Genomic DNA, 57,442 nt, shown 5'->3' on the forward strand with positions numbered 1-57,442 from the left:
GTATTTGCCGTTCGCCATCGTACATCCACTTCCGAACGGAGCTACTTAAGCGTCGTCTTTCGACACGGAGAAACGCCCTCAGATCGCTCGAACGGTACCTCTCGTCCGTTCTGAGGGTGTTTTGCGGACCGAGTACGGACTGGAAACGACGGGCGCTGGCTTCCGTTGAACCGGTAAGCCGGCGAGAGCGCCCGTCGTTTCGTCTGGAACCACACCGAGAACGCCTTCGCAAACGCGTCCGCAAGTCCGGTGTTCGCGGCGGCGGACCTACCCCGCGCTCCGGTCAACGGATCGGGCGTTCGCGGATCAGGCGCTCGTGTCCGCTCGAGCCTCCTCGACCCAGTCCGGCTCCGGCACCGTCGCGCCGAGGTCGCGGTAGTCGATGCCGACATCGACGGCCGCCTCCTGACTGCCGTGCGGGCCCGCCCACGACTGTTCGAGTCGGGGGACGACGCCGGACTCGTACACCTGGACCGTCGCCGACGCGGTCTCGACCGTCTCGGGGATGTTCCGCTCCCCCTCGAAGGAGTCGGCGGTGAACCGCGCGGCCGGCTCGTCGCGCACCTCGCTCTCCCCGTCGCTCGTCGGATTCCACAGGTCCAGTCCCTCGTACTCCGCCTCTCCGCCCGCGGTCTCCCCTTCGACGCGAATCCCCGTCACGACCTCCGCGGCCATCGCGTCTTCGAGGTCCCCGTCGGACCGGTCGGTCGACTGACGGGCGTACTGCGTCTCGTCGCCGACTCGCCGGCGGACCAACGCCTCGCCGTCGGTGACGTACAGTTCCGCCACGTCGGTCGCTTCGGTCTCGGTCAGCTCCTGTCGCACGTACTGGCGCCCGTTCTCGACGTCGTACGCGGACTCGTACTCCTGAGAGGGGAGCCACGCCTCCGGCTCCGCGTCGCCGTCGTGGGTCGTCTCCGCCGTCGAGAACAGCGTGGCGCCCTCCGCGTCGACGATCGCCTCGACGTGGGTCTCCGCGAGGGTCGCCACGTCGAGGCCGTCCTCGTCGCGCCAGTCCGCGTCGGGGAACGGGCGGTCCGCTCCGCCGCCGCCGAGACAGCCCGCGATTCCGACGGCGACTCCGGTCCCGGCTCCGAGGAGAAAGCGTCTACGGTCCATACTGCGACCAACGGGCGCGCCGGCAAAAGAGCGCGGGGTTCCGCCCTTAGGTCAGTTGGATGTCGTCGATGTCGTAGTGCCGCTCCGCCAGCGTCCGCGCCGTCTCGATGTTGACGCCGTCCGCGCCGATGGCGACGCCGCGGTCCGGCTCCGGGACCTCGACGTACGCGACCCGGTCGTTCTGTTCGGAGATCGTCACGGCGTTGACCGCCGCGGGCGCGAGCGCGCTTGCGACGAACGCCTCCGGCGTGTCCGCGTCCTCGACGAGGTCGACGGACTTGCCGAGCCGCCGCTCCGCCTCCTCGACGGTCTCGCCGGCCTGTCCGATCGCGGCGGCCATCTCGCCGGCCGGCACGAGGAACACGAGCCGGTCGCCCTCCACGAGGCAGTCCTTCGGCGCGACCCCGGTCAGCTCGTCGAAGCGACCGATGTAGCGCCGCGCCTCGTCGGAGAGCTCGACGCGCATCAGTCGTCGCCCACGACGCGCGACCCCATCCGGAGGTCGACGTCGCCGGTACCGAGCGAGATCGGTTTGCCGGCGATGACGTTCTCGATGACGCCGTCGAGCTCGTCGTACTCGCCGTGGACCGCGGCGTCGAGGAGGTGGTTGACCGTCACCTCGAACGCGGCGCGTGCGAGCACCGAGTCCTTCGAGCCCGAGATGCCGTGGCGACCGATCGATTCGATCTCGCCGTTGTTCGTCATGATGTCGGCGACGAGCATCAGGTGACGGACGTTCACGTCGTCGAGCCCCTGCTCTTCGAGGGTGTTCTTCGTCTCGTCGATGATCGTCTCGCGGGCCGCCTCGACCCCGAGGTTGCGGTAGATCTCGTGGATGTTGTTACACGTGGTGCGAGAGGCGTCGACGCCCTCGATGTCGAGGGTGTCGCCGAACGCGGACCCCTCGGTGTAGAGGACGAACTCCTCCTCGCCGTCGATCTCTTCTTTCCGGATGACGACGCGTTCGATCTCCTCGATCCCCTTGAACACGATCTCCCGGAGCCGCTCGACGAGCTGGAGCAGCTCGCGGTAGCTCGGCTCGTTCGGCCCGAACTCCACGACGGTCCCCGACTGCCGAGTGTTGACGCCGAGCGAGTCCTCGATCGTCTCGGAGATGATGGCCGCGACCTCGGACGGGTCCGAGTGGGTCGGCCACCGTTCGAGGAGGGTGTCGTCGTTCAGGTCGATCCGAACCAGCATGTCCGCGACGTTCGTCGACACGTCGCCGAGCGCGAGGATGCGCGTCGCTTCGATGGACCAGACGACCTCGTGGGCTTTCTGGCGGTCCGTGGCGTACTCGCCTTCGAGGTGGACCGTCATCATCGGCGTGTCCGGCGTCTTCCGGGCGTCCACCAGCTCGATGAGCCGGGGGAGGCCCTGCGTGACGTCGATCTCCGCGACGCCGGCGTAGTGGAACGTGTTCATCGTCATCTGCGTCCCGGGCTCGCCGATCGACTGCGCGGAGACGGTGCCGACGGGGTCGAGCGGGTCGACCCGCGTCTCGATGTACCGATTCTCGACGCCGGTGGCGATGTCGGTCGCCTGCTCGATGGTGACTTCACCGGTCTCCTCGGCCTTCCGGTCGATCGCCTCGTACACTTCGTTTTTGAGACGGCTGGGAAGCTCGGTGGCCTCCACGACCGCCTCGATGTCGTCGGTGACGTGGTCGTACTCAGTCATCCGACTCCACCCCCGAGGCCTTGTTCAGGCCCGGTCCGGAATGCTCCGAGAGGTTCGTCGGCGGCGCGCGCTCGCCGAGGAACCGGTCTTTCTCGTCGTCGGACTCGAACTCGGAGTCGACGACCCGGTCGACGATGTCGTCGACGTCGATGCCGTCGCCCTCGCCGGAGGAGACCTTCACCGGCGAGGTGCCGTCCTCGCCGAACTCGAACTGGACGATCCGGCCCGAGGTGTCCCGGACCGTGCCGTCGTACTGCGCCTCCAGCTCGGAGAGCGCGTTGATGAGCCGACGCTGGAGGTAGCCGGACTTGGAGGTCCGGACCGCCGTGTCGACCAGCCCCTCGCGGCCGCCCATCGCGTGGAAGAAGAACTCCTCGGGCGTGAGCCCGCCGCGGTAGGAGTTCTCCACGAAGCCGTGCGCCTCCGCGGACAGGTCGTTCTCCTTGTAGTGGGAGAGCGTCCGGTCCTCGTAACCGCGGTTGATCCGCTCGCCGCGGACCGCCTGCTGGCCGACGGAGCCGGCCATCTGCGTGAGGTTCAGCATCGACCCACGGGCGCCCGAGCGGGCCATCACGACCGCCGGGTTGTCGTCGCCGAAGTGCTGATCGGCGATCTCACCGGCCGAGTCGCGCGCCTTCCCGAGCGTCTGCATGATCTTCATCTCCAGCGTCTCGTCGACGCCGCGGCCCGGCAGCGACTCCAGCTCGCCGGCCTCGTACGTCGCGATCAGCTCCTGGACGCGGTCGTAGGCGCTCTCGATGGCGTCGTCGACCTGCTCTTCGGCCTCCGGCGGAATCGACTCGTCGTCGATCCCGATCGAGAAGCCGAAGTGCATGATCGCGCGCATCGCCAGCGACGCGATCTCGTTGATAAACACGCGCGAGCGCGTCTCGCCGTACTCCTTGGTGAGGGTGTCGACGACCTCGCCGCCGAACGCCCCGACGGCGTCCTCGTCGATCGTCCCCTCGACCAGCTGGCCGTTCTCGATGAGCACGCTGTCGCCCGTCGAGGAGGTGAAGTCCAGCGAGAGGTCGTCGGGGAGCAGCTCCGAGAACAGCGTCCGGCCGGTCCAGAACTCGCGCCCCTCGTCGTCGACGCCGTCCGCCTCGGGCAGCTCGTCGACGCGAGTCGCGCGCAGCAGGTCCAGCGCCTGCGTCTCGGTGAATTCGGGGTTCGAGTGCGTGAGCAGGTACGTCCCGGAGATGTGGTCCTGAATGGCGCCGATGATGTTCCCGCCGAACCGCGGCGAGAGGATCTGCTCTTGGACACGCATGAGGACGCGCGCCTCGGCGCGGGCCTCCTCGTTCTGCAGCGCGTGCATGTTCATCTCGTCGCCGTCGAAGTCGGCGTTGTACGGGGGACAGACGACGGTGTTGAGCCGGAACGTCTTGTACGGCATCACCACGACCTCGTGGGCCATGATGGACATCCGGTGCAGCGAGGGCTGCCGGTTGAAGATCACGATGTCGCCGTCGACGAGGTGGCGGTTGACCTCCCAGTCGGCCTCGACTTTCTCGGCGAGCTCCTCGCAGTTCTTCTCGGTCACCTTCAGCCGGCGGCCGTCGGGGCGTCGGACGTAGTTCGCACCGGGATGAGCCTCGGGCCCGTTCCGGACGTACTGACGCGCCTCCTCGACGTTGCGCTCGGTGACGTTGAGTGTCTGGGTCATCTCCTTGGCGACCCGGTCCGGGACGCCGACCTCGTTCAGCGAGAGGGTCGGGTCGGGCGAGATGACGGTCCGGGCGGAGAAGTTGACGCGCTTCCCCGACAGCGAGCCGCGGAAGCGGCCCTCCTTCCCCTTCAGCCGCTGGCTGAGGGTCTTGAGGGGGCGGCCGGAGCGGTGCCGCGCCGGCGGTGTCCCGCTGATCTCGTTGTCGACGAACGTGGTGACGTGGTACTGGAGGAGCTCCCAGAGGTCCTCGATGATCAGCTGCGGGGCGCCCGCCTCGCGGTTCTCCATGAACCGCTGGTTGATCCGGATGATGTCGACCAGCTTGTGCGTGAGGTCGTCCTCGGAGCGCTGGCCGTTGTCGAGCGTGATGGAGGGTCGGGTGGTGACCGGCGGGACCGGCAGCACCGTCAGGATCATCCACTCCGGGCGGGAGTGCTCGGAGTCGATGCCGAGGACCTCAAGATCCTCGTCCGGGATGTCCTCGAACCAGTCGCGGATGTCCGAGGGCATCAGCTTGTTCATGTCCTCTTCGGTGAGGTCGACGTCGAGCGCCTTCTCGATGGCGCGGCGGTCCTCCTTGCGCGGGCGGAACTCGCCGGCCATGATCTCGTTGATCCGGTCTAAGGCGATGTCCGTCTTTTCGGCGAGTTCCTGCGGCGAGGTGCCGGGGTCGTCCTCCTCCTCGTCGGGCTGCATCGCGGCCGCGATGCGCTCGGAGTAGTCGCCCGAGAGCACGTCCTGAACCTCGTAGTACGTGGTCGGCTTCTCGTGTTTGATGTCCGCCTGCGGCTCGCCGCAGAACGGGCAGGTCGACGCCTTCCGGGCCTGCCGGACGGCGGCCTTCAACACGTCGTGCTCGTCGTCGCCGAGCTCCTTCGCTCGCTCGTAGCGGTCGCGGAACTCGTCGCGCTGGGCCTCGTCCAAGGCGAGCTTGCCGCACTCGCGGCACGTCGAGCGGAGCAGCCGCCGGATGAGCTTCGTGAAGCCCACGTGGATGACGGGGGCCGCGAGTTCGATGTGGCCGAAGTGGCCGTTACAGGAGCCGGAGTGAGAGCCGCAGGTCCGACACTCCAGGCCGGGGTCGATGACGCCGAGCCGCGGGTCCATCAGCCCCATGTCGATCGGGTAGCCGTCGTCGTCGTACGTGTCGGCCGTGATCACCTTCGTCGCCGACATGTCCCGGTACGTCTCCGGGTCCATGAGGCCGAAGTCGATGCCGCCGAGCACTTTCGGTGTTTGCATTGACATTTAAATTGCGTCCTCCAGTTCGAGTTTCGGTCGGATGCCGAGGGCGATCATCTCGTCGAGGAGGAGCTTGAACGCGTAGCTCACCTCGAGCTCGTGGATGTCGTCCTCGTCGCCCGTGACCGGGTCGTACACTCGGCGCTGCTCGCGGTCCTCGACGGCGACGAGCCCCGTTTCCGCGGAGACGTGCACCGTCTCGGCGTCCGAGGACTCCAAGAGCCGTTCGTTGAGCACCATCGACGCGCCGTGGCCGATGATCGTGTCGCGCTCCATCTCCCCGACGCGCAGGCCGCCCTCGCGGGCGCGGCCCTCGGTCGGCTGGCGCGTGAGCACCTGCACCGGCCCGCGCGAGCGGGCGTGGAGCTTGTTCGACACCATGTGGTACAGCTTGTGGTAGAAGATCGTCCCGACGAAGATCTCCGCCTCGATCTTCTCGCCGGTGACGCCGGAGTACATGACCTCCTTGCCGGAGGATTTGAACCCGTGCTCTTCCAGCCCGCCGCGGAGCTCCTCCTCGTCTTCGCCCTGGAACGGCGTGCCGTCGACCCGCGAGCCGCGCAGCGAGCCGACCTTCCCGCCGAGCATCTCCAGCACGTGGCCGACCGTCATCCGGGACGGCAGCGCGTGCGGGTTCATCACGAGGTCGGGGACGACCCCCTCCTCGGTGAAGGGCATGTCCTCCTGGGGCGCGAGGTGGCCCACGACGCCCTTCTGGCCGTGTCGGGACGCGAACTTGTCGCCCAGCTCGGGGACGCGCTGGTCGCGCACCTTCACCTTCGAGAGCTTGGAGCCGTCCTCGCCCTCCATCAGCGTCACCGTGTCGACGACGCCGGACTCGCCCGAGCGCATCGTCACGCTCGTCTCGCGGCGCTTCTGCGGGGAGAGCCCGCCCATGTCGTCGGGCTCCTCCAAGAAGCGCGGCGGGCTGGTCTTGCCGAGCAGGACCGAGGACTCGTCCACCTTCGTCTCGGGGTTGACGAGGCCGTCCTCGTCGAGGTGGGTGTACGCGTCCTCGCCGCGGGCGCCGCGCACGTCCTGGTCGGGGATCTCGAAGCGGTCCTCCTGTCCGCCGGGGTAGCGCCGCTCCTCGCCCTCGTAGGTCCGGAAGAAGTGCGAGCGGGTGAGCGCGCGGTCGACGGAGCCCTGGTTCATCACCAGCGCGTCCTCGATGTTGAAGCCCTCGTAGGACATCACGGCGACGACGAAGTTCTGCGCCGCCGGCCGCTTGTCGAAGCTGATCTGGTCGGACGTCTGCGTCTTCACCATCGCCAGCTGCGGGTAGTGCAGCAGGTGCTGCCGCGTGTCCGGTCGGATGCGGTAGTTGGCGGAGGGGAGCCCGAGCGACTGCTTCATCATCCCCGCGCCCATCGTGATCCGGGGGCTCGCGTTGTGCTCGGGGTACGGGATCATCCCCGCGCCGATACCGAACACGAGCTGCGGGTCGATCTCGAGGTGCGTGTGGTCCTCGGTCACGTCCTCCTCGTCGACGGCGACGAGGATGTCCTCCTCCTCCTCGGCGTCGATGAACTCGACGTAGCCGCGCTCGACCAGGTCCTCGAACTCGACCTCGCCGCGTTCGACGGCCTCGACCTCCTCGTCGCCCAGCAGGGGCTCGCCGTTCTCGACGACGATCAGCGGGCGGCGGGCGCGTCCCGCGTCCGCGTTGACGATCACTTCCTGGGTCCGGTCTTTGACCGAGACGTTCACCATCTCCGAGACGTCGCCGCGTCGGCGGGCCTCGCGGATCTGTTCGGCGAGGGCCTCGGGGTCCGGATGGGTCCCGACGAGGCTCCCGTTGACGTACACCTTCGCTTCGCGTTCTGCCTGAGCCATATTAGTCGTCCGCCGTCTGTCGTTCGACGCCCTCGATGCCGGGAATCCCCTCGACACCCATCGACGCCAGTTCTCGTTTCAGCCCCTGTTCGTCGTCTACGGTCTGTGAGAGCTCCATCGCCTGCGCGAAGTTCTTCACGAGCCCGCAGTTCGGCCCCTCCGGCGTCTCGGAGGGACAGATGCGACCCCACTGGGTCGCGTGAAGGTCTCGCGCCTTGAAGTGCGGCTGCGAGCGCGACAGCGGCGAGCGCAGGCGTCGCAGGTGCGAGAGCACGCCCATGTAGTCCGTCCGGTCGACGAGCTGGGAGACGCCGGAGCGGCCGCCCACCCAGTTCCCCGTTGCGATCGGGTGTTCGAGCCGCTCGGTCAGCACGTCGGAGCGAACCACCGTGTTGACAGTGAGTTCGCGGTTCCGCATGTTCGCGCGTTCGAGCTGGTACTTCACGTCGCGTGCCAGCTTGTTCAGCGCGGTCCGGAACAGGTCGCGCATCAGGTCGCCGGAGACCTTCAGGCGCTTGTTCGCGTAGTGGTCCTTGTCGTCGGCCTCGCGGCGGTCCAGGGCGAGCTCGAAGCACGCCTCGGCCATCCGGCAGAGATAGTACGCCTTGTTGATCCGCACGTCCTCCTCTTCGACGCCCTCCTCGTGGAGGTGCGGGAGGAGGTAGCGGTCGATGACGTAGTTCGCCCGCTTGAGCTGGTAGTTCTTCCCCTGACCGGAGGCGACGCGCTCGCCGAGGGTCTCGATGGCCTCCTCGGTCGTCTGCACGTCGGCCTCCTCCAAGTTCTCCAGCATGAATTTCACGATCTCGGGATCGTCCGAGACGCGGTGGACGATCTCCTCGTCGGATTCGAGCCCGAGCGCGCGGACGAGGGTCACGAAGTCGATCGAGCCCGAGACGGACGGGAACGACACTTCGAGCAGCCCCTCGCGGTTGCGCTCGCACAGCACTAAGGCGCGGTAGCCGCGGCGCTGGGAGAACGTTTTCGCGACCTGGATCTCGTCGCCGTACTTCGAGTCGTACTCCGCGAGGATCTTGTTCGGTGCGAGGTCCTCCGAGGTCATCAGCACGCGCTCGGAGCCGTTGACGATGAAGTAGCCGCCGGGATCGACCGGGTCCTCGCCGATGTCGATGAGCTCCTCGTCGGAGAAGCCGGCCATGTTACACTTGTCCGAGCCGACCATGATCGGCATCCGGCCGACCTTGGTCTCGGTCGTGTCGACGACCTGTTCGGGCTCGTCCTCGCCGCCGCGCACGATGGACATCTCCATGAACACGGGCGCCGAGTAGGTGATGTTCCGAAGCCGGGCCTCTTGGGGGTACAGCAGCTCTTCGGAGCCGTCGGCCTCGCGAACGCGCGGAGTGACCATCCGCACGTCGCCGAGTTCGACGTAGACGGGCTCCTGGCCCTCCTTGTCGCCGATGTCGGTCTCGATCGTCTCCTTCTCGTCGACGACTTCCTGCATGCCGCGGTCCAGGAAGTTGTTGAACGATCGGAAGTGGTGTTCGGCGAGCCGTTCGTCCGAGAAGTACTCGCGTGACACCACGCGTCGGTCTTGCCTGTTCATGAGACGACTAATCGGTACACGACCGCTTCCTCGGTCGTGCGGGAGTTTCGAACGATCTTCACCACGTCGCCGACCTCTGCCTCGTCGGGGAGCGCGGGATCAGTGCGTTTGATCTTCGGTAGGTTCGTCCGTTTCACGTCGTACTCCGCCAGAACCTCGTCGACCTCTTCGGGCTCGAGGAGAACGTGGTCCGGGACGAGTTCGTGTTGGCTTACGTCTACCATGGGTGGTGGTTATTGAAAGAAGCTATCACGAGATACTACAGATCGCTATATGCGCCAACGTCATAAGGCTTGCCAAGCGGCTCCGCCGCGCACGGCTCACGGCGACGGGGGCGTGCGATACTCTTACTCATGCGGGTATCACACAAAAGGGTACCGCCGCCCGTCGGATAGAGCGGTCCCGTGAGCAGAGACCGGCGCACTGCACCCAAGTCGTCGGGGGACGGCCGTCTCGCCCGCTCTCGCGGCTCCCCAAAAGTCGCGCGACGACGACGCCGTCTTTCCCTGTCACCTATCCCCACTGTCGCTGGGGATGACAAGCCTTATTTGCCAGACAGGGGTACGGATGATTGCGACAAGCCCGGATGGTGTAGTGGCCCATCATACGACCCTGTCACGGTCGTGACGCGGGTTCAAATCCCGCTCCGGGCGTCCCCACGCTTCGGGGTCTGTCGCTGTTTGCCCGGATGGTGTAGTGGCCCATCATACGACCCTGTCACGGTCGTGACGCGGGTTCAAATCCCGCTCCGGGCGTTCTCTGTCGACTCCGACCGGCGAGCGTAGCGAGCCGTACCGGGGTCGACGAACTCTCGGTAAGGATGTGAACCCGATCAGTCGCGTGCAGCGACCGACGGGAGCGAGCACGTCTGATTCCGGTTCAAATCCCGCTCCGAGCGCTTTCGACGAACAATACGGCGAGCGAGGCGCGGAGCGCACTCCCTCACCTGGGACGAGCATCCCTCACACACTCGACGCCGTAAATGCCTATCGTCGGCCTTTCGGATTCACAGGTCGAGCAGCTCCCGCAGTTCGGCCACCAGGGACTCCGTCTTCTCGTCGGGGTCCTCGTCGCTGTCGACGGGAGTGCGCCCGTCGAACGTCTCGTGGACCATCGAGACGCCTTCGGCCAGCGTGTCGAGCCCGTATCCGCCTTCGAGGACGTAGGCGGTCGCGGCCCCGATATCGTCGGTCACCGACCGGAGCTGGTCGGTCATCAGCGCGTATCCCTCGGAGGAGACGCGCATCCGCGAGATCGGGTCGTGCCGGTGGGCGTCGAACCCGGCCGAGACGATCAGGAGGTCGGGGTCGAACCGTTCGAGCGCCGGCGCGATCGCCTCGTCGATGGCGTAGAGGTAATCAGCGTCGCCCGCGCCGGCCGCGAGCGGGAGGTTCACGGTCGTCTCCTCGCCCTCGTCGCGGCCGGTCTCGTCGAGCGCGCCGGTGTCCGGATACAGCCCCTCCTCGTGGATCGACGCGTAGAGGACGTCGTCGCGGTCGTAGAACACGTCTTGGGTTCCGTTCCCGTGGTGTACGTCCCAGTCGAATATCGCGACGCGGTCGGCGGCCCCGTCGTCGAGGACCGTTTGGGCCGCGACGGAGGCGTTATTGAAGAAGCAAAAGCCCATGGCGTCGTCGGGGACCGCGTGGTGTCCCGGCGGCCGTCCGAGCGCGAAGGGGGTGTCTCGTCCGTCGGCGCCGTCGAGCGCGGACCGGGCCGCCCACTGGGAGAGGCCGGCCGAGGCGAGCGCGGCGTTCCACGTTCCCTCGCTCGCGACGGTGTCGGGGTCCCAGCTCCCCCCGCCGTCGGCGACGAAGGACTCTAACTCGTCGACGTACTCCGCGTCGTGGACCGCGACGACCTCCTCGCGCGTCGCCGGGTCCGCCTCCGCGTACTCGACGCCGTGTCGCTTCGCCAGCCCGCGGCGGATCGCGCGCAGTCGGTCCGGGTTTTCCGGATGCCGTTCGCCGGTGTCGTGTTCGAGACACCGCTCGTTGTAGCCGAAGCGCATCTACTCAAATAACGCGAAGTACGTCTCGATATCCTCGGCCTGTACGGTCCGTCTGTCAGCGTGACGCGCGAGCGTCGCGGCGGCGCTCGCGACGTTCTCGGCGTAGTCCTCCAGGATGTCGGCCAGCGCGATGCGGGCGTCGACGCCGACTCGATATCGGTCGTCGATCCGGAGCCGGGCGATGCGGTCGATCGGCGCGACGGGGAGGGTGAGCTCCTCGCGACTGATCACCTGTTCGACGCCGAAATCGGACGCCATCAGCGTCTTTCGCCCGTCTTCGGTTGCCCGTTCGGCCGCGCCGATCGCCAGCTCCGCGCCGTGCGCTTGGATCCGGCGAGCCAACTCCTCGGCGGCGTCCGCGCTCACGCGGAGGTCCCCGGCGTTCCGCCGGATGATCCCGTCGACCGGCGCGAACGGCAACTCGACACTCATACACACAGTCGCGTCCGTGTACCGTATAACGCTTTCCGTTACCGCCGTCTCCGCGCCTCAGCGCTGGCGTCGTGGCTACTCGATGCGTCGCTGTATCGCTCGGCGTCTCGCCGCATCCCCCCGCAGTTCGCTCTCCCCGTGACGCCGTGATCGCGGCGACTAGAACACGTCGTCGGCGTCGATCGTCCCGTCGCGTTCCGTCCCGCGAACCGTGACCTCCTCGCCGAGCCGCAGGCTCGCGTCGGTCTCGACGCTTTTCGTCTGCTGCCCGTCGTCCAACACGACGGGGTCGCCGGTCTGGACGACCGTCCCGGTGAACTCGACGCCGTCGGTCGTCGAGGCCGCCGCGGCTGCGGCACCGCCGGTTCCGGAACCCCCGCTATCGCTCTCGTTGTCTCCGGCCTCACCGGCGACGGCCTCGGCGGCTGCCTTCTGTCCATCCTCGGCGAAGGCGCCGAGCCCGGTGTCGCTCGCGCCGCGGCCGTCGCTCCCGGTGCCGGTGTCTGACGTCCCCGCCGTCGCCCCACCGGTCGCGTCGCCCCCTTCGTCGAGGACGGTGACGGTCGAGCGCCAGTTCGCGGAGGCCTCGAGGTCGTCCTGCCAGCCGTCTTGGATCTCCACGTCGGTGAAGACGACGCGGTCGGCCAGTTCGATCTCGCGGTCGGCCTTGTCCCCCCACAGCGCGACGCGGATCTCGCCGGTGTCGTCCTTGATGCGGACGTTCCGGACCTGTCCCTCCGAACCGTCGTCGCGGTCGAACGTGCGCTTCGGGTCGGTCTCGATGACGCCACCGCCGATGTCGACTGTCTCTCCGATCTCTAAGTCGGCGACGTCGGTCGTCTCCGGGACGTACTCCACGTCCTCGTCGACGCGCTCGACGGTGCCGCGGTCGCCGACGTGGAGCTCCAAGTCGCCGTCGCGCTCGCGGACGTAGCCGTCGCCGACCTCGACGACCTCGCCGGCCTCGAACTCGTCGGCGAGGTCGGCCTTGCCGTCCCACAGCGTGACGCGCACGCGACCCGTCTCGTCGCCGACGGTGAGGTTGGCCACGCGCCCCTCGCTGCCGTCGTCGCGGTCGAACGTGCGGATGGAGTCGGTGTCGAGCACCTGTCCGACGAGGTCCACGTCCGACGCGCCGAGCGAGAGGTCCTCGACGCGGTAGGTGTCGAGCACCTGCACGTCGACCTCGGCGTCCTCGTCGGGTTCGACCTTGTCAGCGCTCACCTCGAGGCCGCTGTACCCCTCCTTCGGGCGGCCCATGACGCGGAGCACCTGGCCGATCTCAAGCTCCTCCTCGGCCGCGGCGGCCATGTCGTCCCACAGCGCGACGCGCACGGAGCCGGAGGCGTCCGCGACGTCGACGTTGCAGACGCGCCCCTCCTCGGCCTCCTCGTCGTCGCGCTCGAAGGTGCGGACGTCGCCGATGGACGTCACCTTCCCGAGGAACTTCACGTCGTTCATACCGGGCTCGATGTCGGCGATCGTGTCGGCCTCTTCGTCGCGCAGCTCGTGCGCGATGAGCATCGCAGCGGTCTCCTCGTCGGCCAGCCCGCCCATCTGCTCGACCTTGTCCTCGACCGCCGCCTCGAACTCCTCGAACTCCACGTCGGTGTCGAGATCGTCGTAGACGTCCTCTATCACTCCCATACGCGTACCTCATCGGTTATCGAGTCCGCGGATAAGCGTTGTCCTTGTGGGGGTCTCACGGTCGAATCGGCGCGTTCGGTCCGCGGGATCCGCGGCGTCGCCGTCCCGGGTCGGAGCGTCGTCATACCCGTCCATCGGTCCCATCGATACAAAAGGTGTGCAATCCCCCGCGCGATCGCGCCGGTCGGACCGAGACGTGTGGGACCGTTCGTCACGGGTCTCGCGGACCGTAACCGTCTTAAGTACCAGCGCGGTACGTTCATTTGAGTCCTGGTAGGGTAGTGGACTATCCTCTTGGCTTGCGGAGCCAGGGACCGGAGTTCAAATCTCCGTCAGGACGTTTTCGGATGCACTGAACGGCGAGCATCGCGAGCCGTGCGTACATCCGAAAACGCCGCGGAGATTTGAGCAGAAAAGTCGCAGCGGCCGAGCGAAGCGAGGCCGACCGTCTTTCCGAGTTCAACTCTCCGTCAGGACGTTCACTTTGCTGCTGTCTCACTTCGTTTGATAGCCGCTGCGTTCGGTCCTGACGTGCCTCACGCTCGCTTCGCTCGCGTGAGACTCCGTCAGGACGCTTTCGAACACACCAAACGGCGAGCATCGCGAGCCGTGCGTGGGTCCCGCGCTGCACGCTCCGACCGTTCGCGATTTATAAACGAAACTTCGGTGGCGCGTGCCCCCGAGTGGCCGCCAACAACGGCCATTTATAAACGGGTAGAGACGCCGAGGGACGATCTCTCGCTGCAGACCATTTATAAACAGCTGAGCGCCGGTCCGCCGCTCCTCCCCCTCGATCCGCGAACGGGCGGAACCGCCCGGCCGGCGTCTTAATCGTGCGGGTGGAACCGATCCATCGCCTTCCTGACCGCGTCCGAATCGCCGATGAAGGTGACGTGGTCGCCGTACTCCAGCACGCTATCGGCCGAGGGCACGTGGTTCTCCCCGTCGCGGCTGACGACGGCGACGAAGGTGCCGTCGGGGATCTGCGCGTTGAGGTCGCGGATGCTTTTCCCGGCGAGGTTCTCCGCGGTTACCGCGACCTCTTGGACGTCGTGGCTGTCGCCCAGCTCGTTCATCCAGTGGGTGATCGCCGGGCGCTCGATCTCGTCGTCGATGGCCACCGCCGTCGCCGTCGGCGAGTCGATCGCCTTCACGCCGATGCTGTTGAAGGCGTCCACGTTGCCCGGTTGGTTCACGCGCGAGTACACCATCTCGACGTCGAACTTCGTGATCGCGAGCTGGCACGCGAGGAGGTTGATGTCGTCGTCGCCGGTCACCGTGATCACCCGCTTGGCGTCACCGATACCGGCGCCGCGCAGCGTTTCCGCGTCGCTGCCGTCTCCCTCGTACACGGTGAACCCCTCCGAGCGGGCCCGCTCGCTCTCTTCGTCGTCGATCTCGACGATGACGACGTACTCGCCTCGCCGCTCCAGTCGTGTGGCGAGCGCCCGGCCGACCCGGCCGCCGCCGATGATTATCGTGCGCATTGGTGACACTCCGAGAACGTCGCCGATCTGTCGCGCGAGCCCGGCCTCGATCGCGACTGTCGCGAAGATGACGGCGAACACCGTCCCGACCAGCAGCTCGCCCGCCGCCACGTTCCCCGCGAGCTCCAGCTCGATCGCGAACAGCGTGGCCACGCTCGCCGGGATGATCCCGCGCGGGCCCACGCTCGCGAGGAACAGTCGCTCCGGCCACGTGAACCGCTCGACGCCGGCGGTAGCGATGATCGCCCCGAGCGGTCGGAGCACGAGCATGATCACGAGCACGAGGCCGACGGCCCCGAGGCCGAGCGCCGCGATCGCCTCGACGTCGATCAGCGCGGCCAGCGAGATGAACACGAACGAGAGGACGACGAGCGTCGTGTTCTCCGCGAACTCCTCGATCTCCTCTCTGTGGGCGATGTCGAGGTTCCCGAGGAGGATCCCGCTCGTCGCCGCCGCCGCGATGCCCGCTTCGGCGGCGACGACCTCTGCGGCCCCGAACGCCCCCACTGCCGCCGCCAACACGAGGAACTGCGACGCCTGCACGTCGCGCTCCGGAACGTACTCGCTGTCCAACAGCAAGTAGATGATCACCGCCGCGAGCACCCCGGCGGCCACGCCGACACCGAGCCGCTGGAAGAACGAGGCCACGGTCGCGGGAACGCCGAGATCGTCGAGCAACAGCGTCTCGAAGATCACCACGGCGACGATCGCCGCCGTCACGTCGTTGACGATGCCCTCGGTTTCCAGGGCGGTCGCGACGTGGTCTCTGACGCGAACCACATTGAGTATCGGCGTGATCACGGTCGGCCCCGTCGCCACTAGCAGCGCGCCGATGAGTAGCGATATCTCCCAGTTGGCGCCCTCGAGGAACCGGACCGCGATCGCCGTTCCGACGAACATCACGAGGGCGCTGACCGTCACCAGTCGGAGCGACACCGTGGACGCCCCTCGGATCCGCTCGATCCGCAGGGCGAACGCCCCCTCGAAGACGATGATCGCGACGCTGATCCCGACGATTATCTCGAGCCCGCTTCCGAACGTTTCGAGCGTTACGAGCCCCAGCACCTCCGGCCCCAACACGACCCCGATGAGGAGGTAGAAGATGACGCTCGGTACTTTCAGGCGGTGAGCGAGCAGTTGGACGACGAGTCCCGACACGAGGATCGCCGCGATGACCGGCAACAGGCTGGACACGTCTACCAGCGATACGTTCGCCGTCCTCCTTAGTGTACTGGTCGGCTGCGCGGGTGTCCGCTGCCGCTGTGGGTCCGCACTCAATAACCCTAAGACATATTTCAACTGGGACGAATCACGCGACTGATCCGCACACACAAGCAACTATTAATTCGGTTCCTCCTGTCAATGAGAATACGCCCGTGCGGAACCACCCACTGGGCGTCTCAACCATGACCGTTCGCGACACCATCCCGACGCTCGCCCCCCTCTGGAGCGTCGGGAAGCGGGGTTGCGGAACGGTCGTCGCTCGCTTCGACGCCGTCGCCGCGTGACCCCGACGCGGGGGCGGCCGGCTTCGCCCGTCGGAGCGAGCGCCGCCTTCTCTCCCCCCTTCCGACACGTGGACCCGGTAGCTCAAGCGGCAGAGCCCCGGGCTGAGGAATCGACTCCCTCCCGGGTCCGTATGGCAGTCCACCCCTGCCACCGCGCGACCGATGTCGCGCTCCGGCTGGCGGTCCCCCGCGACGCCGCGGGCGACCTCCACGCCGGGGTCCGCGCCAAGCTCGCCGGCCGTGACGGCGTCGACGTCGAGACCGTCGACGTCGTCTCTCTCCGGCCGCGCCTCAACGACCTCACGGTCGAGGTCGACGCGTCGCTCCGGCTCGCGCCGGACGCCGCGGTCGACGACCTCACCGAGATCGTCGGGGTCCACAAGGCGCGTCCCCGGTAGCGGACGCCGCCGGCCACACCACGGTCGACGCGGTCCCCGACTGACGCATCGACTCCGACCGCGGCGCGAGGCTTCGCGCCATCCACCCGACCCCAACCACACGACGATGAAACGAGACTCCCCCTCCAGACGCACGAGACACCCCGACCTCTACGCCGGTCCGGCCCCGTCCGACCGCGCGCCCTCGTGGCGCGCGACGGCGGTGTTCGCCGCGCTGCCGGTCCTGACGCTCGCGGTCGCCGCGTTCCCGACCGCGGTCGCGTTCGCTGCGGCCTCCATCGCCGGCGCGGTCGCCGGTGCGGCCCTCCACCGCCGCTACCCGGACGCGTTCGACCGCGCGTTCGAGCGCGCGCTCCCCGCGCCCGGCGACGAACCCACCGGCGCCGCCGACGGCTGAATCGCTTCGTTCCATCGGTCTCCCCGCTGACGTTTGGCCGCCCCTCCGCCTCCCCGCTGCCGTTCGGCCCTCCCCCCGTTTCGATCCCGGCGGTGGTCGCGGTCGGCCTCATCGCTTATACGTCGGAGTCCCCGACGAGTCGATATGACCGATCGCGAGTCCGGTTCCGACGCCGGAGCGCCCGGCGCCCGCGAGGCCGCCGCCGAGGGCCCCAACGACGGGCCCGCCGCCGACTCTTCCGGCGACGGAGACGACAGTCCGACCGTGCCAGCCGCGCTCCGCGCCGGTGCCGCCCTGTTCAACGAGGGACACGTTCTCGCGGCCCACGACCCGTGGGAGGCGGCCTGGCTTCCCCTCGCGGCGGGCGACGACGAGCGCCTGCTCCACGGCCTGATCGCGGCTGCGGCGGCGACCCACCACGCCGGTGGCCGCAACTGGTCCGGCGCGGTCGGCTGCGCGAGCAACGCCGAGGAGTACCTCGCCGGCGTTCCGCCGACGCTGCGCGGTGTCGATGTCGGGCCCGTTCGCGACTGGTGCCGCCGGCTCGCGTCCGACCCGGAGACGGTCGAGCGCTCGGCCCCGCCGACGCTCCGGATCGAGGGCGCGGCGCCGCGGTTCGGCGACCTCGACCTGTCGGCGACGCTGCTCGCGGCGCCCGCGCTCGCCGACGCGATCGCGCCCGGCGACGAGGAGACCTTCGAGACCGCGGCGTCGCTCGCGCGGGGGGAGCGCGGCACCGGCCGGACGCGGTTCGCGGAGCTGCTGTTCGCGTTCCTCCGCAGCCCCGACGCCCGCCCGCAGGTGGCGGCGCGGCTCGCGGACCACGTGGAACTGGCGGAGCGGAAGCGGCGTGACGTCGACGACCTTTTTTAAGAACGTCTCGGGCGGTCAGGCGCCGTCGGTCGGCGTGTCGGGGTCAGTCGGAAAGTTGGGATCGGCCGGCCCGTCGTCGAGACCGGCTTCGCCGTCGTCGGCCGGTCCGTCGCCTCCGCCTGCGCCGCTGCCCTCGGTCTTCGGCTCCCCCTCGAACGTGTAGTCGGCGGAGTTGTCGGCGGGGTCGTACCCGAGGGCTTCGCGGGCGCGCTCGATCGAGTAATAGCGTCTGTCGTTGTTCGAGATGCCGTACACGATCTCGTAGCCGTAGTCGGCCTGCAGACACCGGTCGAACAGGTGCGCGCAGTCGCGGTGCGAGAGCCACATCGCCTGCCCGCGCTCGTACTCCCGCGGCGGGTGGTCCTTCGTGAGGTTCCCGATGCGGACACAGACGACGCTCATGCCGAACTCGTCGTGGTAGAAGCGACCGAGCGCCTCGCCGGTCGCCTTCGAGACGCCGTAGAGATTTCCGGGGCGGGGGAGTTCAGTGCCGTCGAGCCGGTAGTCGTCGTCGGTACGGTACAGGTCCGGGGTGCGCTCTTCGGTCTCGTAGCCGCCGACGGCGTGGTTCGAGGAGGCGAACGCGAACCGCTCGACGCCGGCGTCGGCGGCCGCCCGCATGACGACCTGCGTCCCGTCGATGTTGTTCCGGATCACGGAGTCCCACGGCGCCGTCTTCCGCGGGTCGCCCGCGAGGTGGATCACCGAGCCGACGCCGGCCATCGCCTCTCGGACGGCGCTCGCGTCGGTGATGTCGGCGACGTACCGGTCGGCGTCGGTGACTCCGGTGGGCACCTTCGCCGCCGGGAGCGGCTCCCTGTCGAGGAGTCGCCACTCGTAGTCGTCGCCGATGCCGCGGAGGATGGCCTGCCCCACCCGTCCGCCGGCGCCCGTCAGCAGGACCGGCTCGTCCATTCGGTCGTACGTGGGCGCGAGACGGGCATATATGACACGGTTCGGCCGCGGCGCGGCGAATCGACGGCCGTCTTACAGTTTTTCGCGCGAGATGCTCACGCCGGTCGGCGTGACGACGATCTGGTCGTCGCCCTTCTGGACGATGTCGCCGTCCACCTCTTGTGCGACCTGCCGCAGTTCGTCGATGATGTGTTCGATCGTCCGGTCCGACGTGGAGTGGCGGGTGATGTCCGCGATGACGAAGTCGCCGTCGTAGACGGCGTCTTTGATCGGGATCACGTCCCCCTGGTCGCCGATCTCCGCGATGTGTACCTGCATCCCCGTGTCCGCGTGCGCCTCGGCGAAGTCGTCGAGGTCGAGCTCGACGTAGTCGTCGACGGAGCGGTTCCCGCCGCCGCCGAGGATCTTGCTCATAATACCCATACACAGTAAACGACGAGGTCGGACATTAGTTCTTACGTCAGACGCTCCCGCTCCGCGGGTCGTCAGCGGCTCTCGTCGAGCCGCGACTGCCACTCCTGGACCCGCGACAGCAGCTCCACCGGCGCCGTCTCCGCCACGTCGACGTCGGTCAGCTCCTCGATCACGGCTCGGGTCTCGGGGTCGAGCCGACCGGTCTCCGCGCTGTCCGCCGTCTCAGCTGCTCCTGCGGTCTCCGCGGCCCCCGTGGTCCCACCGGCGCCGTCTGACTCCGACCCCGGAGTCGCCCCGTTTCGACCTCCTCTGGAGCCGGGATCGTCGGCCGCGGCCGACTCCGCGCCGTCGCTTTCGGAGAACGATCCGGACGAGAGGTCGAAGACGACCTGCTTCGTGTCGCCCTCGGCGGTGTCGGTGGGGGTCCCGCCCCCGCCGCCTCCGCCTCGCTCTCCCCCCTTCGCTTCGATCGCCTTCTCCTCGCGGAGCCGGTCGAGCACCGCGTCGGCGCGGGAGACGACCGGCTCCGGGACGCCGGCGAGGTCGGCGACGTGGACCCCGTACGACCGGTTCGTCGGGCCCTCGCGGACGGTTCGGAGGAACGTCACCTCCCCGTCCCGCTCGTCGACGGCGACGTGGACGTTCTCCACGCGCGGGAGGTGGTCGGCGAGCGTCGTCAGCTCGTGGTAGTGCGTGGCGAAGAGGGTGCGCGCGCGCACCTCGTTGTGGAGGTACTCGGTCGCGGCCCACGCGATCGAGATTCCGTCGTAGGTAGCGGTGCCGCGGCCGACCTCGTCGAGGATGACGAGCGAGTCCGCGGTCGCCGAGTGGAGGATGTTCGACAGCTCCTGCATCTCGACCATGAACGTTGAGCGGCCCTGCGCGAGCTCGTCGAGGGCGCCGACGCGCGTGTAGATCCCGTCGACGAGCCCTACCGTGGCCGCCCGCGCGGGGACGAACGAGCCCGCCTGCGCGAGCAGCTGGATCAGCGCCGCCTGCCGCATGTACGTCGACTTCCCGCTCATGTTCGGGCCGGTGACGATGAGGAAGCCGCGCTCCGCGTCGAGCCGGAGGTCGTTCGGCACGAAGTCGGTCGTCCGCTCGACCACCGGGTGGCGCCCCGCCTCCACGTCGAGCCGGCGCTCGTCGGCAAGCTCGGGGCGCGTCCAGTCGTTTCCGGCCGCGTGGGTCGCCAGCGACGCGAGCGCGTCGGTCTCGGCGACCGCCCGTCCCACGTCCTGCAGCAGTTCGGCGTCGTCGGCGACCCGCTCGCGGAGCGCCTCGAACAGCTCGTACTCCAGCTCGCCGCGCGCCTCCTCCAACCGGAGGACCTCGCGTTCCCGCTCCTCCAGCTCGTCGGTGACGAACCGCTTCGAGTTCTTCAGCGTCTTGATCTCGCGGTAGTGTTCGGGCACCTGGTCTGCCACCGACTTGCCGACCTGGATGTAGTAGCCGTCCGTCTTGTTGCGGTCGACGGTGACGTGGCTCAGCCCGTACTGCCGCTTCTCGCGCTCCGCGAGCGTGTCGAGCCACTCGGCCGCCTCCTCGTGGCTCGCGATCAGCTCGTCGAGCTCCTCGTCGTACCCCTCTCGAAGCAGCCCGCCCTGCGTCTTCGTCTTGGGCGGGTCGTCCGCGAGCGCGTCAGCGAGCTCCGCGTGGAGGGCGGCGGCGCGGTCGCGGTCGATCCGGTCGAGGATCGCGGCGATCGGCGAGTCCGCGAGCGCGGTCCCGGACACGGCGTCGGCGAGCGCCGGCACCAGCGCGAGCGAGTCCCGCACCGAGAGCAGTTCCCGCGCGCCCGCGCTTCCGCTCGTCGCCCGCGCGGCGAGCCGTTCGAGGTCGTACGCGTCGCCGAGCGTCTCCCGGAGACGGTCGCGCGCGAGCGCCGCCGACGCGAGCGCAGCGATCGCGTCGAGCCGACGGTCGAGCTCCTCGCGGTCTCGGCGCGGTCGGGTGAGCCACTCGCGGAGGAGCCGCCCCCCGGCGGCGGTGACGGTGTGGTCGACCGTCTCGAACAGCGAGCCGTCGGCGTCGCCGCGCATCGTCTCCGTCAGCTCGAGGTTGCGCTGGGTCGTGGCGTCGACGGCGACGTGTTCGCCGTCGTCGTAGGCCGTGAGTCGGGTCATCGACGCCAACACGCCCGCGCCGGTCTCCTCGACGTAGCCGAGCACCGCGCCCGCCGCGCGCAGCGCCGGTTCGGAGTCGATCCCGACGCTGTCCGCGGTCTCCCGGCCGAACTGCTCGCGGACCGCGTGTTTGGCGCGCCCCGGCGCGAACGCCTCCGCGTCGAAGACCGACACCGACCCCGAGAGGTCCTCGCGGACCGCCCCGAGCAGTCGGTCGTCGTTGCGGACGTGAGGCCCCGGAAGGACCTCGGCGGGGTCGAAGCGGTACAGCTCCGCGCGGAGGTCGCCCGCGGTTTCTACCTCGGTGACGAGGAACCGACCGGTGGTCACGTCGGCGAGCGCGAGCCCGTAGGGGCCGCTGGCGTCGCCGCTGGCCGCCGACGAGCCGGCAGCCGGCCCGTCCCCCTCGCGGACGACCGTGGCGAGGTATCGCGCGTCGTCGTCGGCCGTTTCGAGAAGGGTTCCGGGCGTGACGACGCGGGTGATCTCGCGGGCGTGGCCGTCGTCGGTCTCGTACTGGTCGGCGACGGCGACCCGGTAGCCGCGCTCGACGAGCGCCTTCACGTACGGGGTCAGCTCGGAGAGCGGCACGCCCGCCATCGGGTACGACGATCCGTGCGAGGACTTCTGCGAGACGGTCAGGTCCAGCTCGTCGGCGACCAGCTCGGCGTCGTCCGCGAAGAACTCGTAGAAGTCGCCGCACTGCATGGCGAGGACGTCCGCGTCGGTCTCCGCCTTGAGATCGAGGAACTCCCCGACGATCCCCGTTGGCATATATCCGTACTCCCGCCGTCGGCGGGTAAAACCCTACGGGTGTCGGACCGGGCCAGACCGGGCTGCTACCCGATCCGGTTGCGACGCGTCACCGTTCGGTGTGCCAGCCCGGAGACACCGAAGAGCACCGCGAACAGGACCGCGTAGGCGTATCCGGAGACCGACGCGAACGGGACCGTTCCGATCCACGCCGCACCGGCGAGCAGCCCGCAGACGACCGCGAGACCGACGTAGTACTCCCCCCAGAGGATCTCGTTTTCGGAGACCACTTCGAGGTACACCTCCAGCTGGCGGCTCTGTTCGGTCAGCGAGACGATCCCGCGGTCCGGCTCGTAGTCGATGAACCCGCTCTCGGCCAGCTTCGGCAGGTGTGACTGGTGCAGCGCGGTGTACACCCGCTTGCGCTGTTTGTACGTCACCTCGTTGATCTCCAGGTCGTTCTCCCACGCCGCCAGCTGCTCGGCGATGTCCCTGACGCGCGCGCCGTCGCCGTGCTGTTTCAGGTAGGTGATCACGTTCCGCCGCCGTTGGTTGCTGAGCGCCGTGAACACCTCATCGCGCGAGGGACTGTCGACGTCGCTGCCCGTCACTTTTGTCTCCCCCGTCAGTTGTGGTGTCATGGTTCGCTCACGCGCTGAGCCACTCTACCTATCGACTCCGAGCCATATATCATTATCTATTAATGTTATTCCGGGACTGTCAGGGATCCGTATCTCTGATGTGCTACCGGACGCCGCGCCGATCGCGAGGCGGACCCGACCGACGGATCGTGTGCCGCTCCGCGCCCCGTCACACGGTTGAACCGCCCCTTTTCCGGCCTCCTTCGGGTCGCGGTCGGACTCGCGGACCCAGTGCCGGTCGGACTCGCAGACCCCGCCACGGTTGCGGTCGGCGCCCCGCAGCGACCGGTAGGCCGCGCATACATAGGCTCTCTCACCGCCAACTGCAGGTATGACGGCATCACACGACACCAGTCTCGGTCGCCTTCGGCGCCCGGAGTACACTGGCGAGAACCGCTGTCTCCCCTGCACGGTCGTCAACGTGGCGCTCGCCGCTGTCGGAGCGGTCGGCGTCGGCGCGCTGGTCGCGGTCGAACTCGGCGCGGCCCTCTTCGTCGTCGCGCTCGCGGCGATCTGGCTGCGCGGCTACCTCGTGCCCGGGACGCCCGAGCTCACGAAGCGCTACCTCCCCGAGCGCGCGCTGCGCCTGTTCGGGAAGGGCCGCGACCCCGGGCCTCCGGCGGCGATCGACGCGGAGTCGTACCTCCTGTCGGCCGGGGTGCTCGTCGAGACGCCGGACGGGAGCGACCTCGCGTTCGCGCCGTGGTTCGAGTCGGCGTGGCGGACGCACCTCGCCGCGCTCCGCGACGCGGCCGTCGAGGCCGCCGCTCCCGTCGCGGCGTCGCCCGACGGCACGCGCCCCGCCGCTCCCGCCGACGTCGACGCCCTCGCGGAGCTCACCGGGATCGACGAGGACGGGCTCTCGCTGCGCTGGCGCGGCGACGCCGGGTTCGCGCACGCCGGCGACGACCGCATCGGCCACTGGGAGTCCCGGTCCGCGTTCCTCGCGGACGTCGCCGCCGACAGCGCGCTGACGACGCACCTCGACGACTGGGCGTCGCTCCCGCTCGCCTCGCGGAGCGGCGTGCTCGGCGCGCTCAGACTGTTCGTCGAGCGCTGCCCGACCTGCGAGGGCGCGGTGCAGTTGGAAGAGCGGGTCGTCGAGTCCTGCTGTTCGAGCTACGAGGTCGTCGCCGGCCGGTGTACCGCGTGTAACGCGCGGCTGTTCGAGATCGACCTCCCGCCGTCGCTCGCGAACGCGCGGTAGTACGGACCCGTTTTTGACGCCGTTCGGTCGACGGCGCTCGCCGCGGCGAACGTGCATTTATAATCGATCTACGGCGTCGTTGTCGGCTGTTTATAAGCGGTTGACGGCGGATCGACGATGAACACCTCCAAAGCCCCAGCCGCGAGGCGCAAAGCGCCTCGCGGTTCGCGGCCCTTCGGGCCGCTCACCGGCGCACGCCACCGCCTCGGCGACGGCTTTTATAAGTAACATCGAAACGTCGCAAACTCGGATTTCGCCTCAGCCGCGTCGTCGCAGACGGGAGGCGCCGCTTCGTCCGGCTCGGAGCTGCCGGAGCACGGAGAAGCGGTTGACCCACAGCTGGTAGGCGCTCGCGACGGCGAACAGCGCGAGCGCGAGACTCGTCAGCAGGATCGGGTCGACCGCGGAGACGAGGGGGACGTTGAGCAGCGCCGCGAGCAGGACCGTCAGGGAGACGACGCCGAGCGCGCGGTACAGCTCCGACCAGGTGACGCCGGCGCTCGCGACCACCTCGGTGTACAGCGCCACGTCCCGCGCGTGACGGGACACCTCGATCGCCTGGCTCTCCCGGTCGTACTCGATCACGCCGAGCGCCTCCAGCTTCGGGAGGTGCGTCTGCACGAGCGACGTGTACACGCTCTCGCGACAGCGCTTCGGCGGCGGGCTCTCGCCGGTCTCGTGGCCCGCGACGAGCGCCGACAGCTCGTGGACGGTCACGACGCCGCCGACGCTCCGGAGCTGTTCGAGGGCGTGCCGCCGGCGCTCGTTCGCGAGAATGGCGTACACCTGTTCGGCCGGAAGGAGGTCTGTTCGGAGCTTCATGGATGTGGAGTCCGACGCTCCGCGCAGCACGGAGATCGGTCGCTGCCGGTACATCTTCTCTCGGGGGTATATGTATGCGCTCGCTGCGCTCACACGGGCTGCCGCCCGGGGCGTCTCGGACCGGACCCCGATCTCACAAAACCGATAGCCCCCGCCGCGGTTGACGACGCGGGTTCGGTCCGAACGCCACCGGCCGTTCCGCTGCCGCGGCACGGACTCCGTACCGGCGATCTCGCCCGAGGTATGGGCGCCCTGCCGCCGTTTTGACCCGAAGTAGGGCCGCCGGGCCGCCGGTCAAAGGCGGCGTTTGACCGCGCGAAGCGCTCGTTCCACCGGATCGAAGCGTTCGTTCGACGGTGACGTGGCTGCGCGTAACTAGGTGGGTATCCGTCGGAGGTGAGGGTAACCGATTCGGCTGACCGACGCGGACGGGGGGGCGAGTCGGAGAGAATCATGAACCCGGACACAAACGACACAATCGGACTCTCGCGGCGCAAGCTGCTCGCCGGCCTCGGGGCCGTCGGCGTGGCCTCCGCGGGCGCGGGACTCGGCACCACGGCGTACTTCAACGACACCGAGTCGTTCGAGGGCAACACGCTCACCGCGGGCGAGCTGGACCTCAAGCTCGACTACCGCGCAACGTACGCGGGCGGTACCGGGCGCATCGACGAGATCAACGGCTGGTACAGCGAGAGCGGCCCGGGGGAGCCCTTCGAGGTCGTCGAAGAGGAGGACGGCGTCTACCTCATCGGCGAGGTTCCGAGCATCGACGAGGCGGACTCTTGGGAGGACGAGGTCCAGACGCGCGACTTCTGTGCCCCTGACGTGGGCCTGATCAACGGCGACCAGATCCCGGTTTTCGTCCTCGACGACGTGAAACCCGGCGACTGCGGTGAAGTGACGATCAGTCTCCACATCTGTGACAACCCCTCGTGGGTGTGGATGAACGGAGAGCTGACCGAGAACGCACAGAACGGGTACTCGGAGCCCGAAATCGAGGCGCTTGAGGGCTTGGAACTCTCCACCGACGACCCCGAGGGCGACGGCCAGCTGGCCGATGCCATCGACGTGACGGTGTGGTACGACGAGAACTGCAACAACGTCTACGAGGCCGGGGGCGAGAGCGGCGGACCGTTATGCGTCCAGATCGTCCTCGACGCGTCCGGATCGATGAGTACCGGCAATCGGAACAGCCAGGCCATCAACGGCGCGAAGACGCTCGCGGAGAGCATCCTACAGGACGGCCCCGCCGGCAGCCGAGTCGGTGTGACGTTCTTCAGCGCGTCCGGCTACGACCAGAGCGCGCAGGTCATCCAGACGCTGACCGACGACCTACAGGACGTACTCGACGCGATCGACACGCTCCCCGCGAACGGGAGCGACACCGCCATCGGCGAGGGGATCGAGGAGGCACAGGGCGACCTCGAGAACTGCGACGACGACGAGTCGCCGACGATGGTCGTGCTAACTGATGGCGAGAACACTGTGCGTCCTCCGGACCCCGGAGACGCCGCGGACGATGCAAAAGACGCTGGAACCGAAATCTACGCGCTCGGCGTCGGTAACGCACAGGTCTCGACGCTCAACGACATCTCCAGCGATCCCGACGAGGAGTACGTCTTCTTCGCGAGCGACGACGGTGCGCTCGAACAGGCCTTCGGTCTGATCAGCGAGACGCTTCTCGGAGAGTCGATCATCTTCGAGGGCTCGCTCGCGGACGCGATGGCGGAGCTAGAAGCGGGAATTGCGCTCGACGGCAACCGTGCCACCGAGTCCCGGGAGCCGTTCGACGGCGGCCTCACCCAGTGTATCGGCTTCGAGTGGTGCCTGCCGGCCGAGGTCGGCAACGAGGTTCAGACCGACTCCGTGGTCTTCGACCTCGGCTTCTACGCCGAGCAGTTCCGGCACAACGACGACCCGCAGGTGACGTTCAACGGGACGGAGGCGAACAGCACCAGCACCGGAAACGTGTCCCAGTAGACACGCGACTCCGAGCGGGACACCCGCTCCCCCCGGGCGACACTCGCCCGGTTCCCGGTTCGGCGCCTTCGGGCGGCCGACGCGGCGGTTCGCGACCGCCGCCGGGAGTTCCCCCAATGGGGATGATACACAATGAACGACGACACAATCGGACTATCGCGGCGCAAGATGCTGGTCGGACTCGGCGCGGTCGGCGTGGCCTCCGCGGGCGCGGGCCTCGGAACGACGGCGTACTTCAACGACACCGAGTCGTTCGACGGTAACACGCTGACTGCAGGCTCGCTCGACCTGTTCGTCCACGTCGACTACTCCGAGGACCAGGGCAGCTACGCGAGCTACTCGACCCCTCCGGGAAGCTTCATCAACGGCAACGTCGTGGGGCAGATCGACGATAATGCAATCGTCACTACCGAGGATGAATCCCTCAGCATCCAGGTCTCCGACCTGAAGCCCGGCGACTCCGGCGAGGGCGAGTTCTGCTTCTCGATCGTCAACAACCCCGCGTACATGTGGATGTGCGGCGAGGTGACCGCGAACGACGAGAACGGGCAGAACGAGCCAGAGATGGACGTCGACTCGACCGTCGGCGAGGGTATGGGCGAACTCGCCGACGCGATGCAGGTGACCGTCTCGTACTGCACCGCCGCCGGCGAGACCGGCGAGGAGATCATCTCCGGCTCACTCGCGGACGTGATGAGCGCGCTCGACAACGGCGTACCGCTGTCGGGCGACGGAGACGCTGACGCGCCTCTCGCGGACCGCCCCGTGTTCGAGGGCGTGGATGCGCCCTTCGACGACGACAACGAGCCGGTCATCGCCGAGCAGTGCGTCTGCTTCGAGTGGGAGGTTCCCTTCGAGGTCGGCAACGAGATCCAGAGCGACTCCGTTGAGTTCGACTTCGAGTTCTACGCGGTGCAGTCGCGTCACAACGACGGGACGCACAACCCCTGCATCACCTCCCGCGAGGTCGAGGGCTTCGGCAAGTCGGACTACGACGACGCCGACGTGCTGTGGGCGTCCAAGGCGCGCAACGGCGGCTCCAACACCTTCGAGCTGATCGTGGGCGACGACAACGCGAACGCCGACACCGACGACTACGACTTCGGCGGCAGCAGCTTCGACGGCGAGCTGACGGTCGCGTACGACGCCGACACCGGCGAAGCGAGCCTCGAAATCGCGAACGGCACCACCGCCGACGTCAGCTACGCCGTCAGCGACGCCGCCGGCGACGTGATCTCCATCGTCGCGCGCGGCGACGACGCGAGCCACCTCGCGAGCGTCTCGAACGTCCGGGTCAACGGGAGCGCCCCGACCGGGCCCGACGCGGTCGAGGCCGACGGCGCAGAGACGGTCTCCCTGCTGATCGAGGACGTCGACGCCAGCGCCGACTGGGAACTGACCGCGGACGTGGCGTTCGAGGGCTTGGACAACGACCCGAGCGCCTCGGACGAGAACCCCGCGGTGTACGTCGAGGTGATCGACGCGTAGGCGAACGCGCCGCGGACGGGCGGGGGAGCGCTCTCCCATCACCCACACCGGACCCGCGCGGGCGGCCGGGACGACGGTTCGACTCCGTCGGTGGGAGTTCCCTTCGGGGAATTACACTCATGACAGACAAAGACAACATCGACACGGTCGGACTCTCGCGCCGCACGCTCCTGGCGGGCCTCGGCGCGGTCGGCGTGGCCTCCGCGGGCGCGGGACTCGGCACCACGGCGTACTTCAACGACACCGAGTCGTTCGAGGAGAACACCCTCACCGCCGGTCAGCTCGACCTGCTCGTCGACTGGCAACAGACCTACGACTTCGGCGAGGGGCGCAAGTTCATCAGCGCACACCCGGACCACGACGAAGACGGGGAGCAGTCGATCATCGACCCGGAAACCCAAGAGGTCATCAAGTACAGCGACTTCCCGGACGAGGACGACGAGGACAGCAACGGCGCAAACCTGCCGGTGCTGACCTGCGACAACATCCCGCCCCTCTCGGAGGCGTACTTCAACGTCGACCCCGTCACGGGCGAGGAGATGGAGAGCCTCGTCCAAATCACCGACGTGAAGCCCGGCGACTCCGGCGAGATCACCTTCTCGCTGCACCTCTGTGACAACCCCGGCTACATCTGGATGCAGGCGGACAACATCTCCGACGACGGCGGCGCCGCCACCGAGCCCGAGCTGCTCGTCGACCCGGGCAACCTCGGTGACCTCGGCGACGCCATCCAGGCGACGCTCTGGTACGACGAGGACTGCGACAACGTGTACGACGGCGCGGAGCCGGTCGACATCATGCTGACGCTGGACTTCTCCGGCTCCATGCTGTACGACCAGTACGGCGGCGTCGTCAGCGACGACGACATCACCGTCGGCGGCAACACCTACGACGAGACGACGAAGATCGACCTCGTTGAGCTCGGTACCCGCCAGTTCGTCGACTACCTGCAGTCGCAGGGGTCGGACGTGCGGGTCGGAGTCGCGTACTTCGACGGCGAGGGGAGCGGCGAGTCGCTCCCCCGGACGGGCGTCTACCAGCCGCTCACCAGTGACCTCTCGGCGGTCGACACGTCACTGACGAACCTCCGCCAGAAGCTCGCGAACGTCGTCACCGGGTCCGGATTCACCGCTAGCAACAAGCCAACTGCGCCCTTCGACGGCGACGGCGATCCCGACCCGTTCTCGAACGCGAACGGCATCGCGACGGGCACGTACATCGGCGAGGGCGTCGACGACGCGCAGGCCGAGCTCGACTCGAACGGCCGCACCGACGTCGAGAAGCGCAACATCGTGCTCTCGGACGGTGAGTCGTTCAACGGCGACGGGACCACGGCGTTCTCCTCGCCGACCGACGCGGCCGACGACGCCCGCGCGGCGTCGCCCGGTCCCGAGACCGACGTCTTCACCATCAACGTGAACGGCAGCGCCGGTACGCTCCAAGCGATGGCCGGTCCGGCCGGCGGACCGGGCGGCGACCCGGCGTTCTTCAACGACGTCGACGACCCGCTCAACATCCCGACCGTCTTCGGCAACCTCGCGGCCCAGACCGTGCAGGAGAAGGTCATCATGGAGGACACGCTCGCGGCCGTCCTCGCCGAGCTCGCCGACGGGGACGGGATCCCGCTCGACGGCAACCGTGCGACGCTGTACGACGAGCTCAACGACCCGGCCGACGACCCGGACCGCGACGCGTTCCGCGGCGACGGCGTGATGCACTGCGTCGCACTCGAGTGGGAGCTGCCCCTCGAGGTGGGCAACGAGGTCCAGGGCGACACGCTCGCCTTCGATCTCGGGTTCTACACCGAACAGGCGCGCCACAACGACGGCGCCGGGCCGTCGGCGGCCTGACCTCTCGGATCGCACCGGCCCGATACGCGGTCGATCCGCGTCTGAGCGGGTGCGAAACCGGGGAACCACGCGGGGGTATGGCGTCCGTACCCACGGGGTACGGTCGCCGGTCCGTCCGGGTAGGACGCGCATACATACCAGCGCTGTCGACGTAGGGAAGCCATCGACGAGACGGCCGTTCGGAGCCGCAACGACACACAATGACACAAAAGGAATCGAAACTCACGCGGCGGGAGGCGCTCGCGGGCGTCGGAGCCGTCGGCTTCGCGGCCCTCGGGGCCGCCTCCGGACGGCCGACGGGAACGGACGGCTGGAACGAGTACCCGGAGTACACGTACGCGCAGTCCGACACTCCGTGGGACCTGCTGGTCGGCTGGCGGCGCACGGAGAACGGGACGGTCGTCGGGTCGAGCCCGACCGACGGCTTCGACGACGTCGAAGCGGCCGGGATCCGGCTCGTCGACGTGGACAACGCGCTCCCGGGCGACACCGGGACCGCGAGCGTCGGGCTCCGGCTCGACGACCCCGCGGGCACCGCCCCGGACGGCGTCCGGGTGTGGCTGCGGATCGATCCCCGCCTCGACACCGCCGACGCCGCGAGCGCCGCGCTCGCCGAACGCATCTCGATCGAGGTCCGGTACGACACGGGGATACTCGGCATCGGCGGCTGCGGCGGTGCCGAGGGGAACTTCGCGGGCTACGGCGACCTGATCGCCGTCGGCACCCTCGCGGAGCTGGACGGCTCGGCGCTCGCGGACGGGATCGAGCTGAGCCCCGGCCTCTTCGGCGGCGACTGTCTCACGACCGAGGAGCGCCGCTGCCTGATCTTCGCGTGGGAGTTCAGCTCGGACGGCGGCAACGCCGGACAGGGCGGCGCCGTCGACTTCGACGTGGAGTTCGCCGCGGACGACTGCCGCAACGAGGGCAACCCGTTCGACGCGTCCGACGCCGGGGCCGAGACGGGGTCGTCCGACAGCAGCGAGGAGCCGCTATGACCCCCGGAGACGACGGCGCGGGGCGCCAGAGCGGACTGAGCCGGCGCCGCCTCCTCGCCGGTATCGGCGGCGTCGGCGCCGTCGGGATGGCGAGCGGCCTCGGTACGGGCGCGTACCTCGCCGACCGGGAGACGTTTGCGGACAACGTCTTCGGCGCCGGCTCGGTCGAGCTGATAGTGAACGAGGAGGTCACCGACGGGACCTTCGCGGTCGACGTGTCGGATATCGACCGCGGCCACGGCGGCACGGAGACGTTCGATATCGAGGTTCGGACCAACCCCGCCCGCGTCTGGCTCGCGACCGACTGTCCGGCGGCCGGCGACGCCCTCGCCGACGCCATCGAGGTCGACGTCGCCGTCGACCGGGAGTCGGTGACGGACGGGTACCGGCCCCTCGCCGAGGTCGAACGCGAGCTCGTCGCCGGCGAGCGGATCGACGCGGGCTGTCTCGGTCCCGACGACCGCGTGACCGTCGAGGTGAACTGGCAGCTGCCCGGCGACGCGCCCGACGAGGTCGCCGGCGAGGCGACTGACCTGACGTTCCGGCTCTACGCCGAGCAGTGCCGCCACGTCGCCGAGGCGGACGCCGCGGCGTCGAACCCCTTCGCCGACCGCGTCTGCGAGGGCTCGGACGACGACTGCCCCGCGTGCGTCGAGTTCGGGAAGGCGGACGACATCGAGGCGGCGCTCGCGGTGGGCGACGTCCTTCCGCTGACCGGACTCCCCGCGGGCGTGGGCGCACACGACATCGAGATCACCGCGGTCGAGACGAAGGCGGACGACGAGGCGATCGGTGCCGCGTTCGTCCTCCGCGCCGCCGACGGGGCTCCCGGACCGGCCGTGTGTGCGGTCGAGATCAAGGGCGGGCGGGGGACCGAACGCTACGAGATCGACCCGGCCGCTCCGGCGACGGGCGAGGTGCTGTTCGCGCCTCGAAAGCCCGACAGCGACGAGCGACACGGGATCAGCCACATCGTCGTCTTCGTCTGCTCCGGCGATGACGGCGACAGAGGCGACGATTCGAGCGACTGCGTCGTCTGCGACGACTCGGCGGTCTCGCTCGCGTCGCTCGACGTCCGCTACCGCGGCGACGACGCGTCGGTCACCGCGGTCTCGACCGGGGGGAACACCGGCGGGACCCTCTTCGAGGGCACGCTCACCCCCGGCGGGGCGTTCACGCTGTTCGGCAGCGACGTGGTTCGGGGCGGGAACGCCGGCAACGGAAACGCCGGCCCCGACAAGCTCGGCCCGGAGGTCGACATCACGGTCGACGGCGGGGAGCCGATATCGCTTCACGTGAGCTGCTCGGAGCCGCTCGCGGTCGGGACGCGGTTCGGTGACGGCGACCTGTTCGAGGTCACCGGCGGCACGACGACGGACGGCGAGTCGCTCTGCGACTCGGAGGCTATCTGATGAACAATCCACTCACATCACCACGACTCAGGAAGGCGGCGAACGTACTCGGGATCGTCCTGTTGATCGCGCTCGTCGCGCCGTTCGCGGTGTACGCGGCCCCGGAGCTCGTCGGTGCGGACGAGAGCTTCGTCGTGCTCACGCCGAGTATGACGCCCGCCATCGCCCCGGGTGACGTGGTGGTCGTCGCCGAGCGGGACCCGACGGCGATCGCCGAAGGCGACGTGATCACGTTCGCCCTCGGCGCGAGCGACGTGCCGGTGACGCACCGCGTGATCGGCGTCGTCGACGAGGGTGGCGCCCTCGCGTTCGAGACGCAGGGCGACGCCAACGAGGGGCCGGACCCCGGGTTCGTCCCGGCGGCCAACCTCGTCGGCGCGGTCACGTTGACGATCCCGTACATCGGGTACGTGATCCAGTTCGCGGGCACGCGAGCCGGCTTCGTCACGCTGGTGCTGCTCCCGTTCGGCCTGCTCGCGGTCACGGAGGTCTGGTCGATCGTCCGTGACCGGGACGAACGGGCGGCGGCGACCGCCGCGGCCGAGGGGTCGCCGAGCGATTCGGACGGCGACGCGACCGCCGCCGCGACCGACCCCGCCGCGACCGACCCCGCCGCGACGTCCGACACACCGGCTGCGACCGGATCCGGGGGCGTGTCCGTCGACACGGTCGGCGGGGCGGCCGCGGTACTCGCGGCGTTCGCGCCGTACGCCGTCTACGTCGCGTTCGAGCTTCGCACCGCCGTCGCGATAGCGGTCGCGGTGGCGGCGTCGACGCTCCTGCTCGGCGCGCTCGCGGCGTGGGTCCCGGCCAGCGGCGTCCTCGATCGCGGCGGATCGGTCGCGGACTCGGCGAGCGGTGAGCCCGCGTCGGGGCCTGACTCGGACGCGCCCGCACCGCTCACTCCCGTCGACCGGGACGCGGCGACCGACGGGTTGGGAGCGCTGCCGGCGACCGCGTCCCCGGCGACCGCGCCGCCGCCGGCGCAGCCGGACAGCGCCGGGGAGGGGGACTGATGGCCGCGAACCGCGGGCTCGTCGGCGCCGTCGCCCTCGCCGTGTTGGTGTGGGGGGTCGCGTTCGGTGGGGGGCTCACCGCCGCCGTCCTCACGTCGTCCGTCGACGTGACGACGACGTTCGGGACCACCGACAATCTCACCGAGATCGACGCCTCTTCCGGCGGCGGTTTCGCCGTCGCGACCGCTCCCGTCGGGAACGAGACGGAGGGGGGAGAGGAGGTCGAGAACGGCACCGCTCCGCCGGAGAACGGTACTGCTCCCTCGACGAACGGCACCGCTCCGCCAACGAACGGTACTGCTCCGTCACAGAACGCTTCGGTCCCGACGGACGACCCGGCCGCGAACGAGTCGGCGCCGTCGGAAGACGAGAGCGCGCCCTCCGAGAACAGCTCGGCGCCGCCGGAAGACGAGACGGTGCCGGAAGATGAGGGCGCGCCGCCCGAGAACAGCTCGGCGCCGTCCGAGAACAGCTCGGCGCCGTCCGAGAACAGCTCGGCGCCGTCCGAGAACAGCTCGGTGTCGCCGGAAGACGAGACGACCACGGACACTGACGATCCGGCGCCTTCGGCGTCGGACTCCACGGGCAACGCCACCACCGAGACCCCCCCGGTGCTCGGGGAGGACGCCCCCGAATCGGTGAGTAGCGCCGTTTTCCGGTCGGTCAGTCTTCCGTCGCTGTTCGCGAGCGAGGCGTGACGGTGAACTCCCCGATCCGGCCGCGAGAGCCCGCGGAGCGTCGCGGTTCGGGCCCCCGCGTCCGTCGGTCTCCGGTCGGGGCGAAACTGACGGTCCTGCTCGCGTTGGCCGTGTTGGTCCTGCTCGCCCTGATATTCGGACTCGTCCGCGGACTTGCGTAGCCGGTTCACGATTATTAAGTGTCGACCGATCGAACGACCGAACGTATGGTCGCACTCGACGCGTTCGCGTTCGTCTTCGTCGCGGGCCTCATCACGGCCCTCGCGACGGGTATCGGCGCGCTCCCGTTCTTCTTTTTCGACTCGATCAGCGCCCGCGGCAACGTGGCGCTGTGGGGGTTCGCCTCCGGGATCATGGTGGCGGCGTCGCTGTTCGGGCTCGTCGACGAGGGGCTCGCCGAGGGGACGCCGACGGAGATCGGGATCGGCATGCTCGCCGGCGTGGTCCTCGTGGTCCTCGCGCACGAGGTGCTGATGGACGCCGAGATCGACCCGCAGGAGTACGAGGAGGCCGACTTCAAGAAGCTCATCCTGATCCTCGGCGTGCTGACGGTCCACAGCTTCCCGGAGGGGATCGCCGTCGGCGTCTCCTTCGCGGACCTCGGGCTGGAGGGCGGCACGCAGCTGTTCGGGTTCACCGTCCCGCTCTTAGCCGTGTTCATGACCGTCGCCATCTCCATCCACAACGTACCTGAGGGGACCGCCATCTCCATCCCGCTGCGGTCGATGGGCGTCTCGAAGTGGAAGATGGTGTGGTGGTCGGTGTTCTCCAGCCTGCCCCAGCCGATCGGGGCGGTCATCGCGTTCGCGTTCGTCCGCTACGCCCGCGAGTTCCTCCCGTACGGCTTCGGCTTCGCCGCCGGCGCGATGATCTACCTCGTGCTCTCCGAGTTCATCCCGGAGGCGCTCGAGACGGGGACCGACCTCCCCGGCGGCGGGAAGCGCGTGCTCGCCGGCGGGATCGCGCTCGGCGTCGCACTCATGGTCCCGCTCAACTTCATCTGACCGCGGGCGGAAGCGCCTCGCGCCCGCCCGCGGCCGAACCCGCTTAGGCGCCCCCGCCGAACGTCGTCGGATTCACCGCGCCGGGGCCCTCGCCCACGTCGTAGCCGCGCCGGATCGCTCCTCCCATCTCGTCGACGGCGGCGGCGACCGCCTCGCGGAGGGGCTCGCCGCGCGCCAGCCGGGCGGCGATCGCGCTCGACAGCGCGCAGCCGGAGCCGTGGGTCGCATCGGTCGCGACGCGGGGGGTCTCGAAGCGGAGCACGCCCGCCGAATCGGCGTCGCCCGATCCGTCGTCTCCCCGCTCGCCTCCCACGACGAGCGTGTCGGTCACGCGCTCTCCGTCTCCGATGTGGCCGCCTTTTATAAGCGCGGCGTCGGCGCCGGTCGCGACCAACGCCCGCCCGGCGCGCTCGGCGTCGGCCGGCGTCTCGACCCTGTCGTCGACCAGCACCTCGGCCTCGTCGGCGTTGGGCGTGACCAGGGTCGCCGCCTCGATCAGCCCCTCGTAGGCGGCCTCCGCGTCGGGCGACAGCAGGCGGTCGCCGCTCGCCGCGACCATCACCGGGTCGACGACGACCGGAGCCGAGGCGGCCGCCACCACTCCGGTCACCGTCTCGACCGTCTCGGCCGTCGCCAGCATGCCGGTCTTGACGGCGCCCACGTCGAAGTCGTCGAAGACGGCGTCGCACTGGCTCGCGACGTGCGCCGGCGGCACCGCGTGCACGTCGCGGACGCCGCGGGCGTTCTGGGCGGTCGTCGCCGTCACGACCGACGCGCCGAAGACGCCGAGCGCGGTCATCGCCTTCAGGTCGGCCTGTATCCCCGCTCCGCCCCCGGAGTCGCTCCCGGCGATCGCGAGCGCGACGGGCGGCGAAACCGGGTCGCGCGCAGATGTCATGTCTGAGTAATACCACTCGGTTGTCTAAAGTCGTGGCGATCGCCGACGCCGAACGGCCTTTGCCCCTCGCGGCCGAACCGACGGTATGTCGAACACCGACGCGGCGGACGAATCGACCCCCGACGCGACCGAGTCGATCACGATCTACTCCGACTACGTCTGCCCGTTCTGTTACCTCGGGCGGCAGTCGCTCGCGCAGTATCAGGAGACGCGCGAGGAGCCGCTCGACATCGACTGGCACCCGTTCGACCTCCGCGCGGGCAAGCGCGGTCCGGACGGCGAGATCGACGACGCCGTCGCCGACGGGAAAGACGAGGAGTACTACGAGCAGGCCCGCGAGAACGTCCGCCGGCTCCAGGAGAAGTACGACGCCGAGATGGCACAGGAGCTCCGGACCGACGTCGACTCGCTCCCGGCGCAGGTCGTCTCCGTGCACGTGCGGGAGACCGCGCCCGAGTCGTGGCTCGCGTTTGACGAGGCGGTCTTCGCGGCGCTGTGGCAGGACGGCCGCGACATCGGCGACCGCGAGGTGCTCGTCGACATCGCGGAGCGCGTGGACGGGCTCGACCCGGCGATCGTCGACGAGGCGCTCGACGACGATGACCTCCGCGACCGCGTCACCGACCTGTTCACCGCGGCGCGGGAACGGGGCGTCACCGGCGTCCCGACGTTCGCCTACGACGGCCACGCCGCCCGCGGCGCGGTGCCGCCGGAGCAGCTCGAACGGCTCGTCGAGGGGTAGGGACCGCGGCTCGTCGCCCCTTCGGGCCGTCGCCTCACTCTCCGACCGCTTCGCTGCCCGCGTCGACCTCGTCGACCGCGCCGTCGGCTCCGCCGCCCGCGTCGTCGACTCCTGGCTCGTCCGTTCCGTCGGTCTCGTCCTCGTCGACGACTCGGTACGACAGGTACACCGCGCCGAGCGCGAGCCCGGTCCCGGCGATCACGTCTGTGAGCCAGTGTATCCCGAGGTACATCGTCGCGATCACCACGCTCGTCGCGAGCCACGCGGCGACCGGCGTCCACAGCGGGTACTCTCGCCGGGTCAGCACCGCGAACGTCCCGACGGTCACCGACAGCGACGTGTGCAGCGACGGGAAGACGTTCGTGGGCTCGTTTATCTCGCCCGTCAGCGCCATGAACTCCGGGTTGTGGGTGAACAGCAGCGACGTCACCAGGTCGGGCATGACGTTGCGCGGCCCGTACGCGAACACGACCGTGTACAGCGCGAGCCCGATCGCGTAGTTGAGCGCGTACGCGACGACCAGCCGCTTCACGGTCGTCGTCCGCGGGAGGGCCAGATACGCGAGGAACGGGAACGAGAGCAGGAACACGTACCCGTACACGTACACCGACGCGAAGTACACCGTCAACTCGGGGGACCCGAACGTCGCCTGCACCCACGCGACGAAGTTCCCCTCCAACGCGTAGATGGCCCACGTCAGCTGGAGGCCGAACAGCTCCGAGACCGTCTGGAGGGAGCCGCGACCGATCGCGCTCGCGATCAGCACCACCACGAGCGCGGCGAGCGATTTCCGGATCTCCCACAGCCGGTCGCGGAGATCGTCCCAGAGCGCGTACAGCCGCCGCGGGCCGACGATGGTCACGCTCGCGACGAGCAGGGCCGAGCCAACCCACAACGCGAGCGAGGCGACGACCGACAGGAGCGGACTCATGTCCCCGACGCGAGCAGCCGCCCGTCCTCGTCAAATCGGTACCCGGCCTCGCGGAGCCGGTCGCGGGCCGTCTCGACGTCGAGCGACCCGGGCTCGCCGACGAACGGGTGGAGGGGATCCGTCTCGCCGCCCTCCCACAGGAGGTCCGTCGGCACCCACTCGGGAGTGGCGGCGAGCGGCGAGGCGGCGGGGTCGGCGTACCCGTCGAACGCGGTGTCGACGAGCGTTCGCTTGTCGATGAGCGACGCGAGGACCGTCCGGAACCGGGGGTTCGACAGCGGCGCCCGTCTGGTGTTGTACCCGACGTGGTAGAACCCGCCGGACTGCCCCGTCACGAGCCGCGCGTCGGCCTCGCGTCCGATCCGCGGGACGGAGTCGGGACCGAGGTTCGAGACGGTCGCGTCCGCGCGCCCGTCGCCGACCGCCTGCACCGCCGCGACGTCCGACCCCATCACCTCGATCTCCAGCCGGTCGAACGCCGGCTTCCCGCGGAACCGCTCGGGGACCCCCGCGAGCGGATCCGACGCGTCACTGTCCGACCCGCTCTCCTCGGCCGTGCGCACGACGAAGTGACCGGCGTTGCGCTCGAAGGCGACCGACTCCTCGGGGGCGGCCTCGACGAAACGCAGCGGCCCGCTCCCGACCGGGTCCTCGTTGTTCGTCACCACGGCCTCGGTCGTCTCCGCGTCGAACTCGAGGCCGGCGATCGTCGCCATGCCGGTCCGCTCCTCCCAGACGTGCTTCGGGAGGATCGGAACCTGGAGGGCGCGCACGCCGACCGGCTCGTTGACGCCGTCGAACGTCAGCCGGACCGTCGCCTCGTCGATCGCCGTCGCCGACTCGACCGCCGAGACGCGGCCGCGGAACGTCGGCGTCGGGATCGCTGACTCGGCCGTTCCCATCGAGGTGTCTTGGAGGAACTCGTAGGTGAACTCGACGTCCGCGGCCGTCACGGGCTCCCCGTCGTGCCAGTCGGTCTCCCGCAGCGAGATCTCGACTCCGGCGTCGCCGACCGGCTCCCAGTCGGCGGCGAGCCACGGGATCACCTCCCCGTCGTCGACCAGCACGAGCCGGTCGTACAACAGCGAGGTGAACGTGCCGTAGCGTCGATACTCGGCGGCGATCGGGTTCCAGTTCTGCGTGATGCGCTCGTCGGTCGTCACCAGCCGGAGGGTCGCGGCGTCTCCCGCCTCGCCGTCGTCGTCTGCGAGCGGGTTGTCGTCGATCAGCCCGTCGTCGGTCTCATTGCCGTCGCTCTCGTTGCCGTCGCTCTCGTTGCCGTCGGCGGTTCCCTCCTCGGATTCGGTTTCGCTACCGGCTCCAGCCGCCGCGTCGGCCCGCTCCAAGCCGAGCAGCCCGCCGACCGACAGCGGCTGGCGGTTCGTCCAGTTCTCGAACCGGTCCTCGCGGACCGCGGTGAGCGGGTCGGGGAACGCCACGACCGTGAACGGCTGTAAGTCTCCGAGATCCCGCTGGAGCTCTGCCACGGCCTCGCGCCGCTCGGTACCGTCCAACCGGCGCTGGCTCGCGAGCCGCTCGTCGACGCCGTTGATGTCGGCGAATCCGAACGGGTTCTGCCATCCCGACTCCGCGACGAACTGGGAGTGCGTAAACCCGTACATCGCGTCCGGATCGAACGGCTCCGCCTCCCGGAACTGCCCGACGTACACGTCGAAGTTGTGGTTGATCAGTACCTTTCGCCGAAGGTCCGTGTGACCGAGGGTGTTGATCCGGGCCTCGATCCCGACCGCTTCCAGGTTCTCCGCGAGGTGTCTGGCGATCCGGATCGCGTTGGGATCCCTGTCGGCGGGCGGCGCGTTGATCTCCAGCGTCAACTGCGAGGAGCGACCGCGTCCCGCGATGTTTCGCGTGCGGCCGAGACAGCCGGCGCTCAGGGCCGCGATCCCGACCCCTGCGAGTACCCCGCGTCGACTGGCCTGCCGCGTCATTCGTTTGCCGCTCTTTCGCTCCCCGTGTATATCTCTTCTGTGGTGTCGTCGTCGGATCGGACTCACCGACGTGATCCTCGGGCCGTCCGAACCGGCCGAACGGCAGCAAGCACCCCTCAGATCACGTCGGCGAGCGGGAGCGCCAGTCCGAGGGTCCACGCCGCCAGCCCCGCCGCGAGTACCGGCCGATCGCCCGCGGCGCGCCCCATCGCGACGACGCCGAGCGCGGCGAGCAAGGCGACCCGGTGAACGAGGAGCGCGGGGGGCACCGCCACGCCGAGCGCCGCGAAGTCGACCACGAACCCCGTTCCGAGCCCGACGACGACGCCGATGAGCGCCGCGCTCGGGTCCGACTCGGAAGCTCTCGCGACGACGAGCGCCGGAATGCCGACCGCGATGACGAGGTACAGCGGGGCGGCGATGAGCTTCGGCCCGAGTCCGGGGTACGCGGCCTCCAGCGTGACCCCCGCCACCCGGACGCCGACGATGACGGCCGCGAGCGCGGCGCCGAGCACCGCGGCGTCGACGTGTCGCGCCGCCTCTCTCCGGCTCCGGTGCGCGAGCTCGACGACCGCCGCCCGAGTCCGGCGCCGGAGCAGCGCGCCCCCGACGGTCGCCAGCGAGGCCAGCTCGATCACCGAGACCCAGCCGTCGCTCCACCCGCCCTCGATGCCGCGGTACTCCCGGCGCACCTCGGCGTCGACCCCGCCGTGGATGAACTCGTCTTCGAGCCGGACCGCCGGGTCGTCGATGCCCGGCACCGTGTGCCGGAGCCGGAACCAGTCGTAGTACTCCTCGTGGGCCTGGACCGCGGTGTACGCGCCGTCCGGCGACTCGTACGCCCGGAGGTGGTCGCGGACGCCGAGGTACGCGCCGTCGTGGAGCTCGAACGTCTCCGCCAGCCAGACGCCGCCGTCCGGCCCCTCGACGTAGCTGTAGCGGGTGGAGCTGTGCGCGTCAGCCCAGTCGCGCTCGACGAGCGCCCGCACCTGCTCCGCGTCGGCGGTGGCCGCCGCCTCCTCCGCTTCGGTCTCCTCCCAATCGGTCTCGGACCCACCCTCGATCGCTCGCCGCGTCGTCTCCGCGTCGGCGCGAAACAGGACGTTGATCGCGAGCGTCCGCCCCTCGGCCGAGGTGCTCCGGCTCGTGTACGGCCAGAGCCGGTAGTCGCCGTCGACCGCGATGAGCGCCTCGTCGTCGACGGTCGGCGCCGGCGGTTCCTCGGCGGTCGGCGGCGGCGCCTCGTCTCCAGCCCCGGCGAAGAACCCGGAGGCCGCGAGCCCGACGCCGACCGCGACGAGGAGCGCGACGACGACCGTCGTCCGTTTCATGCGTCGTCTGAAGAGTGCGGGAGAGAAACCGCTTTGGGTGGGCGATTCGCGCCCGTCGACCCGCTCACCACGTCTCCACGAACCCCTCTCGCACGTCCTCCGCGCACCCCTCGCAGTCGGCGTGACCGCCCTCGAAACAGGACGGTCGCCCCTCGCCGTCGACGGGGACCGCCCGGCGCTCCGCGTGCCGGCGGCAGACGATCCGGGCGCGCCCCTCGTCGTCGGTCGGGAGGTCGTACCGCTTCGCCCCCGCGCCGCTGCCGTCGGGGTCCGCCTTCGCCTCGGAGTACGCCCGCTTCGCCTCCTCGAACTGCTTGCCCGCCTTGCGGAGCTGTTGGCGGATGACGCGTTCGAGTCGGTCGTCCATACCCTGCCGTTTCGGCGCGTCGGATATAGGTCCGTTGGCGGTACGACGACTCTGCGGTGATCTCCTCCGAAGCCCCAGTCGCTCGCTTATAAATAACCGACTCTGTTGAAATCCTCAAACGGTGATATGTTCTTGGAGCTGTGCTGAATACAGAGCGCGTATCGGTCACGCACCCTTTTCGACACCGGTAATTTCGAAGCGGGCCCCGCCCCCTTTGCTCTTAGTCACGATAGTTTCCCAGCCGTGCGCGTCGGCGATTTGTTCGACGATCCGCAGGCCGAACCCGGTCCCGTCCTCATTTGTCGAGTATCCTGCCTCGAATACGTCCTCACGGTCAGACTCGGGGATTCCGGGGCCGGTATCTGCCACGTAGAAGCCGTCGTCTATCGCACCGACAGACACTGTCACGTCGTCGCTGCCGTGTTCTATGGCGTTTTGGTAGAGATTCTCGAACAGTTGCTGGATCCGACTCCGGTCGGCTTCGATGACCTGTGGTGCGTCGGCGTCGAGTGTTGCTTGTCGCGTCTTTACAGTTTGCCAACTGTTCTTAGCTACGTTCGCAAGTCCAATCTGTTCGATCTCATCAACTCGGCTGCCTTCTCGTGCCAGTGTCAACAAGTCCTCAATGAGCGCGTCCATCCGGTCAAGTGCCTGTGCTACGCCGTCGATATGGTCACTCGTACACTCGTCCCGAATCAGTTCCAACCGTCCTTCGGCCACGCGGAGTGGGTTCCGCAAATCGTGGCTGACGATGCTGGCGAACTCTTCCAAACGCTCGTTCTGTCGTTGCAATTTTTCTTCGTACTCTTTCTGCTCAGTAATGTTGGTGGCGATGCCACAGGTGGCGTATACGGAGCCATTGTCAAACAGTGGGACAATCCGGGTGAGAAAGTACTGACGACCGTCGTCGGTCTGAATGACCTCTTCGACCTCGACATGTTCTCTCGTCTCATAGACTCTTTGGTCGTTCTGCTGAAATTTCCCAGCCACTTCCGCCGAGTGTAAATCTACTGCCCGTTTTCCAGCGATGTCGGTATCGTCAGCGATGTCGAACAGGTCCCGATGATATTGATTCATGTACACGTACTCGTCATCGGTGTTTCGAATCCACATCGCGGACTCAACGCTATCGATAACACCCTGAAGTTGGTTGGTGGTCTGGCGGAGTTCGGCTTCACGTTCTCGTTGCTCGGTAACATCCCGGAGTGTGCCGACCGACCCGTTGAACTCCTCGCCATCGTACGGAAGGACGCCCATGTGATCTTCACAGACGATTGGGTCGCCCTCGCGGGGGTGGATCGTCACTTCGAATGTTACCCCTTCCGGGCCATCGCTCGATAGTAACCGTCCCAATTCCTGCTCGGCCCGTTCTACGGCCTCTTCGTCTTTGATCAGCGATGGTGTGTTCCCGAGAATCGTCTCCCGGTCGTAGCCGACTAATTCCACCAACTCGTCGTTAACATAGGTGAACTGCCCCTCTTCGTCAAGCACGTACACTGCATCACTGAGTGCCTCAATAATCGTCTCGTACTCTTCTAATTCAGTCTTACGCCGCTCTCGGTCGGTAACATCCTGAAACTTCGAAAAAATCGTCTGGACGTCCCCATCTGCGGCGGTGACGACACGGTTGTGCCACTCGCAGGTGATTACCTCGCCATCCTTTCGGACGTTCCTGTTGATCACGTGGGTTCCGCCGTCCGCGTCAAGGAGTTTTTCTACAGTATCACCCACCTGTCCGCTGTCGTCACCGGCGACAATTCCCTCCCATGACTCGCCACGTAACTCTGCCTCACTGTAGCCGAGAATCTCTTCGGCCCGTCCGTTCATTCGTTCAAACTGGAATTCAGGATCCCACTGGACTGCCCCAAGCGGTGATTCTTCAAAGAATAGCGATAATTGCTTCTGTCGCTGCCGAGCGGTCCGTTCGTGCTCCTCACGCTCAGTAATATCATGACCGGCCCCCCGGAGCTTTGTTACTTTCTCCCCATTCTCGACAACCGGAGTAATTGTCATGTCGAGGAGACGTTCCTCGCCGTCACCCGGCTGGAGTCGCCATGTGTCGTGTAGTTCTTCGCGCGTCTCCAATACCTTGTCGAGTGTATGCTGGATGTCTTTGCGATCGTCTGGATGGAACAGTTTCAGCGCCTCCTCCAGAGGCATTTCGTGTTGGTTATGACGGCCAATGATTCGCCGAGTGCCTGCCGTCAGCACGACAGTATTGCTCTCTGTGTCCAGTTCGAAACCACCGGTATCACCGTTGAATTCCGTCAATCGCATCAATTGTTCTTGTCTGTCGGCCCGCTTGGCCTCGCGGCGGGCGCGAACGGCGTTGTGGATCCGGTTGACCAAGAGTTCGTACTGTTCGGTGCCCCTGCCCTTCTGGAGATAGTCGGTGACACCGGCAGCAATGGCGTCACTGGCGACTGTCTCGCTGCCCTTGCCGGTGAAGAGAATAAACGGGAGGTCGGGATACTCCTCTCGGACAGCCTGCAGGAATTCGATGCCATCCATGCCGGGCATGTTGTAATCCGAGACGACACAGTCAGGCGGGCGGTCATTAATATTCTCCAACCCCTCGTCGGCACTGGTCGCTGTCTGGACAACGAAGCGGTCGTCCTCGCGTTCGAGAAACGTCCCTGTCAGGTCCGTGATGGAGGGGTCGTCATCGACGTGGAGAATCTGAATCTCTTGGTGAGAACTGAACGGCATGGTATATAAAGTGTTAGTATCATCAAAAAACTACTGTAACAGAATCAGGACTGAAATTGGCCTTGTCGATACCGAGAAATTAATGATATTTAACTATTTGAAATAAATAATGCTCTGATGCTGACTTTATCCTCTGGATCTCGCATGCCGATCCTATCATTTCGTAAGGATTTCAACAGAGTCAAATAACCGGTAACGGATCGACGGCAGACAGCTTCAAAACCTCAGTCGCGACGACTCGCGCGACTCGCTGTCGTTCGAAAGGCGCTTCGCACCTTTCGTGATGTCGTCAGAACGCAGAGCGTTCTGACTGCTAGCCGGAAATCTTGATTTTCGGCGATTTCGAGACGCCTGTGGCGTCTCGAACCACGCTCCGCAACCGCTCGCTTCGTTCGCGGTCTGCGGTGCTTGCGTCGTCGAGCCTCGTCCCTCCGGGAGACTTCGTCTCCCGTGCCCCCGCTCGCGTCGCTCGCGGGGATCACGACTGTTCCTTTGAGTCCACCCGCACCGCAACCGCCGGAAGACGTTCCCGCTCCCTTCGGTCGCTCGCGGGACCACAGGCTCACGCCTCCCCAGCCTCGTCGGACCGGCGCAGTTGCGCCGGTCCGGCTCCAGCAAGGGACCTTCGGTCTCTCCCTACTCGCGCCCTGCGGGCGCTCGGCGGCGCGCCACCGCGCGTTTGTTTATAAAGCCGCAGCGAAGTCGATATCGTCGCGCGTGGACGCTTCACGTGGTACGGTTCCACTTGAAACGGCGCCCGCGCGTGGCTGACGAGCGTCAGACGCGATTGGGACCCACAGCCCGAAACCGACGGAAGAGGCCGCTCAACGGGTCTGCGCCGACCACTTTCACCGCGGTTGCGGGATTTTTAATACCGTCAGGAACCAACCGTCGTACGCCTCCCATTGAAACACGACCGGAGGCGGAGACACCCCATGAGCGAACTGCGACAGGAAGCGGAAGCGATAGCGGAACAGTTCTCGGACCACCTCGACGTGGACGCCGACGAGATCGAAGAGCGACTGGAGAACCTCGTCAACGAGTACCGCGTCCCCCTCGACGAGGCGCGCCGGAGCGTCACCAACAGCTACCTCGACGACGCCGGGATGGAGCGCGACGAGCTCGGCCGCGGCGGCAGCGAGTCGGTCCTCGTCAACGAGATCGACGAGGACGAGCAGTGGGTCGACCTGCGCGTGAAGCTGGTCGACCTCTGGGAGCCCCGCAGCGACTCGATCTCGCAGGTCGGGCTCCTCGGCGACGAGTCGGGCACGATCAAGTTCGTCGCCTTCGAGACCTCAGACCTCCCCGAACTGACCGAGGGGCAGGCGTACGAGCTCTCGAACGTCGTCACCGACGAGTACGAGGGCAGCTACTCGGTGAAGCTCAACCGGACCACTCAGATCACCGAGATCGACGAGGAGGTCGAGGTCGGCGACAACGCCGACACCGTCGAGGGCGCGCTGGTCGACATCCAGTCCGGCTCCGGGCTGATCAAGCGCTGCCCGGAGGACGACTGCACGCGCGTCCTCCAGAACGGCCGGTGCTCGGAGCACGGCCAGGTCGAGGGCGAGTTCGACCTGCGGATCAAGGGCGTCCTCGACGACGGCGAGACCGTCACCGAGGTCATCTTCGACCGCGAGGCCACCGAGGAGCTCACCGGGATGGGCTTAGAGGAGGCCAAGGACATGGCGATGGACGCGCTCGACACCACCGTCGTCGCCGAGGAGATGGGCGACGACGTGCTCGGGCGCTACTACCGCGTCACCGGTCCCACCTTCGGCCGGTACGTCCTGGTCGATGAGATGGAGAACCCCGGGGCAGTCGACGTCGAAAGCGCGCTGATCGAAGCGAGGTCGATTTAAATGAGTCAATCCGCACCCACCCGAGAGGTCGCCCGGCGCGTGTTCGCGACTGAGTTCAACGACGCCGGCTACACGTTCACCGAGTCCGACGACGAGCGCGCCCCCGTCTACGCGCTGCTGCCGACGGGCGAGTCGTCGAACCGCGTGTTCTTCGTCGGCACCCTCACGGAGAAGGAGGACGTCGGCGAGGACGCCGAATACTGGCGCGGCCGCATCGTCGACCCGACGGGCACGTTCTTCGTGTACGCCGGCCAGTACCAGCCCGAGGCCGCCTCGAAGCTCCGCGACCTGGAGCCGCCGGCTTACGTCGCAGTCGTGGGGAAGCCCCGGACGTACGAGACCGACGACGGCACCGTCCGGGTCTCGGTCCGCCCCGAGTCGATCACCGAAGTCGACGCCGACACCCGCGACCGCTGGGTCGCGGAGACGGCCAAGCGGACGATCGAGCGCGTCGCCGCGTTCGACGACGAAGGGAACGAGTACGCGCGGATGGCCCGCGAGGAGTACGACCTCGACCCCGAGACGTACAAGGCCGCCGCGCTGTCGGCGCTCGAGGACCTCGACGAGGGCGACGGCGACGAGCTCGCGGGCGACGGGTCGGCCGGCGGCGACGCCGCGAGCGAGGGCGCGCAGTCCGGCGATCCGACCGGCACCCCCGAGCCCTGACGCGTCGGGCGAGCTCCGCGTCCCGCGCCGTCGGTATCGATCTTGCTATCGTCTGACAAACGCTTAAGTAGGTAGCGTGACGAACGATCAGATAATGGGCAACAAGAACAAGACGATCTCGTTCCGCGTCAACGAGGACGCGTTCGAGACCCTCCGCGACATCGCCGAGGAGCGAGACATCTCGCTGTCGGCGGTCTTCCGGGACTACGTGGATACGCTCGTTGCCCACGACGGACAGGTCCGCGTCGTCCCGGAGGCGGAGCTCGACAGCATGGGCGAGAGCGGGGAGTCGTTCCCCCCGAAGATCGAGGTCCCGAAGAGCTTCGTGCGCGAGCACGAGCGGCTGGAGCTCGAGGCGGACCACCTCCGCGAGCAGCTGGAGGAGCACAAACGCTACGTCAACTACCTCCGCGAGCAGCTGGAGGACGGCGACGAAGAGGTGATCCAGCTCGAAGACCTCGACGGCGAGCCCGACGAGCCCTCGTTCCGGCTCGGGTAGTCGACGACGGGCCGTCCCGTCTCCCTGCGGAGGGCCTCCCGCACGTCTAGCGGCGGCGCCGATCGCGGCGAAACCTTCCCGATCGTTCGGTACTGTTCGGGGAACCGCCGATTTCGGCGAAAATATTGCCGGCCTCGCCGTGAGTTGTGTAGAAACGTCTGGTTCTCCCGGAATCTGGTGGACAGTTTCTCACGCCCCCTACCGATTTCTGACTATAATAAACTATTTACGAAAACCATAATAGCCGGGCGGTGGACCGTTCGTGTATGAAGAGGTGGGTCCGACCGTGAGCGTGTTCGACAGGGCGTACGACGATCCGGTCCGCGTGCTCGACGAGGACGGCGAGGTCGTCGGCGACGTGCCGGACCTCGACGACGAGGCGCTCGTCGAGATGTACCGGCACATGCGGTTGGCGCGGCACTTCGACGGCCGCGCCGTGAGCCTTCAACGACAGGGGCGGATGGGGACGTATCCGCCCCTGTCGGGTCAGGAAGGCGCGCAGATCGGCTCCGCGACCGCGCTCGCCGAGGACGACTGGCTGGTCCCCTCGTACCGCGAGCACGGCGCCGCGCTGGTCCGCGGCCTCCCGCTGAAACAGACGCTGCTCTACTGGATGGGCCACGAGGCGGGCAACGCGACGCCCGAGGACGTGAACGTGTTCCCGGTCGCGGTTCCGATCGCGTCGCAGATCCCCCACGCCACCGGCGCGGCGTGGGCCTCGAAGCTCCGAGACGAGAACGACGCGTTCCTCTGCTACTTCGGGGACGGCGCGACAAGCGAGGGCGACTTCCACGAGGGAGTCAACTTCGCGGGCGTGTTCGACACGCCGACCGTCTTCTTCTGTAACAACAACCAGTGGGCGATCTCCGTGCCCCGCGAGCGACAGACCCGGAGCGCGACGCTGGCCCAGAAGGCGGAGGCGTACGGGATCGACGGGGTACAGGTCGACGGGATGGACCCGCTGGCGGTGTACCGCGTCACGACGGCCGCCTTAGAGAAGGCGCGCGACCCGGAGACGGACCGACCGCGCCCGACGCTGATCGAGGCGGTCCAGTACCGGTTCGGCGCCCACACGACCGCGGACGACCCGACGGTCTACCGCGACGAGGACGAGGTCGAGCGCTGGAAAGCCAAGGACCCGATCCCGCGGCTGGAGGCGTACCTCCGGTCGGAGGGCGTGCTCAACGACGAGCGCGTCGCGGAGATCGAGGCCGCCGTCGAGACGCGGGTGGCCGACGCGATCGAGGCGGCCGAGGCGGAGGCGCGGCCGAAGCCGAGAGAGATGTTCGAACACGCGTACGCGGAGCTGCCGCAGGAGCTGGAGCGCCAGTACGAGGAGTTCGCGGCGTTCCGCGAAGCGCACGGCGACGAGGCGTTCCTGGAGGAGTGAATGAGCGAGACACAGAACCTCACCGTGGTACAGGCGGTCCGAGACGGATTGTACGCAGAGATGCGCGAGGACGACGACGTCCTCGTGTTGGGTCAGGACGTGGGGAAGAACGGCGGCGTCTTCCGCGCGACCGAGGGCCTGTTCGACGAGTTCGGCGGCGACCGCGTCGTCGACACCCCCCTCGCGGAGTCGGGAATCGTCGGCGCCGCCGTCGGGATGGCGGCGATGGGGCTCAGACCCGTCCCGGAGATCCAGTTCTCGGGGTTCATGTACCCCGGGTTCGACCAGATCGTCTCCCACATGGCCCGCTTCCGGACGCGAAGTCGGGGCCGGTTCACCCTGCCGATGACGCTCCGCGCCCCGTACGGCGGCGGGATCCGCGCGCCGGAACACCACTCCGAGTCGAAGGAGGCGTTCTACGCCCATGAGGCCGGGCTGAAGGTCGTCATTCCCTCGACCCCGTACGACGCGAAGGGGCTGTTGGCGGCGTCGATCCGCGACCCCGACCCGGTGATCTTCCTCGAACCGAAGCTCATCTACCGGGCGTTCCGCGACGAGGTGCCCGAGGAGCCGTACACCGTCCCGATCGGCGAGGCCGCCACCCGGCGCGAGGGCGGCGACGTGGCGGTGTTCACCTACGGCGCCATGACGCGGCCGACGCTGGAGGCCGCCGAGAGCCTCGCCGAGGAGGGGATCGACTGCGAGGTCGTCGATCTCCGGACCGTCTCTCCCCTCGACCGCGAGGCCGTCGTCGAGGCGTTCGAGGCCACCGGCCGCGCCGTCGTCGTCCACGAGGCGCCGAAGACCGGCGGGCTCGCGGCCGAGATCACGGCGATCATTCAGGAGGAGGCGCTGCTGTACCAGGAGGCGCCCGTGAAGCGCGTCACCGGCTTCGACGTGCCGTACCCGCTGTACGCGCTGGAAGACTACTACCTCCCGACCGCGACGCGCATCGAGGAGGGTATCAAGGAGGCGGTGGAGTTCTAACCATGCGCACGGAGGTCACCCCATGACCGTCGAGGAGTTCAGGCTGCCGGACGTCGGCGAGGGGGTCGCCGAGGGCGAGCTGGTCACGTGGCTCGTCGCGCCCGGCGACCGCGTCGAGGAGGACCAGCCGGTCGCGGAGGTCGAGACCGACAAGGCGCTCGTCGAGGTCCCGTCGAGCTACGACGGGGTCGTCGAGGAGCTGTTCGTCGAGGAGGGAGAGATGGTCCCCGTCGGCGACGTGATCATCTCGTTCCGCGTCGACGAGGACGGCGACGCCGGCGAGGCGACCGCGGAGAGCGACGCCGGCGCGACAGCGTCGGAGGCGGCGGCCGGCGACGACGAGGCGGACACGACCGAACCCGACGACGAGGCGGACGCGATCGAGGCGGACGCGACCGAGACGGAGCCGGCCACCCCGTCCGGGCGGACCTTCGCGCCGCCGTCGGCCCGCCGGCTCGCCCGCGAGCTGGGCGTCGACATCGCCGCCGTCGACGGGAGCGGTCCCGGCGGGCGGATCGGCGAGGCCGACGTGCGGGCGCACGCCGAGGGCGGCGCCGACGCCGGCGCCGACGGCCCCTCCGTGGGGTCCGCGTCCGACGCGCCCGACCCGAAGCCGGCGCCGACGCCGACCGACGTGGGATCCGGCGGCCGCACGTCGGCCGTCAAAAAGCGCGACGCGGGCGGGGCTGACTCGGAGACCGGGGCCGCGGACGCCGCGTCGGCGGCGTCTGACGCCCCCGACCCCGCCGCCCGCGAGACGACGCTCGCGACGCCCGCGACCCGGAAGGTCGCCCGCGAGCTGGGGGTCGACGTCGACGACGTGCCGACCGACGACACCCGGGACGGCGAGGCGTTCGTCACCGGCGAGGACGTTCGGGCCTACGCGGAGGCGCTGGAGTCGGAGGCGGGAGCGGTCGACGCGCCCGCCGACGCGCCAGACCCGAAGCCGGTCGACGTCTCGGGGAGCGCGGACGCCGCCGCCGCCGGCGGGACCGGGCCGTCAGCGGCCGAGCCGAGCGCGCCCGGCGCGGCCGACGAGACCGTTCCCTACCGCGGCGTCAGGCGCACCATCGGGAAGCAGATGGAGCGTTCCGTGTACACCGCCCCGCACGTCACCCACCACGACACCGCCGAGGTCGACGCGCTGGTCGAGGCGCGCGCGGAGCTGAAACCGCAGGCGGAGGCCGAGGACGTGAAGCTGACCTACATGCCGTTCGTGATGAAGGCCATCGTCGCGGGGCTGAAGGAGTTCCCGTCCCTCAACAGCGAGCTCCGCGAGGACGACGAGGAGATCGTGTTGAAGGGCGACTACAACCTCGGGATCGCCGTCGCGACCGACGCCGGGCTGATGGTGCCGGTCGTCGAGGACGTCGACGAGAAGGGGCTCTTCGAGCTCGCCGACGAGGTGAACGACCTGGCCGCCCGCGCCCGCGAGCGAGAGCTCGCGCCGGCGGAGATGAAGGGCGGCACGTTCTCGATCACCAACTTCGGCGCCATCGGCGGGGAGTACGCCACGCCGATCATCAACTACCCCGAGACCGCTATCCTCGGGCTGGGCGCCATCGAGGAGCGGCCGGTCGTCCGCGACGGCGAGGTCGTCGCGGCGCCGACCCTGCCGCTGTCGCTGTCGATCGACCACCGCGTGATCGACGGTGCAGAGGCGGCCGCGTTCGCGAACACCGTGATGGAACACCTTGAACACCCGCTGCTACTGTTGACTCTATAATGGTCGTCGGAGACATCGCAACCGGAACGGAGGTACTGGTGATCGGGGCGGGACCGGGCGGCTACGTTGCCGCCATCCGCGCCGCACAGGAGGGGCTCGACACGACGCTCGTCGAGAAGGACGCCTACGGGGGCGCCTGCCTCAACCGCGGCTGCATTCCCTCGAAGGCGTTGATCACGGGCTCGGGGCTCGCCCACGAGGCCGGCAACGCCGAGTCGATGGGGATCCACGCGGACCCCGCCGTCGACATGGGGAAGATGGTCGAGTGGAAGGACGGCGTGGTCGACCGGCTCACCGGCGGCGTCGAGAAGCTCTGTAAGGCGAACGGCGTCAACCTGATCGAGGGGACCGCGTCGTTCGTCGACGAGCACACCGCCCGCGTCGCCCACGGCGGCGAGGGACAGGGCTCCGAGTCGATCGAGTTCGAGCACGCGATCGTCGCGACCGGGTCGCGACCGATCCAGATCCCCGGCTTCGACTTCGCCGAGGACCACGTCTGGAGCTCCGCGGACGCGCTCGCCGCGGACTCGGTCCCGGACCGGCTCGGGATCGTCGGCGGCGGGTACATCGGGATGGAGCTGGCGACGACGTACGCCAAGCTCGGCGCCGACGTGACGGTCGTCGAGATGCTCGACGACATCCTCGACCCCTACGAGGACGACGTGAAGCGGATCGTCCGGGAGCGCGCGGAGGAGCTGGGCGTCGAGTTCCACTTCGGCGAGGGCGCGAGCGAGTGGTCGGAGGGCGCCGACGGGGGCTACCTCCTGCACACGGAGACCGAAGCGGGCGAGGAGTCGACGTACGGCGTCGACAAGGTCCTCGTCGCCGTCGGGCGCCAGCCGGTCACGGACGGGCTCGATCTGGAGAACGCCGGGATCGAGACGGACGACCGCGGGTTCATCGAAACTGACGACCGGACGCGGAGCGCGGTCGAGCACGTCCACGCCGTCGGCGACGTGGCGGGCGACCCGATGCTCGCGCACGCGGCCTCGAAGGAGGGGATCGTCGCCGCCGAGGTGATCGCGGGCGAGCCCGCCGCGCTCGACCAGCAGGCGATCCCCGCGGCCGTCTTCACCGACCCCGAGATCGGGACGGTGGGGCTGACCGAGGACGAGGCCGAGGCGGAGGGGTTCGACCCCGTCGTCGGCGAGATGCCGTTCAACGCCTCCGGCCGCGCGATGACGACCGGCCACACCGAGGGGTTCGTCCGGCTCGTCGCCGACGACGAGACCGGGTTCGTGCTCGGCGCGCAGATCGTCGGCCCGGAGGCCTCCGAGCTGATCGCCGAGGCCGCGCTCGCGATCGAGATGGGCGCGACGCTTGAGGACGTGGCGGCGACGGTCCACACTCACCCCACGCTCGCGGAGGCGGTGATGGAGGCCGCGGAGAACGCCCGCGGACAGGCGATTCACACGCTGAATCGGTAGGCGGTCGGCGGAACTCGCATGGCGGGCTCGACGCCCGGTTTCCGTTTTAAGCCGAGGCGTCGTAGCCCGCCTCGCTCACCGCGCTCACGAGCGCGTCCGGATCGGCCTCGCCCTCGACGGTCGCCGACGCGCTCTCGTGGTCGGCGGTCGCGCTCTCGACGCCGTCGACGCCCTCGAGCGCATCCGCGACGCTCTGCTCGCAGTGTTCACACGACATTCCCTCCACGGTGATGGTTCGACTCATGACGGGTGACGATAGGGGAGGCGGAGGTTTGTCGCTTTCTGCTTCGCGATCACGGTTCGAACGCCGCCCTGGCTTCGGAATCCGAACTGCTCTGCCCAACCGTCTTATATATCCCAGTCGTACCCCGAGCCATGCGCGACCTCGACGAGACGGACCTGGAGATCCTGTCGCTTCTGGCCGCGGACGCTCGGCGCCCGTTCAGCGAGATCGGCGACCGCGTGGGGCTGTCGGGGCCGGCGGTCTCGGACCGCGTCACCCGACTGGAGGAGACCGGCGTGATCAAGGGGTTCACGGTCGACGTCGACCGCACGAAGCTCCGGGCCGGGGTCCCCGTGCTGATCGACGCGGAGCTGCCGGTCAGCGGGGTGTCCGCCGACGGAACGGCCCCTCTCGACGAGGCCCGGGAGCGCGCCCGCGAGGCCGACGCGGTCGAACACGTGTTCGTCACGGCCGAGGGCGACCTGCGGGTGTACGCCCGCGTCGACGGGCGGACCGCGCGGGAGTGGGTCGCCGGGCTGTTCGACGGGATCGCCGTCGACGACTACGCGGTCACGCTGGTCGACGAGTTCGAGTGGACGCCCTCGATCGAGGGCGTGGAGTTCGCGCTGACCTGCGCGGAGTGCTCGAACACCGTTGATACTGAAGGTGAAACGGCGCGGATCGACGGTGAGGTGTACCACTTCTGCTGTCCGTCCTGCCTGTCGCGATTTCGAGACCGGTACCAGCGACTGGAGGAGGGGGTGTAATTCGGTGGATCGGTTGACCGCGGATCGTCGGTGAACGCCTGCGACGTCCCAGTCGCTCGTTTATAAACGATTAACACCGTATCGGCGGGGAACACCGCCAAAGACCCTGGTGCTCGCTTATAAGTGACTGCTGACGGCGGAGTGACGGTGAACTCCTCCAAAGCCCCAGCCGCGAGGCGGGCGCACGCTCGCTGCGCGCTTCGGTCGCTCGCGGTGCTCGCTCCCTGCAGTGCTTACGTCGTCATCAGAACGCAAAGCGTTCTGATTGGCTCACGAGAGCTTTGCTCTCGTGAACGCCTGCGCCCGCCTCGCGGCTGCCCCTTTGAGTCCCACCCCGCACAGCACCGCACCTCACACCTCCCCAGCCTCGCGGCTCCCTCCGGTCGCCGCGTCCCTCGCGCGGTGCTGCTCGGCCGCGACGCGGCCTCGCAGGCACGCGCCACCGCCTTCCTTTTAAATCGATGGCCTCGCTCGTCCTGTTTTCTCGTCTCTCCGACCCCTCGCCCGCGACGGTCGCTTTGGATTCGAAGCTTTCGACCCACCCGAACCCCCGATCGCGAAGCAGAAAACCGCCTAAGGGTGGGGCACGTAGTAATGGGTATGCCAACGAGAACAGCCCACCTGAACGTCACGGGGATGTCCTGCGCCAACTGCTCGGCGTCGATCGAGGACGCCCTCGACGACCTCGACGGGGTGGCGTCGGCGAACGCCAACTACGCCACCGACGAGGGGTCGGTCGAGTACGACCCCGAGGAGGTGTCGCTCGGCGAGCTATTCGACGCGATCGAGTCCGCGGGGTACGGCGCGGTCAGCCAGACCGTCTCCGTCGCCATCACGGACATGTCCTGTGCGAACTGCGCGGAGGCCAACGCCGACGCCCTCGAGTCGACGCCCGGCGTGATCGAGGCGACGGTGAACTACGCGACCGACGAGGCGCAGGTCCGGTACAACCCGGCCGACGCCTCGCTCGAGGACCTCTACGACGCGATCGAGTCGGCGGGCTACTCCCCGGTTCGAGAGGGGAGCGGAAGCGGCGGAGACGGCGAGGGATCCGGTGCGGGAGCCGGCGCGGGCGACTCCGGACAGGACGCCCGCGACGCCGCCCGCGAGGAGGAGATCCGCAAACAGCTCCGACTGACGCTGTTCGGCGCGGTCCTCGCGACGCCCCTGCTGGCGTTTATGACCGATCACCTGCTGTTCGGCGGCGAGATCTTCCCGGAGACGGTCTTCGGCGTCTCGTTCGGCTGGGTCCAGTTCCTGCTCGCGACGCCCGTCCAGATCGTCTTGGGGCGGCCGTTCTACAGGAACTCCTACAAGGCGCTCGTGACGAACGGGCGCGCCAACATGGACGTGCTGATCGCGCTCGGCTCCACGACCGCGTACGTCTACTCGGTCGCGTCGCTCTCGGGCGCGATCGCCGGCGGCCTCTACTTCGACACGGCCGCGTTCATCCTCGTGTTCATCACGCTCGGGAACTTCCTCGAGGCCCGCTCGAAGGGACAGGCTGGCGAGGCGCTCCGGAAGCTGTTGGAGATGGAGGCCGACACGGCCACGCTCGTCGACGAAGACGGGACGGAGCGGGAGGTCCCCCTCGACGAGGTCGCCGTCGGCGACCGGATGAAGGTGCGCCCGGGCGAGCAGATCCCGACGGACGGGGTCGTCGTCGACGGCCAGAGCGCGGTCGACGAGTCGATGGTGACCGGCGAGTCGGTCCCGGTCGAGAAGGAGTCGGGCGACGAGGTCGTCGGCTCCACGATCAACGAGAACGGCGTGCTCGTCGTCGAGGCGACCAAGGTCGGCTCCGACACCGCGCTCCAGCAGATCGTCCGGACGGTCAAAGAGGCGCAGTCGCGCCAGCCCGAGATCCAGAACCTCGCCGACCGGATCTCGGCGTACTTCGTCCCGGCGGTCATCGTCAACGCGGTCCTCTGGGCGACCGTCTGGTTCCTGTTCCCGGAGGCGCTGGCCGGGTTCGTCGACGGGCTCCCGCTGTGGGGGCTCGTCGCGGGCGGCCCCGGGGCGGCCGGCGGCGGCGTCTCGGTCTTCGAGTTCGCGATCATCGTGTTCGCCTCCGCCGTGCTCATCGCCTGCCCCTGCGCGCTCGGGCTGGCGACCCCGGCCGCGACGATGGTCGGAACGACGATCGGCGCCGGACACGGCGTCCTGTTCAAGGGCGGCGACGTGCTCGAACGCGCCAAGGACGTCGACACGGTCGTCTTCGACAAGACCGGGACGCTCACCGAGGGCGAGATGGAACTCACCGACGTGATCGCCTTCGACCGCGAGGGCAACCCGATCCCGGACGGCGGCACGGCGTCGCGGGCGGACTCCGGCGAGGGCGACCTCGCGGCCTCGGACACCGATCGGCTCGGGGAGAACGACGTGCTCCGGCTCGCGGCGATCGCCGAGCGCGGCAGCGAACACCCCCTCGCGCGCGCCATCGTCGACGGCGCCGAGGAGCGCGGCCTGGATGTCTCCGAGCCGGAGGCCTTCGAGAACGTCCCCGGTCACGGGGTCCGCGCGACGGTCGCGCCGGACCACCTCGACGGCGGCAGCGAGGTGCTGGTCGGCAACCGGAAGCTGCTGCGCGACAACGGGATCGACCCCGCCCCCGCGGCGGAGGAGATGGAGCGGTTAGAGAGCGAGGGGAAGACGGCGATGCTCGTCGCCCGCGTGCCCGCTGGCACGAACGACGGCCGGCTGGCGGGGATCGTCGCCGACGCGGACACCGTGAAGCCGAGCGCGGCCGACGCCGTCGCCGCCCTCCGCGACCGGGGCGTCGACGTAATGATGATCACGGGGGACAACGAGCGGACCGCCCGCGCGGTCGCCGAGCGCGTCGGGATCGACCCCGAGAACGTCCGCGCCGGGGTCCTCCCCGAGGACAAGTCCGACGCGGTCGAGGCGATCCAAGCGGACGGCCGACAGGCGATGATGGTCGGCGACGGGGTCAACGACGCGCCGGCGCTCGCGGTCGCGTACGTCGGCACCGCCATCGGCTCGGGAACAGACGTGGCGATCGAGGCCGCGGACGTGACCCTGATGCGGGACGACCCGCTGGACGTGGTGAAGGCCATCAGGATCTCCGACGCGACGCTCCAGAAGATCAAACAGAACCTCGTGTGGGCGCTCGGGTACAACACGGCGATGATCCCGCTGGCTTCGCTCGGACTGCTGCAACCCGTGCTCGCCGCCGGGGCGATGGCGTTCTCCAGCGTGAGCGTGCTCACCAACAGTCTCCTGTTCCGCCGGTACGAACCGGACCGCGACTACGAGCTGCTCGGTCGGCTGCGCTGAGCGCGGCCGACCGCTCCGCTCACGCTTCGCCTCTCGTCACGCGGGACGCCTGACCGGCGTACCGGAACCGGGTCGCCTCGACGTCGTCGACGACCTGGTCGGCCGTCGGCTCGTCCGTTCGGAGGGTCACCCGCTCGGCGTCTGAATTTATAAATGCGAGCAGGTTTCGGTAGCCTCGGCTCCGTCGCCTCCGTCGTCAACTTCGCCGGCCGTCGCCGCTGCCATCGTTCGCGTCTCGCTTTCGCCCGCCGGGACGACTCGGAGAACTCCGAGTCCGGCCGCCGGTCCCGGCGTGTCCGCCGGAGCGGTCGATCCGCCTCCCGGCGTGTTGCAGCCGGCGATCGCCTCGAGCGCGGCCGACAGACCAACCAGAAGAGACCGTCGGCGCTTATCCCCGCTTACGCCAGCGCGTGCAGGGTCTTGTGCGGGACCCGGTGGGGCGCGCTCGGCCGGCGCGATCCGATTTGATATAGCGGTATAT

The 57,442-nt window shown here is 68.6% G+C and carries 45 protein-coding genes and 3 tRNA genes; 25 read left to right on the forward strand and 23 right to left on the reverse strand.

Annotated elements, in window-relative coordinates:
- Positions 1–306 precede the first annotated feature (306 nt).
- The 7 genes from C468_RS09585 to C468_RS09615 are packed head-to-tail and all read right to left on the reverse strand — an operon-like array spanning position 307 to position 9,340.
- A complete protein-coding gene (locus C468_RS09585) occupies positions 307–1,119 on the reverse strand; it encodes a DUF7537 family lipoprotein (RefSeq protein WP_008848686.1) in 813 nt (270 codons plus the stop codon).
- A gap of 46 nt (positions 1,120–1,165) precedes the next feature.
- Positions 1,166–1,585: a NusA-like transcription termination signal-binding factor gene (locus C468_RS09590; RefSeq protein WP_008848687.1), complete on the reverse strand. Its 420-nt coding sequence runs from the start codon at positions 1,583–1,585 to the stop codon at positions 1,166–1,168.
- Positions 1,585–2,799: a DNA-directed RNA polymerase subunit A'' gene (gene rpoA2 / locus C468_RS09595; protein WP_008848688.1), complete on the reverse strand. Its 1,215-nt coding sequence runs from the start codon at positions 2,797–2,799 to the stop codon at positions 1,585–1,587. Before rpoA2 ends, C468_RS09590 begins: the two co-directional genes overlap by 1 nt.
- Positions 2,792–5,713, reverse strand: a complete 2,922-nt coding sequence (locus C468_RS09600; protein WP_049912167.1) for a DNA-directed RNA polymerase subunit A' — start codon at positions 5,711–5,713, stop codon at positions 2,792–2,794. Before C468_RS09600 ends, rpoA2 begins: the two co-directional genes overlap by 8 nt.
- A 6-nt stretch (positions 5,714–5,719) precedes the next feature.
- Positions 5,720–7,549 (reverse strand): DNA-directed RNA polymerase subunit B, encoded by a 1,830-nt coding sequence (gene rpoB, locus C468_RS09605; protein ID WP_008848690.1) that lies wholly within the window; start codon positions 7,547–7,549, stop codon positions 5,720–5,722.
- 1 nt (position 7,550) lies between these two features.
- The gene (locus C468_RS09610; protein WP_008848691.1) at positions 7,551–9,116 is read right to left on the reverse strand and encodes a DNA-directed RNA polymerase subunit B''; all 1,566 of its coding nucleotides are present in this window, start codon (positions 9,114–9,116) and stop codon (positions 7,551–7,553) included.
- Complete coding sequence (locus C468_RS09615) at positions 9,113–9,340, reverse strand: DNA-directed RNA polymerase subunit H (protein WP_004048733.1); 228 nt, start codon at positions 9,338–9,340, stop codon at positions 9,113–9,115. The genes C468_RS09610 and C468_RS09615 overlap by 4 nt, the downstream gene beginning before the upstream one ends.
- 356 nt (positions 9,341–9,696) lie before the next feature.
- On the opposite strand from C468_RS09615, the gene C468_RS09620 reads away from it, so the two are divergent.
- A tRNA-Asp gene (locus C468_RS09620) sits at positions 9,697–9,769 on the forward strand.
- 29 nt (positions 9,770–9,798) lie between these two features.
- Positions 9,799–9,871: transfer RNA gene (locus C468_RS09625), tRNA-Asp, on the forward strand.
- A 251-nt stretch (positions 9,872–10,122) separates the two neighbouring features.
- On the opposite strand, the gene C468_RS09630 is transcribed toward C468_RS09625, so the two are convergent.
- The 3 genes from C468_RS09630 to C468_RS09640 all read right to left on the reverse strand — a co-directional run bounded on the left by C468_RS09630 (position 10,123) and on the right by C468_RS09640 (position 13,206).
- Complete coding sequence (locus tag C468_RS09630; RefSeq protein WP_008848692.1) at positions 10,123–11,127, reverse strand: histone deacetylase family protein; 1,005 nt, start codon at positions 11,125–11,127, stop codon at positions 10,123–10,125.
- Positions 11,128–11,559: a histone gene (locus C468_RS09635; protein ID WP_008848693.1), complete on the reverse strand. Its 432-nt coding sequence runs from the start codon at positions 11,557–11,559 to the stop codon at positions 11,128–11,130.
- Between the two features lie 159 nt (positions 11,560–11,718).
- Entirely contained in the window at positions 11,719–13,206 is a 1,488-nt protein-coding gene (locus C468_RS09640; protein ID WP_008848694.1) for a single-stranded DNA binding protein, read from the reverse strand.
- A gap of 267 nt (positions 13,207–13,473) precedes the next feature.
- Between C468_RS09640 and C468_RS09645 the strand changes: the two genes are divergently transcribed.
- Positions 13,474–13,546: transfer RNA gene (locus tag C468_RS09645), tRNA-Arg, on the forward strand.
- 487 nt (positions 13,547–14,033) lie between these two features.
- Here C468_RS09645 and C468_RS09650 read toward each other — a convergent pair.
- Positions 14,034–15,875, reverse strand: a complete 1,842-nt coding sequence (locus tag C468_RS09650; RefSeq protein ID WP_008848695.1) for a cation:proton antiporter domain-containing protein — start codon at positions 15,873–15,875, stop codon at positions 14,034–14,036.
- Between the two features lie 457 nt (positions 15,876–16,332).
- Between C468_RS09650 and C468_RS09655 the strand changes: the two genes are divergently transcribed.
- The 3 genes from C468_RS09655 to C468_RS09665 all read left to right on the forward strand — a co-directional run bounded on the left by C468_RS09655 (position 16,333) and on the right by C468_RS09665 (position 17,869).
- Positions 16,333–16,599 carry a hypothetical protein gene (locus C468_RS09655; RefSeq protein WP_008848697.1) on the forward strand — a complete coding sequence of 89 codons (267 nt, stop codon included), beginning with the start codon at positions 16,333–16,335 and terminating at the stop codon, positions 16,597–16,599.
- 106 nt (positions 16,600–16,705) lie between these two features.
- Positions 16,706–16,996, forward strand: a complete 291-nt coding sequence (locus tag C468_RS09660) for a hypothetical protein (RefSeq protein WP_008848698.1) — start codon at positions 16,706–16,708, stop codon at positions 16,994–16,996.
- Between the two features lie 144 nt (positions 16,997–17,140).
- A complete protein-coding gene (locus C468_RS09665) occupies positions 17,141–17,869 on the forward strand; it encodes a DUF309 domain-containing protein (RefSeq protein ID WP_008848699.1) in 729 nt (242 codons plus the stop codon).
- Between the two features lie 15 nt (positions 17,870–17,884).
- On the opposite strand, the gene azf is transcribed toward C468_RS09665, so the two are convergent.
- From azf to C468_RS09685, 4 genes are all read right to left on the reverse strand, one after another.
- Positions 17,885–18,784 (reverse strand): NAD-dependent glucose-6-phosphate dehydrogenase Azf, encoded by a 900-nt coding sequence (gene azf, locus C468_RS09670; RefSeq protein WP_008848700.1) that lies wholly within the window; start codon positions 18,782–18,784, stop codon positions 17,885–17,887.
- Positions 18,785–18,856: 72 nt separating this feature from the next.
- Positions 18,857–19,207: a cell division protein SepF gene (locus tag C468_RS09675; protein ID WP_004048756.1), complete on the reverse strand. Its 351-nt coding sequence runs from the start codon at positions 19,205–19,207 to the stop codon at positions 18,857–18,859.
- Positions 19,208–19,269: 62 nt separating this feature from the next.
- A complete protein-coding gene (gene mutS / locus C468_RS09680; protein ID WP_008848701.1) occupies positions 19,270–22,098 on the reverse strand; it encodes a DNA mismatch repair protein MutS in 2,829 nt (942 codons plus the stop codon).
- Positions 22,099–22,163: 65 nt separating this feature from the next.
- Positions 22,164–22,718 carry a DUF7344 domain-containing protein gene (locus C468_RS09685; RefSeq protein ID WP_049912168.1) on the reverse strand — a complete coding sequence of 185 codons (555 nt, stop codon included), beginning with the start codon at positions 22,716–22,718 and terminating at the stop codon, positions 22,164–22,166.
- Positions 22,719–23,049: 331 nt separating this feature from the next.
- On the opposite strand from C468_RS09685, the gene C468_RS09690 reads away from it, so the two are divergent.
- On the forward strand, positions 23,050–23,925 hold the full coding sequence (locus C468_RS09690; protein WP_008848703.1) for a hypothetical protein: 876 nt from the start codon (positions 23,050–23,052) through the stop codon (positions 23,923–23,925).
- A 258-nt stretch (positions 23,926–24,183) separates the two neighbouring features.
- Here the strand turns inward: C468_RS09690 and C468_RS09695 are convergent, their stop codons facing one another.
- A complete protein-coding gene (locus C468_RS09695; protein ID WP_008848704.1) occupies positions 24,184–24,747 on the reverse strand; it encodes a DUF7344 domain-containing protein in 564 nt (187 codons plus the stop codon).
- A gap of 453 nt (positions 24,748–25,200) precedes the next feature.
- On the opposite strand from C468_RS09695, the gene C468_RS09700 reads away from it, so the two are divergent.
- From C468_RS09700 to C468_RS09735, 8 genes are all read left to right on the forward strand, one after another.
- Positions 25,201–26,727 (forward strand): vWA domain-containing protein, encoded by a 1,527-nt coding sequence (locus C468_RS09700; RefSeq protein WP_008848705.1) that lies wholly within the window; start codon positions 25,201–25,203, stop codon positions 26,725–26,727.
- Between the two features lie 132 nt (positions 26,728–26,859).
- Positions 26,860–28,215, forward strand: a complete 1,356-nt coding sequence (locus tag C468_RS09705; protein ID WP_049912169.1) for a SipW-dependent-type signal peptide-containing protein — start codon at positions 26,860–26,862, stop codon at positions 28,213–28,215.
- Positions 28,216–28,334: 119 nt separating this feature from the next.
- Positions 28,335–30,065 (forward strand): vWA domain-containing protein, encoded by a 1,731-nt coding sequence (locus C468_RS09710; protein ID WP_008848707.1) that lies wholly within the window; start codon positions 28,335–28,337, stop codon positions 30,063–30,065.
- Positions 30,066–30,265: 200 nt separating this feature from the next.
- On the forward strand, positions 30,266–31,060 hold the full coding sequence (locus C468_RS09715; RefSeq protein ID WP_008848708.1) for a hypothetical protein: 795 nt from the start codon (positions 30,266–30,268) through the stop codon (positions 31,058–31,060).
- Positions 31,057–32,472, forward strand: coding sequence for a DUF7467 domain-containing protein (locus C468_RS18785; protein WP_008848709.1), 1,416 nt, complete (start codon positions 31,057–31,059; stop codon positions 32,470–32,472). The genes C468_RS09715 and C468_RS18785 overlap by 4 nt, the downstream gene beginning before the upstream one ends.
- Positions 32,472–33,488, forward strand: a complete 1,017-nt coding sequence (locus tag C468_RS09725; protein ID WP_049912170.1) for a signal peptidase I — start codon at positions 32,472–32,474, stop codon at positions 33,486–33,488. Before C468_RS18785 ends, C468_RS09725 begins: the two co-directional genes overlap by 1 nt.
- Positions 33,488–34,186, forward strand: coding sequence for a hypothetical protein (locus tag C468_RS09730; protein WP_008848711.1), 699 nt, complete (start codon positions 33,488–33,490; stop codon positions 34,184–34,186). The genes C468_RS09725 and C468_RS09730 overlap by 1 nt, the downstream gene beginning before the upstream one ends.
- A gap of 206 nt (positions 34,187–34,392) precedes the next feature.
- Entirely contained in the window at positions 34,393–35,190 is a 798-nt protein-coding gene (locus C468_RS09735) for a ZIP family metal transporter (RefSeq protein WP_008848713.1), read from the forward strand.
- Between the two features lie 43 nt (positions 35,191–35,233).
- Here C468_RS09735 and thiD read toward each other — a convergent pair whose 3' ends face one another.
- Positions 35,234–36,088 (reverse strand): bifunctional hydroxymethylpyrimidine kinase/phosphomethylpyrimidine kinase, encoded by an 855-nt coding sequence (gene thiD / locus C468_RS09740; RefSeq protein WP_008848714.1) that lies wholly within the window; start codon positions 36,086–36,088, stop codon positions 35,234–35,236.
- 85 nt (positions 36,089–36,173) lie between these two features.
- On the opposite strand from thiD, the gene C468_RS09745 reads away from it, so the two are divergent.
- Entirely contained in the window at positions 36,174–36,830 is a 657-nt protein-coding gene (locus tag C468_RS09745) for a DsbA family oxidoreductase (protein ID WP_008848715.1), read from the forward strand.
- Positions 36,831–36,864: 34 nt separating this feature from the next.
- Here C468_RS09745 and C468_RS09750 read toward each other — a convergent pair whose 3' ends face one another.
- The 5 genes from C468_RS09750 to C468_RS09770 form a co-directional block, all read right to left on the reverse strand.
- Entirely contained in the window at positions 36,865–37,761 is an 897-nt protein-coding gene (locus C468_RS09750; RefSeq protein WP_008848716.1) for a phosphatase PAP2 family protein, read from the reverse strand.
- Entirely contained in the window at positions 37,758–39,710 is a 1,953-nt protein-coding gene (locus C468_RS09755) for an ABC transporter substrate-binding protein (RefSeq protein WP_008848717.1), read from the reverse strand. The genes C468_RS09750 and C468_RS09755 overlap by 4 nt, the downstream gene beginning before the upstream one ends.
- Positions 39,711–39,826: 116 nt before the next feature.
- The gene (locus C468_RS09760; RefSeq protein WP_008848718.1) at positions 39,827–41,041 is read right to left on the reverse strand and encodes a hypothetical protein; all 1,215 of its coding nucleotides are present in this window, start codon (positions 41,039–41,041) and stop codon (positions 39,827–39,829) included.
- Between the two features lie 64 nt (positions 41,042–41,105).
- Positions 41,106–41,408: a DUF7091 family protein gene (locus C468_RS09765; protein WP_008848719.1), complete on the reverse strand. Its 303-nt coding sequence runs from the start codon at positions 41,406–41,408 to the stop codon at positions 41,106–41,108.
- 165 nt (positions 41,409–41,573) lie between these two features.
- Positions 41,574–44,117 carry a PAS domain S-box protein gene (locus C468_RS09770; protein ID WP_008848720.1) on the reverse strand — a complete coding sequence of 848 codons (2,544 nt, stop codon included), beginning with the start codon at positions 44,115–44,117 and terminating at the stop codon, positions 41,574–41,576.
- A gap of 935 nt (positions 44,118–45,052) precedes the next feature.
- Here C468_RS09770 and C468_RS09775 point away from each other — a divergent pair.
- The 7 genes from C468_RS09775 to lpdA all read left to right on the forward strand — a co-directional run bounded on the left by C468_RS09775 (position 45,053) and on the right by lpdA (position 52,674).
- Positions 45,053–45,979 (forward strand): replication factor A, encoded by a 927-nt coding sequence (locus C468_RS09775; RefSeq protein ID WP_008848721.1) that lies wholly within the window; start codon positions 45,053–45,055, stop codon positions 45,977–45,979.
- A complete protein-coding gene (locus C468_RS09780; RefSeq protein WP_008848722.1) occupies positions 45,980–46,645 on the forward strand; it encodes an RPA family protein in 666 nt (221 codons plus the stop codon).
- Between the two features lie 94 nt (positions 46,646–46,739).
- Complete coding sequence (locus C468_RS09785) at positions 46,740–47,144, forward strand: hypothetical protein (RefSeq protein ID WP_004048800.1); 405 nt, start codon at positions 46,740–46,742, stop codon at positions 47,142–47,144.
- A 286-nt stretch (positions 47,145–47,430) separates the two neighbouring features.
- A complete protein-coding gene (pdhA, locus tag C468_RS09790; RefSeq protein ID WP_008848723.1) occupies positions 47,431–48,534 on the forward strand; it encodes a pyruvate dehydrogenase (acetyl-transferring) E1 component subunit alpha in 1,104 nt (367 codons plus the stop codon).
- Positions 48,535–49,521: an alpha-ketoacid dehydrogenase subunit beta gene (locus C468_RS09795; RefSeq protein WP_008848724.1), complete on the forward strand. Its 987-nt coding sequence runs from the start codon at positions 48,535–48,537 to the stop codon at positions 49,519–49,521. It begins immediately after the preceding gene.
- A 22-nt stretch (positions 49,522–49,543) separates the two neighbouring features.
- On the forward strand, positions 49,544–51,247 hold the full coding sequence (locus tag C468_RS09800; RefSeq protein ID WP_008848725.1) for a dihydrolipoamide acetyltransferase family protein: 1,704 nt from the start codon (positions 49,544–49,546) through the stop codon (positions 51,245–51,247).
- Positions 51,247–52,674 carry a dihydrolipoyl dehydrogenase gene (lpdA, locus tag C468_RS09805; protein ID WP_008848726.1) on the forward strand — a complete coding sequence of 476 codons (1,428 nt, stop codon included), beginning with the start codon at positions 51,247–51,249 and terminating at the stop codon, positions 52,672–52,674. Before C468_RS09800 ends, lpdA begins: the two co-directional genes overlap by 1 nt.
- A 46-nt stretch (positions 52,675–52,720) precedes the next feature.
- Here the strand turns inward: lpdA and C468_RS09810 are convergent, their stop codons facing one another.
- Complete coding sequence (locus C468_RS09810) at positions 52,721–52,918, reverse strand: heavy-metal-associated domain-containing protein (protein WP_008848727.1); 198 nt, start codon at positions 52,916–52,918, stop codon at positions 52,721–52,723.
- A gap of 131 nt (positions 52,919–53,049) precedes the next feature.
- Here C468_RS09810 and C468_RS09815 point away from each other — a divergent pair, with 131 nt between their 5' ends.
- Entirely contained in the window at positions 53,050–53,664 is a 615-nt protein-coding gene (locus C468_RS09815) for an AsnC family transcriptional regulator (RefSeq protein ID WP_008848728.1), read from the forward strand.
- A 600-nt stretch (positions 53,665–54,264) separates the two neighbouring features.
- Positions 54,265–56,961, forward strand: a complete 2,697-nt coding sequence (locus C468_RS09820) for a heavy metal translocating P-type ATPase (protein WP_008848729.1) — start codon at positions 54,265–54,267, stop codon at positions 56,959–56,961.
- The last annotated feature ends 481 nt before the right edge of the window (positions 56,962–57,442 follow it).

The organism is Halorubrum kocurii JCM 14978 (genome assembly GCF_000337355.1).
Taxonomy (GTDB): Archaea; Halobacteriota; Halobacteria; order Halobacteriales; family Haloferacaceae; genus Halorubrum; species Halorubrum kocurii.

What these genes read in the sequence shown, in the direction of transcription:
- C468_RS09700 (WP_008848705.1), top strand. Translation starts at nt 25,201, where the DNA reads ATGAACCCGGACACAAACGACACAATCGGACTCTCGCGGCGCAAGCTG.
- C468_RS09630 (WP_008848692.1), bottom strand. Translation starts at nt 11,127, where the DNA reads ATGCGCTTCGGCTACAACGAGCGGTGTCTCGAACACGACACCGGCGAA.
- C468_RS09795 (WP_008848724.1), top strand. Translation starts at nt 48,535, where the DNA reads ATGAGCGAGACACAGAACCTCACCGTGGTACAGGCGGTCCGAGACGGA.
- C468_RS09675 (WP_004048756.1), bottom strand. Translation starts at nt 19,207, where the DNA reads ATGGGTATTATGAGCAAGATCCTCGGCGGCGGCGGGAACCGCTCCGTC.
- C468_RS09710 (WP_008848707.1), top strand. Translation starts at nt 28,335, where the DNA reads ATGACAGACAAAGACAACATCGACACGGTCGGACTCTCGCGCCGCACG.
- C468_RS09770 (WP_008848720.1), bottom strand. Translation starts at nt 44,117, where the DNA reads ATGCCGTTCAGTTCTCACCAAGAGATTCAGATTCTCCACGTCGATGAC.
- C468_RS09725 (WP_049912170.1), top strand. Translation starts at nt 32,472, where the DNA reads ATGAACAATCCACTCACATCACCACGACTCAGGAAGGCGGCGAACGTA.
- C468_RS09780 (WP_008848722.1), top strand. Translation starts at nt 45,980, where the DNA reads ATGAGTCAATCCGCACCCACCCGAGAGGTCGCCCGGCGCGTGTTCGCG.
- C468_RS09745 (WP_008848715.1), top strand. Translation starts at nt 36,174, where the DNA reads ATGTCGAACACCGACGCGGCGGACGAATCGACCCCCGACGCGACCGAG.
- thiD (WP_008848714.1), bottom strand. Translation starts at nt 36,088, where the DNA reads ATGACATCTGCGCGCGACCCGGTTTCGCCGCCCGTCGCGCTCGCGATC.
- C468_RS09590 (WP_008848687.1), bottom strand. Translation starts at nt 1,585, where the DNA reads ATGCGCGTCGAGCTCTCCGACGAGGCGCGGCGCTACATCGGTCGCTTC.
- C468_RS09635 (WP_008848693.1), bottom strand. Translation starts at nt 11,559, where the DNA reads ATGAGTGTCGAGTTGCCGTTCGCGCCGGTCGACGGGATCATCCGGCGG.
- C468_RS09615 (WP_004048733.1), bottom strand. Translation starts at nt 9,340, where the DNA reads ATGGTAGACGTAAGCCAACACGAACTCGTCCCGGACCACGTTCTCCTC.
- C468_RS18785 (WP_008848709.1), top strand. Translation starts at nt 31,057, where the DNA reads ATGACCCCCGGAGACGACGGCGCGGGGCGCCAGAGCGGACTGAGCCGG.
- C468_RS09685 (WP_049912168.1), bottom strand. Translation starts at nt 22,718, where the DNA reads ATGACACCACAACTGACGGGGGAGACAAAAGTGACGGGCAGCGACGTC.
- C468_RS09705 (WP_049912169.1), top strand. Translation starts at nt 26,860, where the DNA reads ATGAACGACGACACAATCGGACTATCGCGGCGCAAGATGCTGGTCGGA.
- rpoA2 (WP_008848688.1), bottom strand. Translation starts at nt 2,799, where the DNA reads ATGACTGAGTACGACCACGTCACCGACGACATCGAGGCGGTCGTGGAG.
- C468_RS09765 (WP_008848719.1), bottom strand. Translation starts at nt 41,408, where the DNA reads ATGGACGACCGACTCGAACGCGTCATCCGCCAACAGCTCCGCAAGGCG.
- azf (WP_008848700.1), bottom strand. Translation starts at nt 18,784, where the DNA reads ATGGACGAGCCGGTCCTGCTGACGGGCGCCGGCGGACGGGTGGGGCAG.
- lpdA (WP_008848726.1), top strand. Translation starts at nt 51,247, where the DNA reads ATGGTCGTCGGAGACATCGCAACCGGAACGGAGGTACTGGTGATCGGG.
- C468_RS09815 (WP_008848728.1), top strand. Translation starts at nt 53,050, where the DNA reads ATGCGCGACCTCGACGAGACGGACCTGGAGATCCTGTCGCTTCTGGCC.
- C468_RS09690 (WP_008848703.1), top strand. Translation starts at nt 23,050, where the DNA reads ATGACGGCATCACACGACACCAGTCTCGGTCGCCTTCGGCGCCCGGAG.
- C468_RS09750 (WP_008848716.1), bottom strand. Translation starts at nt 37,761, where the DNA reads ATGAGTCCGCTCCTGTCGGTCGTCGCCTCGCTCGCGTTGTGGGTTGGC.
- C468_RS09655 (WP_008848697.1), top strand. Translation starts at nt 16,333, where the DNA reads ATGGCAGTCCACCCCTGCCACCGCGCGACCGATGTCGCGCTCCGGCTG.
- C468_RS09775 (WP_008848721.1), top strand. Translation starts at nt 45,053, where the DNA reads ATGAGCGAACTGCGACAGGAAGCGGAAGCGATAGCGGAACAGTTCTCG.
- C468_RS09735 (WP_008848713.1), top strand. Translation starts at nt 34,393, where the DNA reads ATGGTCGCACTCGACGCGTTCGCGTTCGTCTTCGTCGCGGGCCTCATC.
- C468_RS09695 (WP_008848704.1), bottom strand. Translation starts at nt 24,747, where the DNA reads ATGAAGCTCCGAACAGACCTCCTTCCGGCCGAACAGGTGTACGCCATT.
- C468_RS09665 (WP_008848699.1), top strand. Translation starts at nt 17,141, where the DNA reads ATGACCGATCGCGAGTCCGGTTCCGACGCCGGAGCGCCCGGCGCCCGC.
- C468_RS09810 (WP_008848727.1), bottom strand. Translation starts at nt 52,918, where the DNA reads ATGAGTCGAACCATCACCGTGGAGGGAATGTCGTGTGAACACTGCGAG.
- C468_RS09640 (WP_008848694.1), bottom strand. Translation starts at nt 13,206, where the DNA reads ATGGGAGTGATAGAGGACGTCTACGACGATCTCGACACCGACGTGGAG.
- C468_RS09610 (WP_008848691.1), bottom strand. Translation starts at nt 9,116, where the DNA reads ATGAACAGGCAAGACCGACGCGTGGTGTCACGCGAGTACTTCTCGGAC.
- C468_RS09800 (WP_008848725.1), top strand. Translation starts at nt 49,544, where the DNA reads ATGACCGTCGAGGAGTTCAGGCTGCCGGACGTCGGCGAGGGGGTCGCC.
- C468_RS09600 (WP_049912167.1), bottom strand. Translation starts at nt 5,713, where the DNA reads ATGCAAACACCGAAAGTGCTCGGCGGCATCGACTTCGGCCTCATGGAC.
- C468_RS09760 (WP_008848718.1), bottom strand. Translation starts at nt 41,041, where the DNA reads ATGAAACGGACGACGGTCGTCGTCGCGCTCCTCGTCGCGGTCGGCGTC.
- C468_RS09730 (WP_008848711.1), top strand. Translation starts at nt 33,488, where the DNA reads ATGGCCGCGAACCGCGGGCTCGTCGGCGCCGTCGCCCTCGCCGTGTTG.
- C468_RS09755 (WP_008848717.1), bottom strand. Translation starts at nt 39,710, where the DNA reads ATGACGCGGCAGGCCAGTCGACGCGGGGTACTCGCAGGGGTCGGGATC.
- C468_RS09820 (WP_008848729.1), top strand. Translation starts at nt 54,265, where the DNA reads ATGCCAACGAGAACAGCCCACCTGAACGTCACGGGGATGTCCTGCGCC.
- rpoB (WP_008848690.1), bottom strand. Translation starts at nt 7,549, where the DNA reads ATGGCTCAGGCAGAACGCGAAGCGAAGGTGTACGTCAACGGGAGCCTC.
- C468_RS09715 (WP_008848708.1), top strand. Translation starts at nt 30,266, where the DNA reads ATGACACAAAAGGAATCGAAACTCACGCGGCGGGAGGCGCTCGCGGGC.
- mutS (WP_008848701.1), bottom strand. Translation starts at nt 22,098, where the DNA reads ATGCCAACGGGGATCGTCGGGGAGTTCCTCGATCTCAAGGCGGAGACC.
- C468_RS09660 (WP_008848698.1), top strand. Translation starts at nt 16,706, where the DNA reads ATGAAACGAGACTCCCCCTCCAGACGCACGAGACACCCCGACCTCTAC.
- C468_RS09585 (WP_008848686.1), bottom strand. Translation starts at nt 1,119, where the DNA reads ATGGACCGTAGACGCTTTCTCCTCGGAGCCGGGACCGGAGTCGCCGTC.
- C468_RS09785 (WP_004048800.1), top strand. Translation starts at nt 46,740, where the DNA reads ATGGGCAACAAGAACAAGACGATCTCGTTCCGCGTCAACGAGGACGCG.